Below are 53614 nucleotides of genomic sequence, written 5' to 3'. Positions count from 1 at the left end.
CCACTGCTCGCCGCGACCGAAGCGCCACACCCCCCGGGGTCGCAGGGTAATCGTCGCCGTTACCGGCTGCCGCATCCCGCCCTCTGCCGGCAGGGCAGCCGGCGCAAAGTCTACAAAGCCGTCTGTCCTCGACGCTTCGTGGAGGCCACGTGCACGTGCGTCGGCGTGGCGCCGGCGATCTTCGGCGCGGCGCATGTCAAAGGCGGCGTATTGAGCCGCGCCGACGACCTGCAATCTGCCAAGGCCGCGGCGCGTGGCACCGCCCAGCCTGAAATAGGGTGCCTCGAACAGCGCCAGCACCCGGGCAAGTTCGGCGCGCGCCTGCTTCGCTGCATCGGCGGCCGCCAGCGCTTCGACATCTTCCCGCGCGTTGACCCCGCTCCACAGGGCCAGTTCGAGCGAGAAGCGATAGCCTGGTGGCAGGGAACTGCGCTCGAACTTGAGATGCTCGATCGCCGTGCCGCGGGCATCGAGGGCCACATGATCGCGCTTGAGAGGCGCGGCCAGGATCGCAGCCGACAGGATCGGATCGGCAAGGCGCTCCGCCCCCGCCTTGCCGAGCAGCAGCCCTTCGACCGCATGGCCGTTCGAATCCTGCAGGCAACCGAACGAGACCTCCAGCGCCGACGCCCGGCCCTCCGTGCTCCCGCCATGTTCAACACCGAACAGCACCTGTGTGGCGTCCTCACCGAAATAGTCCTCGTGAAGGCGCCGCAGGACGCCAGCGACACTGGTGGCGGGGATCGCCGGCAGGCCGTTGGCGTCGCGAATCAGCGAGGTGTCGAGCAGCGGATCGGGGCGGCCGCCGGCGATCGACAGCGGCGTCACCGCTTCCAGGGTCAGCCGCAACACGTGACGATGGGTCGGGAACAGGCGCCGCGGGCCGGCGGACGGTTGAGCGAGCGCGGTCATGCTGCGCGCTCCCGTGCTGCCGCGCGTTGACCGGCATCACCGGCAAGCCGCTGCAGCGCCGTCCTGAGGGCAACAAAATCCCCGATGGCGGTGATGCGGCTGCGCAGCCATTGGCGCACCGACTGGAACTGGTCGGGCCCAATGACTCCCGAGGCCCAGGCCGGATCGCCCTCGCGGCAGATCGCATTGGCGCCATCGAACAGCGTGGCGCCGAGCGATCGCATGTCGCGGGCCTGTTCGGCCGCACCCCGCACGCGCCCCCATTGCGCACGCGACGGCAAGCTGCCTCCCTGGCGCAGCACCGCATTCTCGAAGGTTTCCAGCTCGCGAATCCACGTTGTGGCGAGCGCGCCGGCGCCGGCCTCGGCAGCGCGGTCCGCGGCCCGGGCCGAGATCCAGGCGATGAGATCGCGGTCGTAGTCAGGGGCCGGGTTGGACACCGCAATCGACGGCACACGGGGCCGCGTGGCAGCGGCCTCTGCGAATACGGGTCTTGCCGCATCGAGCAAGGGCGGATTGGCCGCGACCATGCCGAGGCCCTGCTCGATATGCAGACCCAGCCGGCGCTTTGCCACCTCCGCCGGATCGAGGGCCGTCTTGAGGTCAAACGCCAGGATGCTGCCGGCACGGATCACCGGCCGATCGGAATCGCGGCAGCGCAGCTTGCCGTTCCACGGTGCATAAACGCGGCTCTGGATGAACGATTTCTGCTTCACCAGGCAGCCCTCACCAAGACCGAGATCGGCGGGACCAGGTTCTAGGGTCGGGGCACCGGTCTGCCGGTCGACGGCCGCCAGATCGGAGAGCAGCCAGAGCACGAGCTGATACGACGGGACAGGAGACGATGCGGGCAGCCAGCCGCCTGGGACCTCTTCTATCCCGCAGGCGAACCGGCCGCCATATTCGGCACGTCGCGAACGGCCGAGTGTCAGGCGCGCGCCCTTGAGCACCTGCACGACCGGATCGAACGGCGCATCGGCATCGCCTTCGAGCAGGGCAGCGAAGACCGTCCCACCGCGCAGATGTTCGTAGCCGAAGAGTTGTGCTGCCGCCGCGCGTCTCGTCCCGGCCTCGATTGCCGTCTTCAGCCGCCGTCCGGCCAGAGGCCGCGCGACGGCACCGCTGGCAGCAATGAAGAAGGAGCCATCCCTGAAGGCCTCGAACTGGCGGCCGGCGCGTTCGGCGACACCCGCATGGCGCTCGTTGATCGTCTCGGGATTGAGGCGATGCATTCCGTCTGCTTCCGCGACGACCGGCTCGTCTGCCTTGGGATGCCGCAGGCAGTTCGGTATGGGCCACGAAGCCTCACCGGTCACGGTCAACGGATAGGCGTTGCCAAAACGCATCGCGCCGGAATGAAAGGCGTCCCACGCCCGAGCGCCGAGGTCCGCATAGAGGCGCGAGGCCACCCATCCCAACAACGCCGCGCCGGGCACGTGGCGCAGCGAAACATGACCACCTTCGGTCGTGGCCGAGGCACTGAAGACGGCATCCTCGCCATTGAGCAGGACGAGCTTGCGGTTCATGCCGCCCTCCCGGCCGCGATCCGCACGCGACCATAGCCGCGGCTGCGCTGCGCCCCGAGGGCGGTCATCGCGGAAAGGCAGGCTCGGACCATCGCCGTCCAGCCGGCTTCCAACCTCAGCCGCTGGATCGCCGCACGTGCATCGGGATCGGCATTGCACCGCTCCCAGGGGGTCCACGAAAGCGTGGTGAACAGACGCAGTGGCACCGATGCCTCGACCAGGCGCAGCATGTCGTTCATCGCCACGCCCGATGGATCGATGCGGACGCCGGGCAGGAAACGCGTCAACGCCGCGCGGCCTGCAGGATCGTCCCGGAGACGCGCGCGCGCGCCGTCCGGCAGACGAGCATCGGGAATATCGATGCAGCCCGGCAGGGTCGCCGCCGCACCGGCACCGGGTGCTGCCGACCGCCCGAACAGGAGATCGATGGTTTCTTCGCTCCAGCCATCGGCACGCCACAGCGCCATCGACCGCGCGGCCTCGCGCAGGTTGCCCTGGAGATGGCGGCCGCGAACCACCGGCGCCCCGTCGCGATCGCGATCCACGGCAAAGTCCGCACCACCGCCACCACGGCCCGTGCCGCTCAGCCAGTAGCCGCGAAAATCGAGCTCGAGCGCAAGCGTCGCCGTCATGCCGCCTCCGCTGCGCGCCATTCAAGCGCATCGAACAGAGGCGACTCGGCATCATCCTCGCGCAGGGGAAAACCAGCGCCGGCGCAGCCGAGCTTCACAAGCGCCCCGGCATAGGTCTCCGCGCGGCCACCCTCCGTACGGGACAACACATCGCGCCACCGGCCATAGGCCGCCGCAGCATCGTTGGCATCGGAAAGGGCGATGTCGCGCAGGCGCCGCAGTCCGCCCAGCCCCATGCGCGTCTCATCCATCCAGTGCCGCAGTTCGCGCAGCGCCGCGAAGGACGGCCGGGTACTGGCAACCCCACCGACGGCATAGGGTTGCGCCGTCAGCCTATGCAGGATCTTGTTCCCCTCGCGCAGGGTCAGGGCCTCGACGGCATCGGACACGCGCTCATCGGGCAGCGCCGAGGTAACCCGCTGGAAGGCGATGGCCGATGGCACGGGAGCGCCCGCGACGAGGCCCTTCTTTACCCGCTCCTTGGAATAGCGGCAGAGATTTTCTGCGACTTCGTGTGCCATCGAGAAGGGCTGCGAGGCGCCGACGAAGGCCACGCCGGCGCAGGCCGTGAGCCGGGTCGTGCCCAGGATCGATCCATGGCTCTTCACGAAGGCTGCCAGGGCGGCCTCGGATTCGGACTCGAGCGTAGTCAGGAAGGCCTCGGCAAAGTCGAGCGCCCGGTCGGCCCGCACGATGGAGGTGAGGTCGTCGCCTCCCAGCAGGATGGGCCGGCCGGGCACCCGGCGGAACGCATCGCCGTCATCAGGCCGGAGGGTGCCGGCGACCGCAGCCTGGGCAGCGGCGCGGATCACCGTCTCGACGGTGCGCGAGAATTCGAACTGCAGGGCGATGGCCCGGTCAGCCGGAACCGATTCGAGCCCCTTCTGCAAAGCCTGCAGCATCTGGCCCAATCCGGAAACGTCGGCATGCATGACGGCGACGGCACGCGCGGCCCCGCGAAAAGGGAAGTGCCGCTTCTCCCGGTCGGTCTCGGGATCGAGTTCGACGGGCCAGGCCCATTGTTCCTCGAGCGCCACCTTGCCGCCAAATCGGGCGAGCAGGCCGGAAGTGGCGCCCGCCTGCGGCTCGCGGACACGCTTGCGCGCCCCGACCACATCGAGCGGTTCGGACTCCTCACCACGTCGAAGGATCTCGACCGTCGCAAGGCCACTGCGCGGCACGCGCTCCGCCAGAGGACCGGCCACGGGCAGCAGGCCGGCAATCGAATTTTCGCGCATGCCCGCGGAGGTGTCGTAAGCGGCGCCGCCTGCCTCCCTGTCGGTTGCGGCGGCACCGAAGCGTTCCTCGAACTCGAGGCCGGGCGCGTGCATCTGCACTGCCACCCGCCACAAGGCCCGGAAACGATCGAACGCCTCACTCTCAGACTTATCGAAGTGGCAGAGGAATGCCGCGGAGGCACGGCGCGAAAACGACGGATTGAACGCCGCAATCTCCAGGACCGACGCAAGCAGGTCGCGCCGGTCGGAGCGCGCCAGTTCGTCGGCCAGCTCGCTGGCGCCGACCATGTCGACCAACCGCCCGCCCGCGGTGACGAACCGCTGGATGCCCTTGGCCTCAAACAGGTAGGCGCGGCGTGCCATGTTTTTTTGCTGTCTCCCCCTCGAGAACTTTGGCGCATCCCGGGAACGGTTGCAATCTTGATCAAACGATCACCCGAAGGTGCAACGTTGCCTTTGGCGCGGAAGCGGGCGAAGTTCAACACACTGGACCTCGATGCGAAGCCCCTCCGTCAAACCCCGTCCGCAGCTCGCCGAGCTCCGGGCCTCCCTGCCGGTCTTCTGGCGATGGTGCCTAGATCCGGACGCGGCGCGTCCCTCGCTTCTCGAGGCGGCCGTGTTCGCCGAAAGCGCGCGGGACGGGTTAATGGATGTCGGACGCCACCTTTTCGGCACCCACCTCCTGCCGGATTGCCTGCACGGAAGCCCGGCCGGCGGCGCCGACCATCCGCATGCCTTCTATCTTCCGGAGGATGCCGACGGTGACGGACACATGGACCATTTTCTAGTCTACGCCGGCGGCGGCCTCGACGCACATGCCCTTACCCTGTGCGCCGGCCTTTCGGCCGTGTCGCTCGGGCGCCGCCGCCTGAAACTGTCGACGATGCGCATTGGCGGCCTCGTCGATCGCGTCGGCGGCCCGTTCGGCCCGGCTCGGGAATGGGTCTCGCGCACACCTTACGTGACACCCAACCGAGCGCTCAGGCGCGGCCGTGTGCGGCCGGGATATGATGTCGAGACGCAGATCGTCGACGAGCTGAAGCGCCGCGGCCTGCCGCAGCCGCAGGCAATCGAGATCTTCCCTTCGATCCGGATCAGCGAAGAGGATACTCCGCCCGAGGCCTTCGTGCCGCCGCAACGCGGCAGCCGTGCCCTTCTTGCCGATCGCATCGGCTGCTTCGTGCGCCTTGCCTTCAGGCACCCGCAGTCCGGGCCGCTGGCGCTAGGTCATGCCTGCCATTTCGGCTTGGGTCATTTCGGGCCGGCAGGCACAAGGCGCGGGATGCCTGCTTGAACCGGCAACGATGATCCAAGCAGTCGCTTCGATGAGGCCGCGCCTTTGAGAGGCGTGGAAGCCGAGATGATGCGGCTTCTCTACCAGCTCGAAGAGAGTCTCAGTGAGGTCACGCCTTTGAGAGGCGTGGAAGACTTCGGCGTGTGGGGCGAGGGCAAGTGGGACTACGTCTCAGTGAGGCCACGCCTTTGAGAGGCGTGGAAGACGTTCCAGCAAATCCAGAAGTACGAACGCGGCTCGTCTCAGTGAGGCCACGCCTTTGAAAGGCGTGGAAGCGCGTACAACATCAACCTCAAACTCCTGAAAGGGAGGTCTCAGTGAGGCCACGCCTTTGAGAGGCGTGGAAGCGTGCGAGAAGAGCACGACTGCCGAGGAGACCACGTCTCAGTGAGGCCACGCCTTTGAGAGGCGTGGAAGGGCAGAAACAGAAGATGCTCGACTTCGCGGCTGAGTCTCAGTGAGGCCACGCCTTTGAGAGGCGTGGAAGGCGTCCAATCGATCACGCTGCGCATTTGCGCCGTGTCTCAGTGAGGCCACGCCTTTGAGAGGCGTGGAAGCTTTCTCGACATGGCACTGATGGCACTCGACACGTCTCAGTGAGGCCACGCCTTTGAGAGGCGTGGAAGTCGGTCTCCTGTGCCGGCGTGAGTTCCCGATCCGGTCTCAGTGAGGCCACGCCTTTGAGAGGCGTGGAAGACCGCGAGACGCTCAAGCTCGAGATTGGCGACCAAGTCTCAGTGAGGCCACGCCTTTGAGAGGCGTGGAAGAGACCCCCATTCAAGTATCTGAATTTGACTGCTTTTTCGAGCCTTTTGCGCGGGGTTGGGGAATTTGCCTCTCCCGGCCCTTGGATCGCTCCCTCTTCTGGAGCTCGTCAAGGAGGTTTTCCTTTGGTTATCAATAGCATCGCGGGCCTGTGCCGATTTTCCGGGCAACGAACAACAACACAACTGCCGCGGTCGCGGCGGGTCATCGGGCCGTGGCAGGCCACGGCGCCTTGAGGCGCAACGCCAGATACCGAATGCAACGTTGTCGGACGTGCAACGCCAACGGGCCCCGCCGAAAAGTCGGCCGAGGACACCGACACCTTCACTTCGTCCTGCCCGGAGGACCGCAATGACCGTCACCCCCCGCTTCCAGGCCGCGCGCCGCCAGCAGCCCGCCCGCGCCGCCCTGCTGCCGCCGCAACTGGTTCGTCGCCGCCTCTGCTATTGGCCGGAGCGCCATCCACTGCCGGTGCCGATGGAACTCCTGCGCGCCGAGCTTAACCGAAAGGGACAGCCGACGGCGATCTTCCGTTGCCCGCTCTGCCGAAGGGAGGAAGGTCTCTGCATCGACTTCCGCACCGGCCGGATACGGACCCTGTTCCAGCGCGGCTAATCACGGCTGCACCTGGTTCCCCTTTCCCGCTCTCCCCGTCGAGGTGTGCCATGTTCGATCTGCTCGTCCGCTTCCTGCGCCACCTGTTCGGCTCCGGCTTGCCCACGCCGTCGCGGGTCCCGGTACGGCGCCGTGCGCCATCGAGGCCGGCGGTGGCCCCGGCGGGCGACAAGGCGGGCGCCGCTGTGCATGCGGCTATGCGCCAGCAGGACGTCGTGGCGATCATCGGCACGGCGGCCAGCGCGCACTATCTCGCCGCGCCATCGCCGCTGGGGTCGGCGCAGCTCGACGCACGGGTTCGCGGCATCCCGGCGCGCCTCGTGCGACGCGGTCATCCTGGCCATGCCACCAACTATGCCGCGGGGCTGGAGCAGGTGCGGACCTGGATGGCGGCAAAGCGCGACCATCGCGTGCGCAGGGCGGTGCTGGTGAGCGATGGCGAAGACAATACGCACCGCGACCACGTCCTGCCGCTCGTCGGCGAATTGCGCCGGCTTCGCGTCCGCCTGGACTGCATCGCCTTTGCCACGAGCGACGCCGGTGCGCACGAGCGCCTCGGCAAGATCGCGCGGGCCGGCGGGGGCACTCTGCTGCAGGCGCGGGGGCTGGCCGACCTGCGGTCCGTCCTGATGAAATCCGGGCAGCGCGTGCCACCGCGGCAGCCTGGCCACAGGCTGGCCGACATTGCCCTCGTGATCGATACGTCTGCCTCGATGCTTGCAACAATGCCAGCCGAGGCCGGCAAACGACGGATCGATGTCGCGACCCAGGCCACCCTCGACTGGCTCGCGGCGCAGCGCCTGACTTACCTCTAGCGGGAGTCGGCGGTTGACTGCGTCGGATCTCGCACGCCAATGCACAAGGGCACGCCGTCGAGCTGGAAGCCGTGAAAGACGACACCTATCGAGGCATCGCGCGCGACAACCATCTGGGCGTTGTCGGCGAGCGGCAGCGTGGCCGAAATCTCTCCCTCCGAGAGCATCCGACGGGCGAGCGCGGTGACTGCCTGAAGGATTTCGGGATCGACTTCAAACACGACGATGCCTCACTGCCATCGAACAGGGAACCGGGCACGACGCTCTACGTTCCCCCACGCCCGGCCGACCGTCAAAACAGGGACAAGGGCACGGCGCCCCCAACAGGCATCTGCGAAAGATCGTCTTTGCATCCCGACAGCTCTCGTGAGCGTTCAGACAATGACGACGCGCGGCCCGGAATCGACCTGCGGCCCCATCGCCACGTCGAGAGCATTCGTTCCCCCAACAGCCGGGCCGAGATCCGCAACCGCCAGCCGGTCTGTCGTCGGATCGAGCCGCCGCGTCAGCTCGGCCGACAGCACCCGGCAGTGCGCTGGCATGAGGCGGCACAGGAATACCGACTTCTGGATGGGAGTCCCGACACGGCCGAGACGCTTGAAGACGGCACGCCAGCGCCGCCGATTCGAGACATCATAGGTGAAGATGTACCAATGAGGTATCATTGAGGGGCTCGTTCAACGCTGCTCAAGGAATGCGACCGGCGTGCCGTTGCGCAGACCACGCGCAAGCCGTGCCGCGTCGAGATGGATGGCGCGGCGCCAGTCGACCGCACTTGCGGTTTCGGGGTGGCGGACGGGCTCGCCCAGCCTGCGCTCCAGTACGGCAAGCGCCCGCCGTCGGCCGAGCGGTCCAAGACGTATGCCGCCATCGGCGCTCTCGAAATGCTCGCCCGTGATTTCTCCGCTGTTCAGCGCAAACAAGGCGGCGGAATCCGCGACGGCAAGCCGGAACGGCTCCAGCAGGTCAAGGGCAAGCGCAGGCCTCCCGGGCCGTTCGACATGAAGGAAGCCCACGGCCGGATCGAGGCCGGCGGCGAGAACCGCGGCCGTGCACTCGCCGGCCAGTACGGCATAGAGATAGGAAAGCAGGGCATTGGGTGGATCGCGCGGTGGCCGCCGCGACCGCCCGCCGAAGACAAGAGAGGGGTCTGGTGCCTTGAGCAGGACCGGCCATGCCGCGAAGTGGAGGGCTGCGATACTGCCTTCCAGACCACGCAACACCGCGAGCGACGGTGCCGCAGCGATGGCTGGAACAATCGTCCCCAGCCGCATGAAGGTTCGGCGCGCCTGCGATTCAGGGCGGCGACGCAGCAGGGCTCGTGTATTCGCAAGCTTGGCGGCAACGATGCCGCGACCGATTTCGAGGCAGCGCACGGGGTCGGCGGCCGCCGCGTAGTGCGCCCGTCTGGTTCTCGATACGCGGCCGGAAAGATCAGCCGTCAGCCCGGCCAGCCAGCCGCTTTCACCTCGCCAAAGCACCGGGATGCCGTGCGTCAGCAGCTCGCGTATCGCCGGGCCGGTCGCCGACGCTGTACCGTGCAGGGCAACCTGGGAAATTTCGTGTAGACGCAGCCTTTCAACTTCCCGTCCTTCGCGCTCCACGATGATCGCTCCGTCCTGCAACCTCACGAAGCTGTGCCGGCCGGTCACATGCAACGGGAGACCGGCTGGCATCGGGGCGTCTTCCGGCTGCGGCGGCTGGGTTGGTTGGTGGTTGGCCTGGATTCCCGGCACCGGGCGACCCAGCCAGTCGCGAAGCGTGCGTGCGATGGCGTACATGGGACCGTAGATAACGGCCACGGGTGGGCAACGCAGGTCCGGCAACGTTGCAGGGCGTGCGGGCCTCTCTGCAATTTCCTAGGACTGCGCGACCGAGGAACCCCGTGATGACCTATGCCTTTGCCCTCCTTCGCCCTCAGCGCGCCCGGGGTGCCGCGGCGTTCAACGCCGGCCTGCTGGGGAGCGGCACGCTCGGTGTTGAGGTCACCGAACCTGCGTTGGCTGCCCGGTGCGGTCTCGGCAACATCGATCCACAGCATGGACCGCAGGCCTGTCCGGAGGCGCCCGCATCGATTGTCGCGGCACTCGACTGGCCGCTTCCCCCACATGGCGCGCGGCTGGTGACCCTGCGGCCGGACATCGATGCCTTGGGCGCCATGGCCGTCCTCGCGCGACGTCGCATGGGTGGGATTATGGACGAGACGACGCTTCGACGGGTCGCCGCGATCGATGCCGCCGACCGCTTCCAGCGTGGACCATGGCCTGGCCGGCGCCCGCTGCCGCGATCGGCCGACGCCGCGACCGGGGTGCTTGATGGCGACCCGGCGATGGCGGCACTGGCGGCCGAGTGTGCGCGCCCCGACTTTTCACTGGCGGCCCGGATCGACGCTGTGGCGGCGTGGCTCGCCGCCGGCGACGTACCACCGGTCGGCGCGGCACTCGCCGCCCGCCGGGCCTGCGATCTCATTGCAGCATTGCGTAGAAGCCGTGGTGTCGAGCCCTGGCTCGCGCCGGGCCTGGTCGCCACCGGCCGGATCGCAACCATCGAAGGCACCGGGCCTGCCGCTCTGGCGGTGGGCTACTGCCTCGCGCCGGTCGTCGTGGCCCGCAACCCCGCCTTTCTCGGGCCGGAGGGTGAGCCGCCCCATGTCAAATACACGATCGCGCAATATCGGGCGGGCCATGCCGACTTCAGTCGCCTGAAGGACCTGCTTGCCCGGCTCGAGGCGGGATGGGGCGGCAGCGCCACCATCGTTGGCTCGCCACAGGGTTGCAGCTCGCATCTGCCGCTCGCCCGGGTGGTCGAGACTGTAGCAACATGCATGACCTGATCACGGCCGGATGTTAGGTTTTCCAGAGCGGGCACGGGGGAGACGATGAAGGCAGTCCTGATCGTGACCGGCGGAGCGACACCCCAGGTCGTCACGGAGACCGTCTGGAAGCTGCACGAGCGCGGTCCCGCCTACATGCCGGCCGAGCTCTTCGTGGTGGTGACCTCGTATGGCGAGGCGTTGTTCACCCGAGCGCTGAAATCGAAGAATGGACAGCTTGCCGGGCTGTGCACCGAGCTCGATGTGCCGATGCCGAAAGTATCGATCGAAGTGCCGCGCATCGGCCGCCGGAAGATCGCCGATGTTCGCACCGCCGAGGATGCCGCCGCCTATGGCACGCATGTGACCCGTCTGGTGCGCGACCAGGCGCGCGATCCCGACACCTTGATCCATGTTTCCGTGGCCGGCGGCCGCAAGACCATGAGCTACTATGCCGGCGCCGCGCTTGGCCTGTTCGGCCGCCCGCACGACGAGCTCTCGCACGTGCTGGTCGAACCGGCATGGTTCGAGGATTGCCCGGACTACTGGTGGCCCTACCGCACGCCCCGGCAGGTCGAGGTACGACTTCGCACCGCCGACGGCGTCCGCCTCGAGCGTCGGTCGACCAAGGGATCCCGGGTCGACATGGTCATGACGCCGTTCGTGCCGCTCGGCGTATTCCTGGCCGGCCGCGACTTCTTTCGCGCCGATCTTGACTATGCCGAAGTCGTGACCCGCCTCAATGCCACGCTCGCCGCGCGGCGGCTCGTGATCGACCTGCCGACACACAGCGTTGCCCTCGGCGGACAGGTGGCGGTCCTCGATGCCCAGCCATTCGCACTCTATGCCCTGATCGCCACCGCGACGCGGGACCGCTGGATCGTCGGCGACGTCTATCTGAAGGGACGGCAACCGCAGCCGGGGATGATCAGCCTGCAGTCGCTGGTCCGCGGACGGATCGCGGACGCTGCCGAATGCGGAGAACATCGCGGCGCCCTCCTCGACCTCGTGTACGCGCTGCTCTATGCCCGGACCGGCGTGAACGAAGGCAATCGCGAGAATCTGTCACAGGCGCTCGCGGGCATCAGGTCGAACGACCGCAACAGGATCGACCGATTCCTGAAAAGCCGGCGCTCGCAGATGTCGAAGATCACCAAGGCCTTCGCCAGCCAGCTGGGCAACCCCTGGCTCGCCGACCGGTTGGCGATCCGCGCCACCGACGACGGCACCAACAGCTGGTACTGGCTGGCCTTCGAACCGCACGAGATCGAGATCAGGGGGTGAAACTTACATTCGGAAGCCGAGGCGGGACGTACTTCATGTCGCGAATCTCCTGCGTCTGCGGCGCCAGTCGCCACGTGGCGCCCGGCCTGATCTCGTCACCGGTTCTCGGTCTTGGCAAGACGTGGACGCCAACGGCGCGCGGCTAATTCCTAGACAGCGTGCCGACACTGCCGCTACTCAAATGAGATATTGGCAAGCAACTAGGGATATTTTCATGTGTGCAACCTTCGGAGGCCGCAATGGACATCGAGGATAAATTTGAATTCATCCGATCCATTATCGAAAGCAAAATGAATGGGCGGGACAAGGATCAAGTGACCATACACATAAGGCCACAAGTTCATGATGCGATGTCACTACTTGAGCCGGCGTTCCGGGAATGGGCCGAGAATGACAACGCCGATCCAGCCCGAATGATGCTCAGGATAAAGAAGCTAGTCGATATGAACGAGACCCTCCGACTTCTGTTCGTCGACGCAGATGAGAACTTTCTCACGGCCATCACGTATCTTGGCATCTTTAGCTGCCCCGTAATCTACAGCGGCGGGCCGGCGTGATTTGAAACATCGGCGATCTCGCCTGCTCGATCGCTTTCGCGGCTAGCCGGTCTGCACGATAGCACAGGTTGGGGAATCATATCGACAATGCCCACGTCTCACAGGAAGCGTGTCAGCTGGCAATTGCCACCTGCGCATTCGAGGGAGCCGGTCAGGTGTGCGGACTCGCCATTCTTGAGATCTGATGCCGCGCGCTTCGACCATCCCGCGATACGACTGTCGCTCGATGACGTCCTCGCGCCGGACATTCTCGCCGCCGCGGTCCGGCGCGTCAGTCGCAATGGCGGAGGCCCCGGCGGCGACGGCCTCGGGATCTCCACGATTGAAGCAAACCCGCGCGCGCTCCCCGAACTCGCGCGCGCCGTTCGCAGCGGCCGATACCGGCCCGGCCCGCTCCGACGGGTATTGATCAACCGGCCGGGCAAATCCCCGCGCCCATTGGCGATCCCCTGCGTCACCGACCGGGTGCTGCAGACCGCGGTCCTGCTTGCTCTGGCACCCAGTCTCGACCGCTGGATGTCGCGAACGAGCTTCGCTTACCGGCCTGGACGCAGCACAGGCGATGCGTTGCGCCGTCTGGCAGCGGAACTGGCTGCAGGCCGCAACTGGATCGCGGACGCCGACATCCGGAGTTTCTTCGAGACCATTCCACACGCGCTCCTTCACGAGGATCTGGCGGCGTGGATCGGGCGCGGGCCCGTGCTTGAGCTGATCGTAGGATGGATCGCCAGCGGCGGCAGTCGTGGCCGCGGCATCGCGCAGGGTGCTCCCCTGTCGCCTTTGCTTGCCAACGTTTATCTGCAGCCGCTTGACGTGGCTCTTGCCGTCGCCGGATTGCGCGCGATTCGCTATGCTGACGATTTCGTGGTGGCCTGCCGCGGTCGCAAAGAAGCCGAGTCAGCACTCGATCTGGCGGCAAGAGCGCTCGCCTTGCGCGGCCTGGAATTGGCCAGGGACAAATCGGCCGTGCGTGGCCCCGGCACCCACTTCGTCTTCCTAGGTGCGGGAATCACCGTTCCGTCAGGGTAGCGCCAGCAGCGGCTCGCGCTGACGTTCCCTGGCAAGGCAAAGACGACGCAACCAGGAAAAGTGTCCCTATGAGGCCACGCCTTTGAGAGGCGTGGGATGCGTGCACTTTAAGCCTGGATACTCCAACACGGCTTGTCTCAGTGAGGCCACGCCTTTGAGAGGCGTGGGATGCGCGATGGTCGGCGGTGTGCCGCTCTTGATTGCCGTCTCAGTGAGGCCACGCCTTTGAGAGGCGTGGGATAGGAACTGCTCTCGACCTTCCAGACGGCCTTCAACGTCTCAGTGAGGCCACGCCTTTGAGAGGCGTGGGATGCTTTCGCTGTCATGCCCAATCCGAAACTCCACTTGTCTCAGTGAGGCCACGCCTTTGAGAGGCGTGGGATGTCTTCAACCCGAAGACCGCGACGCTGACGATCGAGGTCTCTGTGAGGCCACGCCTTTGAGAGGCGTGGGATACGTCGGCAAGACGCCTTCGGGCAAGACCGAGGTGTCTCAGTGAGGCCACGCCTTTGAGAGGCGTGGGATCGGCGACAAACCATCCCAGCGTGAAATCGAGTACTGGTCTCAGTGAGGCCACGCCTTTGAGAGGCGTGGGATGGCAAAAAAAGCGGCGTAGCTGTCACTTCAGTGTGACGTCTCAGTGAGGCCACGCCTTTGAGAGGCGTGGGATCAAGCTGCACTTCTCCGTCGACGCGAATCCCGATGTCTCAGTGAGGCCACGCCTTTGAGAGGCGTGGGATCTCGAACTACTCGAGGGCACGGCGCATGACGTTTGGTGTCTCAGTGAGGCCACGCCTTTGAGAGGCGTGGGATGCTGGCAAACCTGGCGCAGACCATCTCGCCTCAGGAGTCTCAGTGAGGCCACGCCTTTGAGAGGCGTGGGATTTGGGACTCGGGGACAACGCTGCCGAGCCGGCGAAGTCTCAGTGAGGCCACGCCTTTGAGAGGCGTGGGATAAGCCAGAACAAGATGGCTACAAGGACAACGGCGAGTCTCAGTGAGGCCACGCCTTTGAGAGGCGTGGGATGCAGCATGGATGGCCACGTCCACCACCTCGACGTGTCTCAGTGAGGCCACGCCTTTGAGAGGCGTGGGATGCCTTCAGACCACGACCGCGCTTGGCACCGTGAGGTCTCAGTGAGGCCACGCCTTTGAGAGGCGTGGGATATGCGTAGATCCGTCGACTCGCGCCGATGCCATCGTCTCAGTGAGGCCACGCCTTTGAGAGGCGTGGGATATAACAATCGGAGGAGAACATGATCACGGACCGCCGGTCTCAGTGAGGCCACGCCTTTGAGAGGCGTGGGATGGCGTGACGCTTGCGCCGGTGCTCTATGCCTACAGTCTCAGTGAGGCCACGCCTTTGAGAGGCGTGGGATCCGACCGATACGGTCACCGACAAAAACGCTGGTGTCTCAGTGAGGCCACGCCTTTGAGAGGCGTGGGATAGACCCCTAGGTAAACCTTTGTAATCGCTTGCAATTTTGGGCCATTTGCGCGGGCCTCAGGGAATGGCCCCGAGAACCCTGCCATTTGGCTCCTTCCACCCCGGGACGATGAACAGATTCTCTTTTGTCGTCAAACACATCGCGGGCCTCTGCCGATTTTCCGGGCAACGAACAACGACAAAACTGCCGACGACGCGGCGGGTCATCATCGGGCCGCGGCAGCCGATGGCGCCTTCAGGCGGAACACCACATGCCGGATGCAACGTTGTCGGACGTGCAACGACCACGGGCCTGGCCGAAAAGTCGGCCGAGGACACCGACACCTTCACTTCGTCCTGCCCGGAGGATCGCCATGAACGTCACCCACCGTTTCCAGACCGCGCACCGCAACCAGCCTGCCCGCGCCGGCCTCGACCGAAAGAGCCATGCAATCTTGCCATTCGGCCAGGGTCCCGGCGATCCGACGACATTCCCGCCCCTCGCGACGAGCCGGATTCCGGCCGGGAGAGACGCAAACCTGATCGGTGGCGATGGTAGTGGCTGGTGCAGCCCGACGACAAGGGCGAAGCCATGTACTTCGCGCCAGCGGGGAACGTCCATTTGGGCGGCCCTGGTCGCGGCAATCATCCTGTCGACGACGGCGTCGCCCGCCAGTGCGTGCCGCCTCTTCGGCCCTCCCGGTCCCGACGCATGCGATGCCATGACCCGCGCACGCCATGCATGGCACCACCAGGCCGAGGCACGGCGCTTCGCGCACGAACGCGCGACCCTGTGGGAACGCCGGGTCCCTGCCCATGGGCAGTGGATCATTGTGCGTACCGAGCAGCGCCACGTGGTAGTGCGCGAGCCTATTCCGGTACAAACCCGCATCGTTCAATACCCGCCTGTTCACGCGCCGGAAGTCGACAGACGGCGTGGTCCGGTCCAGGCCGCGAACGGTCCGCCCGGAGGCGTGCCGCCCGAGTGTCGGGCCTTTCCGACCATGTGTGCGGCCTACCGATGATCACGCGGCGGGCTCTGATCCTTGGGCTGCTGACATGCGGATGTGCGCGCGTGCATGCCCGGCCTCAGGGGGGCTGCCTGCAACCGGGCGTGACGGCACAGGCCTTCCTGTCGAGCGTCGACAGGGTCTATTCGCTCTCGGGCGAGGCCGAAATCATTCCTACGTCGGGCAATCAACTGCTGGATCGTGCACTCACCCGTGCGTTGGCCACCTTGAGCAGGGATTTCGAGGTCATTCCTGCCTTCGCCTACTACGACGATCGCAATGACGGCGCCGGCGGCAACGCGCGCGCCATTCCGGCGGTCCATTCGGGGCTACACCGCGCCGATGGAACGGTTCTGGATGGAACCGTCCTGTTCGGAAAGAATCTGCTGAGGCATTGCCTCGCACGTCCCCAGTATCCCGATGCGGCGATCGTCGCCATCGCGGCGCACGAGTTCGGCCATATCCTCCAGTTCAAGCGTGGCATTGCCCTGCGAATGGGCGGGAACACGACGATGATCGAACTGCATGCTGATTTCCTCTCGGGATATTTCGCCGGCCTGCGCAAGCTGCGAACTCCGGACTATCCCGCCGCCGTCTTCGGGGCCGTCGCCGCCTCGCTCGGCGGCGGAGACCATGGCACGCCCCATCAACGCGGGTCCGCGGTGGAAGCAGGATTTCTGGCCGCCGCAAGGGACAAGCTCGCCCTCAGCCAAGCCGTCGAACAGGGGATCCGCCATGTCCGTCGGGGCTAGATGCTCTGACTTCAATTGGTAACGCGGGGTCCTTCCGTCAGGACAGGGCGACCTGGCTCGCGAGAAGCAAAGGCAAACTTGCGACCCGCACTCCCGGGGATCGGCAAGTCGTAAACGGTCGCACGACAAGTGGCGCGGCGACGCTGCGTTTCACACCTGCCGGAGAGTGACCATGCCCGAGCTTCGCCTCGTTTCCACTTCCGTCGCCGAGCATCCTGTCCGCGCTCTGGAGACCGGACTGGCGCTCTGCGCCTTCAGGCTCGAAGCCGTGCAACCCCTGCCGGCTTTCCCGCCTGCGCAGGTGCTGTCGGTGCAGCGTCTCGCGGAGTCGCTCCGGGCAGGCGAGCGTGCCTGCCTCGCGCTCTCCGCTCGACGGGGCGCGAACGGACTGCCCGACGTCATGCTGCGAATTTCGGGACATGCCTCTGTGACCAAGAGCGTTCCTTTCGCCCCCGACTTAGAGGATCGCATGGCCGTCGCCCTTGCTGCAGAGCTTTCGGGGCATCGCTTCGCACGCGTCGTGCCGGAGCCCACCGAGGCCGGTGACTTTCCCTGCCTTCAACAGGTCCGGCCGGTGCCTATGATCGTCGTGACGCGGGCTGCGGGCCATCGGCAGACCAGGCCAGCTGCCCTCCATATGGTCGCGTCGGCGGACAACGCGGATGGCGTTGCGCTCGGTCAGCCGCGGATCGCGGATCCCGTGCCGCTGGGCCGCGTCCTCGAATTGCTGGTGGAGGCAGCGCCCTTTTCAATCAGCATCGACATCGAGGCTGTTGCGCTGTCTGCGTCCGACTTCCGCCAGATCGACCGGCTCGTGGCCGCCGGTTTCGAGTGGCGGCTGCCATCAGGCGCGCCGGCGATCGGCGATCCCACCGCTTCGCGGCGGCGCATTCAGTCGCTGCTCGAAGCCTGGTGCCAGACCGGCGCGGGCTGGCGGATGCGATGCGCCATCCGGTCGGAGAAGCCCGTCTCCGCAGCTCTCGCCAGACTGCTCGGAGAAGCCGTGTTCGCGCGGCCGGCGACGGCAGATGCTGCAAGCCAAGACGAGGGCGGCGCCGTGTGCGTGGACCTCGCCGATGCATACCCGCACGGCTCGACCCTTCCGCTTGCCCTTCCGTCAGGATCGTTGCTGAGGCGTTGGGGCGTTCCGGCCTTCTCGCCCCTGGCGTGCCGCCTGCCCGCGGCGGGAACGCTGCTCGGACACCTGAAGGATGCACGCGGGACGGACGTGCGCCTGCCGGATGCCATGCGCAGCCGACACGTCCACGTCATCGGCGCCACCGGGGCCGGCAAGTCCACGCTCCTGTTCAACATGATCGTCCGGGACATGCGCAGCGGTTGCGGCGTGACCGTGATCGATCCGCATGGAGACCTTTACGCCGCCGTGCTCGGAGCGGTGCCGCGGGTGCGCGAACGGGATGTCATCACGATCGATCTTGCCGACCGCACCCATGCCATCGGCCTAAATTTCCTCGACGTTGGCGAGCGCGACCGCTCCGTGCAGGGCGGACTTGCGATCAACGAACTGCTGGCCATCACCGAACGCCTCTACGACATGAAGGCGGTCGGCGGACCCATCTTCGAGCTCTATTGCCGGTCGGCGCTGCAACTGCTCCTCGAAAGCGGTGAGCCGGGCGTCACCCTGATCGATCTGCCGCGGGTATTCCAGAGCATGAACTTTCGCCGGCGCCTGGTGGAGAAGTGCCCCAATCCCATCCTGACGGGCTTCTGGCGGGAGGCCGAACGCACCACCGGCGACCAGGCGCTGGTCAACTACGGGCCCTATATCGCCAGCAAATTCAACCGCTTCGTTAATCATCCGCTGCTGCGCCACGTCGTCGGACAAGCCCGAAGCACCGTCGATTTCCGCCAGGCTATGGATCGCGGGCGCATCGTGCTCGTCAATCTCGCCAAAGGCCTGGTCGGCGAAATCGATTGCCGGATGGCCGGCATGCTTGTGTTGGGCCGCCTGTTCATCGCCGCGGCCGGCCGCGCCGACGTGTCGCCGGCCTCGCGGCGGCCCATGAATCTCTATGTCGACGAGTTTCAGTCGATGGCGACAACGACGATGGCGACCATGCTGTCCGAGGGACGCAAGTTCGGCCTTGCACTCACCCTCGCTCATCAGACGCTCGGCCAGTTGAGGATCGGCGAGGACAACATCCTGCATGCCGTGCTGGGCAATGCCGCGACCCTGATCGCTCTGCGCGTCGGTCCGCAGGATGCAAATGCGCTGGCACCGCTGCTAGGTGCAGGCGTTGCCGCGGCTGACCTCGCGATGCAGCCCGACTTCGTGGGCATCGTTCGCCTTCCGGCGCAGGACCCACCTCTTCCGCCACTCAGTTTGCGCACGGCGCCACCAGTAGTCGAATCGAGCGAGCGACGCGCGCGTCGTATCGCGCTGGGGGCGCGGCGCCGTACGGCGCGGCTGCGGTCGGAGGTCGAGACCGAGATCCGGCGCCGCTATGCCTCGCCACACGGCGAACCGTCAAACGAGGATTGAACCGCAAGTTTGCCGACGGCCCCACGGGCCCGCCGCGGCCTGTACACCGGCGTTCCAACAGCTTCGGAGGCACGACATGACCGACTGGCTTTCCCGCTTCGTTACCGATCCTGCCTTCTCGCGTACCCGGTCGGCCGTCGACCTGCCGCGGCTGGCGCAGTCCCGCATCGTCCTCGCCGGCGCAGGCGGCGCTGCGGCCGCTGCGCTCGATCTTGCGCGCATGGGCATAGGCGAGTTCGTGCTGATCGATTTCGACCGCGTTGAAGCTGCCAACATCGGCACCCAGTCCTGGAGGCGTTCCGACATCGGCCTGTTCAAGGTCGAGGCCCTGGCGCGGCACCTGCTGGCGATCAGTCCGAGGGCCTCACTGCTGACGCTGGCGCAGCCGCTCCAGAGCTACAATGCCGCCTGCTTTGGCCGTCTGCTTCACGCCCCGATGGCAGAACTGACGCGCGGAGTCTCGCCGCGAAGCGGCGCGCCGGCAACGACGCTGCTGTGCGGCATGACCGACAGCGTCGGCGCGCAGGCGCTGATCAACCGCCACGCACTCGCCGGTGGCGTTCCCAGCCTCTGCGTCCAGATCTACCAGGAGGGGCGGGCCTTCGAACTGACCTTCACCTGTCCCGGCGTCACTGCGGCCTGCCATCGCTGCATCCTGGCGAAGCGCTTCGCCGCCCACGAATCCGGCCTTCGGACCGACGGCAGTTCTGCCGGTAGCCCGCTCACCACGACCGCCTCGGCCAATGCCCTCACCGAACTGGTCGCCCTGGCGCTGCTGCACGGACCGGACGGACATCGCCGATGGTCGGACCTGCTTCGGGCAATGGGCAGGCGCAATCTCGTGCAGGTCCGGCTCGACAGCGATGTCGCCGTCACGTTGGGCATTCGTGCGTTCGATCGCACCTTCGAGGGCGCCGACCTGTCCCGTCTGCTCGTCGGCGAGCCGATCTGGCTGGAGCAGGCGCGCGATCCGGACTGTTGCGACTGCGGGCGAGAAACGTTGCATCGCTGGACGCCGCCACCGTCGCTCTTCATTTCCACTGCACACCCCGGGAGGAACTCATGACCAACGTATCGCCCCTCGCGCTCAAGCCCTTCGGCCGCAACGCCACGACGCGTACCCGCTGGATGCCGCAGATTCCCGGCGAGCTGAAGGCGGCGTTCGCGGACCTTGCCCGCGAACTCAGGGTCGTGGCGCGCGGGCGCGCCGAAGGCGCTGACAACCGCCCGCACACCAGCGACTCCGTGCCGGACGACGTGCAACGGTCGATCTGGAACCGCGTCGGGGAAGGCGCGAACATGCTGCGCCAGTTCCTCGCCGACCAGATCGGCCGCGCCGAGGAGATGGCGCGCGGCCTGATGCCAGAGGCACTGCGGCTCGAAGCCGCTGAAGCCGATGCGCGCTCGGCCATCGCCGATACGCAGATCCGCCACCGCGAGACGCTGATCGCGCTCCGCCTCGACGAGCGCAAGCGTCAGCGCGACCTGCGCAGGTTCCGTCGCGACAACGGCCTGTCGCGCGATGCCGCCTATGCCGAGGACCGCTGGCGGGCCGCGTTCTGGCTGCTCGCCATCCTGATCGGCGAGTCGGTCATGAACGGTATGCTGTTCCAGAAGGTCAGCCCGTGGGGCCTCGTGGGCGGCGTCGCCCTGGCCGGCTTCATCAGCCTCATCAATGTCGGCTGCGGCTACGCTACCGGCTTCGTCGGTATCCGCCTGATCCGCCATGTTCATGTCGGCCTGCGCGTCGCAGGGGCAGCCGTCGCACTGGCGGGGCTGGCGGCCGGTCTGGCCTGGAACAGCCTGATTGCCCGCTTCCGCGACCTCGTTGAAGCCCATCCCGAGCTCGACACGATCGACCTGCTGAAGTCGGCGTCGGCGATGGATTGGGCTGCCTTTTCGACACTGGAGGCGTGGGGCCTGCTGCTGCTCGGTATCCTCATCTGGGCATTTGCGATGCTGAAGGGCGCGGGCGGTCACGGTTGCTTTGCCGATCCCTACTGGGACCATGCGAACCAGCATGGCGCCTGGCGCGCCGCGGACCATGCGTTGGAAGACGGCAAGTCGGCGTATCGCGCCGACGTCCTGTCGGCGATCGACAGCGCGCGCCGGGGCGTCGAGGTACGCCTTTTCGCCACCCGCCGCGCCGCTGCCGACATGCAGTCCCTGCTCGGTCACGCCGAACAGCGTGCCGGCGAGGTCTCGGACAGCCTGGGCGAATGGGTTGCCGCCGGCGTTGGTCTGATCAAGCTCTACCAGGAGGAGAATGTCGCGATCCGCCATACGCCCGCACCGGCCTACTTCGACCAGGTTCCGACCGCCGAGGACGTCGTCCCGGAAATGCCATCGCTCGACGCACTGCGCGCACTGGCGGCGGAGGCAGAGCGCCGTGCCGCCGCGAATGAGCAGGTCTGGGCCGACTACCAGGACCGGCTGACGGCACTGACGCGCGAGGAGCTGGAGACCTTCCTCTCCCGCATCGCCGACATCGAGTCGGCTGCCGACCGGCGCCTGACCGAAGAGTGGGGCTACGACGGGGCCGAGGCGCCGTCCGCTCCGACCCAGGATCTCGTTGCGCCGAGGCTCGTCGCCTCGACCGGGAGCCACCCGTGAGCGCCCGGCGTGCCGGCGCGCGCCGCGCCTCCCGGTTCTATTTCTGGGGCTTCATCGGGCTGCTCGCCGGCGTGGTCAGCGCCGTCGTTTCATTCGCCTGGCTCGGGTCGCACAAGCCGGCACCGAGGCTCGACTCGGCGACCCTGTGCCCGATCGACCAGCCACTGGCGGCACACACCATCCTGTTCATCGACACGACCGATCGCCTCCTGCCGCTGCATGTCGATGCCCTGCGTATGGCCATCGTCGAGGAGCGCGACGCACTGCCGGTACATGGCCGTTTCACGCTGCTCTTTCTCGCCGCCGGCGCACCCTTCGAGCCGGAGCAGATGCTCAGCCTCTGCAACCCCGGCGACGGGCGCGCCCTGAACTGGCTTCACGAGGGCCAGGCCCTGGCCGAAAAACATTGGAAGAAGGCATTTGGCGCGCCGATCGATGCGGCGGTCCGCCGCCTCGCCAATGTGCCGGAGGCCAACCGCTCACCGATCCTGCAGGGCATCTCGGCGATCTCCCGGCGCGCCGACTTCTCGTCGCGCGTTGGGCTACGCCGCCTGGTCGTCGTGTCGGACCTGTTGCAGCACGATCCCGGCCTCTATACGCACTACCAGACCGGCATCTCCTGGAGTGCCTTCACGTCCGGCCTACTGGCACGTCAGGTCCCGGCCATCCTCGAAGGTGTTTCGGTCCGGATCGAGTATCTGCAGCGGCCCCAGGTCACGGCGTTCCAGGGAGTGGAGCACGTCGCCTTCTGGCGGCATTGGCTCCGGTCGGCCGGGGCCGACAACATCGAAATCAATGGCGCCGCCAGATCCCGGCAGGCTGGCCCCCAGACGCTCGAAGCCCGGCAGCACGGCCCGCGCGCACCGTAACAGATCCTGTCTGTGGCGATGCGCTGCATATACCTGATCCCGGCGGGGGGGGGCTCATGGTCCCAGGCCATTGCTGACGACATGGATATGGATTTGGTCCCCGGTCTCTTGCGTCGGTCCGCGCCCAAAAAAGGGGCACAGGCCCGCGATGTCATTGATAACGAAGAGGAAATCCCCCGACCAGCATTCGGAAAAGCACCGATTCCAGGGTCACGAGAGGCGTTTTCCCTAACCCCGCGCAAAAGGCTCGAAAATGCAGTCAAACTCAGATACTTGCATGGGGGTCTCTCTTCCACGCCTCTCAAAGGCGTGGCCTCACTGAGACTCGTCTGTACGCGTAATGGTATCCATCGCTACCTCCTTCCACGCCTCTCAAAGGCGTGGCCTCACTGAGACGCGCCGCCGATCGGGCTAGTAGTTCCTGTCGCCCTGCTTCCACGCCTCTCAAAGGCGTGGCCTCACTGAGACTAGTCCTTGCAGACTACTTGCTCCACGGTGCTATACTTCCACGCCTCTCAAAGGCGTGGCCTCCTGAGACCCTGGAAGCGGCGGAAGTGTTGATCAGCCGCTGGATCACCTTCCACGCCTCTCAAAGGCGTGGCCTCACTGAGACGCAGCCCTTCCAGTACTCCTGGTCGCGCTTGGACGCTTCCACGCCTCTCAAAGGCGTGGCCTCACTGAGACGTTAGCGCTTGCTGGTATCGAAGGACACGGTGCCCGGCTTCCACGCCTCTCAAAGGCGTGGCCTCACTGAGACCTGCAGGGCGTACATCACTCCTTCTTTGACCCGAGCTTCCACGCCTCTCAAAGGCGTGGCCTCACTGAGACGCGAGAAGTTGTTGTCGAGCCACGTCCTCTGCCGCCTTCCACGCCTCTCAAAGGCGTGGCCTCACTGAGACCCGGTCTCGATGGCAGCCTGGATGGCTTGACGGCTTCCACGCCTCTCAAAGGCGTGGCCTCACTGAGACGTCGGAGCGTTGAGGACGTTGCTCTCGCTGCCGTCTTCCACGCCTCTCAAAGGCGTGGCCTCACTGAGACGCCGCGGCCGGGATCAGCGCCTTTCCCATGACGACTTCCACGCCTCTCAAAGGCGTGGCCTCACTGAGACCCCGAGCTTCTTGTTGCGAAGCACCCACCTGCCACCTTCCACGCCTCTCAAAGGCGTGGCCTCACTGAGACCGAGAGTCGAGGTGATGGACTGCGCGTTGACGTTAGCCTTCAGCGGCCCGGCCAGTGCAGTGACGACCAGTAAAGGAAAACCGCCACCCCGCCGAAAAGCAGGGTCCATAGAATCCGCGAACGCAGGATGGCGCCGCCGACGCTGATGAGAAGGTGCGCCAGGACCATCGCCTTGGCTTCGGTCCAGACCTGGCGGCCGAACAGGAGCGGCATCAACGCGCCGATCGCCAGGAGAGCGCCTATCACGATCGCCAGGACGCGCACCGGCGCTGGCAACTGGGCGAGGAAGCTCTCCGCCATGGGGACGGCGAGCGCGGAGACCAGGGTGGCTGCGATCAGCTTCGCGGCAAGCCGGCGCGCCCCGAACATCATGGCAAATCCTGCGCCGGCAAGGACGAAGGCCAGCAGGACTTCGGGCAGCAGGAAGCCGAGGTTCGTGGCGCTCATGGTCGTCTCCTGGACGGCGGCGGATCCGGATCACACTAGGCAAGGATTGGCCTCGATGGTCGCCGAGGTAAGTTTGCGACGGCTAATTCGCGCTCCCGCCACGGTCTACAAGAGCCATGCCCAATCCCGGGCGATCCTTCGTGGAGGCTCTCATGTTCAAGTTCCGCTCCGGCGCCAGCGTGCCCTCGACCCGCAAGACCGATATGTGCGAGGTCCGCGGCTGGGACCGCTCGGCCGATGCACGGACGGTCGAGGTCCAGGCCGAGCTGCTCCCGCCGGAAGACGGGCGCAACACGCGACAGCGCGCCGTGGTGGAGCGCGACGAGATCCCGGTCGTGACCTTCCGGGTGGACCGGTGAGCCGCGGCGGCGCTTCGCGGAGGAGCTGACCTAGTGAGCCTTGCGATTGCCCTGCTCCTGCTCGCCGGTGCCCTGCTCCTGCTGGCACGCGGCGTCAGGCGACACCTGTGCCCGCCCCGCGTCGCGACTGCCGTGCCGGCCCCAACGGAGAGGCAGCACAGCGCCTTTGACTACGTCCATCATCCGGCCTTCCACAGGACGCTGATGGCCGGTGCGCGCGACATGGCAAAGGACTACGCCCCCGGACAGGAGTACCCGCTGGAGTGCACGACGCCCGCCGGCACGCGGTTCCGGTTCACCCTGAAGCGGCAGGGCAACGGGTCGTGGCGCATCTACATCGATCATCAGCCCAGGTACGGATCCCGCTCGAACGGCGGACACGAGACGCATCGCTATGTCGACGCGGCCGGCCGGCACTTCATCTGCTGGGATGGCGAGATCGACCGACTCGAGCTGGCGGTATTCGTCGCCGGCCTGTGGGCGCACATGACGGAACGCTACATCGCCACCGGCGAGCCTTTCTGATCCGGCCTTCACAGGTCCGCCACGTCATACAGGGGAACGATATGACCAACACTGCCCTTCTGTCCCTCGCCGCACCTGCCGACGAAACGGTCACCGTGGTCGATCCCGTGCAGCCCATGCGTATCGCGGTGTCGACCCTGTGTCAGATCGCGGCCACCATCGGCAGCCGGCCAGCGGAGTACGGCGGCATGCTGGGCTCCGGACCGGACGGCGTCGTGAGGCATTTCGTGTTCGATCGCGGTGCCGAGCGCGGCCGCCTCGCCTACACGCCGGATGCGCGGCTGCTGAACCGCATCTACAGGGAGGAGTGGAAGCCCCGGGGGATCCGGCTCGCCGGCTTCGTCCATTCCCATCCACCCGGTGTGCCGAACCCGTCGTGCGCCGACGCAGGGGCTGCAGCGCTGATCCTCGAGGCTTTTCCCGACCTCGACCGGCTGCTGTTGCCCATCGTCCTGACCGAACCGGATACCGGGTCGTTTGAGTTCCGGCCCCACGTCGCGTTGCGCGACGGACACCCGGTACGCCTTGCCGCCGTCGACCTTGCCTGCGTGGCCGACAACGATGCCGACGATGTCGTCTTGCCGTCCTCCGCGTGGCCTGCCACGGCCCCGGGCAAGGGCTTCACGCCGTTGCGGATCCGACGAGTGGTGCTGCTCAGAGGGCTGGCGGCAATTGCCGGCATTGTCTTGGCGGCCATGATCGCTGCCGCGATGCTCGGGACACCACCCGTGCCTGGCCGCGACGCCCCGCTTCGCATCGACCCGCCGGTGGCGGCAGAAGATCCCTTGCCGGAAGGCCCACCCTGACCGGCGGTACGAGCGGCCTATTTTGAGGTGGCACCAAGGCGTGGCAGCATTGCCTCCCGGACGGGGCAGCCCGCCGACAAAGGAACGGTATCGATGTCCCGCAAGCCCCGGAACGGCGCGAAGCCCAGGAATGTCCTGATCGTCACGGCCGGCCTCGCGCCCGCCGTCGTTACCGAAACGGTCTGGGCGCTGCTGCAGCCCCGCGAGCAGCCGCGGTTCGTGCCGGACGAAATCGTGATCTGCACGACGGCCAGGGCAGCACCGCTGTTCAAGCGGGAACTTTGCCGGGAGCACGGCCGGCTGGACGAACTCTGCAAGGATCTGGGCGTTCCGCCGCTCAGCGCCATCTGCCGCGTCGAACCGCTGCCTGGCGCTGACGACATACGGTCGGCAGAGGATGCGACCCTGTTCGCCGACGCCATGACCCGCCTGGTACGGGACTACACGTCCGAGCCATCGACACGGATCCATATGTCGATCGCCGGTGGGCGCAAGACCATGAGCTTCCACGCGGGAGTGGCGATGTGCATGTTCGGCCGGATCGGCGACGAGATCTCGCACGTACTGGTGCGGCCGGCCGAACTCGAACAGTGCGACGGATTCTTCTGGCCGACGAGCTACCCGAGCAAGGCGACCCATCGCCATACCAAGGCTGTCTACAGCGGGCGCTATCCCGATGCCCAAGTCGACCTCAACATGATGCCCTACATACGTACCCGGTCTCACACGCCGGCATCACTGCTGACATCGGGAGCGTCGAGCTATTCCGACTATGTGGCCGAGCTGAACGCCCTCGCCGAAGGCGGCGTGCTACGGCTCGATCTCGAGCAGCGGACGATCACCTATGCAGGCCTGAAGCCGCTGCACCTCAACGCGCAGCATTTTGCGCTCTACTGGGTGATGGCGGTGTGGGCCAAGAAGCAGGTGGCGGGCGCGAGCGCCGGCGACCAGGTCGGCGTGGACCATCACGGTTGGCTGATCAAGAAGGCGCTCGACGATCCCGAAACCTACCGTAAGCGCTACAAATGGCCGATCAATCCGCGCGAGCTCTACAACGAGATCTATCTCGGTGCGACAGGGGCCGACTCCGACAACAGAAAGGTCGATTTCGCCCAGGCGCGCACCCGCCTGATCGACGAGTTGCAAAACTGGGTGACCACGCCCGAACTAGCGGATCGCCTTGGCGCGCCGCAGGACCGCTTCCTTCGCACCCGGTCGATGGGCCTCAAGGTAACACCCGATCAGATCGTGCTGGTCCCGGAGATCTACGGCAGGCCGCGGGCCCGCGACGAAGTCCTGCGGGCGAACAGGCTGGCGTCGGACGGGCGGTGAAGACAGTCTTCACCAGCGGTAATAGTGGGCCAAAGAAAAACACCGAAAATCTTGATTCGTTATTCCTGAATGGAATACTTGTCCGTACCGAAAACCTCATCCGCACTGGCGTGAGAGGCAAGATCGGTTACACTGAATGACCTGCAGGCTGCAACTCGGCGTTGTCCCCCACTCCGGCGCGATCAGTGCCAGGACTTGCCCTCTGCGGCGGCGCGCACGAACGCCTTGGTAATGGCAGCGGCAAATCGCAGTTGCTCAAGCAGCTTGGCAAGGCCCAAGCACTCCAAGTCACGCACAAGCTCTTCGTCACTCACCCCCAACTCCAAAGCAAGCTGCTTTGCTTCGTGCAGATCCGCATCATCTTTGGCCATCGATCCATGACCTCCTTACATCGACCGATAGTCTGGCCTAGTCACTGAGACATCCCGGCCTTCTCTAAAGTCGACTGTGTTTGAAGCCAGGATCGAACGCCCTAGCCTTTCCAATCCAGAAGCTTGTCTCCGGTTCCCGTTAATCCACTTGAATGCCAATACATCGTCATTGGGAACACCTTCTCCATCCCGATACATAATACCTAGCTTATACATGGCGCTTGAATCACCAGCGGCCGCTTTCATTGTACCATTAGTCGTACTGCTTCTTGAACGCCGTGAGTGCAGCAGGTCCTTCGTGCGTCACGATATTGCGTGCACGTTCAAGCAAGTCCTGCCGCATTTGGTCTTGGGTCTCTTTACTCAAACCCGCCAGGCGAGGGTTCTTCATGAGATGATCCACCGCTTCGTCAATCTCTTTGTTTATCCATCCGTCAATCCGCTTGTCGTTCATGGTTCCCCACAATCCTCATTAGAGGGAGCAGGCTAGCCCGAAGCATGAAAAAGAAAAAGGCCCCGACAACGCGGAGCCTCAAGGTGGGGACGAGCGCCCAAGTCTTCTTCTTGGGAACGGTCAGCGAGGGACTTGTAACTCCCAATCCCAAAGAACATCTCAGGCCCATCTGCGCTCAGGCAGATGGTCTTGAGAAGATCGTCGCGGAACATCATCTCGGTGCGTTTTCGTCGAAGTAGGGCCAGCCGGTGAGGGCGTGCGCCTTCTTCGCAGCATCGCTGTCCAGAAACCACAGGACATGCGTTGTCATGTAGGTACGCGCCGCTAAAAATCTCCTTAGAAGTGGATTTGACACGAAGTAATGGCGGACAGGAAGGGATTCGAATTCTCGGTACGTTTGCACCGCAACAGTTGCGCATATCTGGTCAGCCATGGAATGGCTAACGGGCCGCCAAGAAAGCAATCGAATGATCTGCTCTTCAGCTTGAGGTCATGGGCACAGGAAGCGAATGCATGGGCACCCGGCACGGACGCCGGTGGAACATGCAAGGAGCCCACGATGACCAAGAAGAAAAGCGCTACAGCTAAGACAGCCATTGCCGCCACCGCGAGCACGGTGCGCAATGACCAGCAGAGCCGCAAGCCGAAGACCAAGCTCGCCCGACTCGAAGCGATGCTGCGACGCCCCAATGGTGCCACCATCGAACAGATCAGCAAGTCGTTGGTTTGGCAGGCACACAGCGTGAGGGGAGCGATGTCGGGTGCGCTGAAGAAGAAGCAGGGCCTCACAATCACCCATGAATTGACCGACGACGGCCGGCGCCTGTATCGGATCGCTTGAGCGGTCACTCAATGCGCTCCGCTGACAATAGCGCACTGGAGGCCGAGATCGCCCGCTTAAGCGATCTCGGCCTCAGCGACTTGCGCCAGGTGTGGAAGGAACGTCTTGGCACGCCTCCTGCGGTCGCCAGCATCGCCCTTACGCGGCGCTGGCTTTCGTGGGAACTACAGGCGCATGCGAGGGGTGGCTTCGATGCCACGACGCGGCGACGCCTTCGACAGCTCTTCAAGGCGTTCCGAGCTAAGGCTCCATCGACACCGTTGCCCGGTATCGGCCCAAGGTCCGGCAACATGCTGACCCGTGAATGGAATGGCGTGACCCACCGAGTGATGGTGCTGGAAGAGGGTTTCGCCTGGAACGGTCAGAAGTATGACTCATTGTCGAAGATCGCCTATCGCATCACCGGTACGCGCTGGTCGGGGCCGCGCTTCTTCGGCCTACGACCACAGCGCAAGTCATGACCGCGATTCGGCGTTGCGCCGTCTACACGCGCAAGTCCAGTGAGGAAGGCCTGGAACAGGCGTTCAATTCTCTGCATGCCCAACGCGAGGCATGCGAGGCCTATGTAAAGAGCCAGGCACACGAGGGCTGGAGGCTTGTAAAGGCCTCCTACGATGATGGCGGCCTTTCAGGGGGCAGCATGGAGCGGCCCGCGTTACGGCGGCTGCTGACGGAGGTGGCGGCCAGCCGGATCAACGTGATCGTGGTCTACAAGGTCGACCGACTAACGCGCTCCCTGGCAGACTTCGCCCGGATCGTCGAGACGCTGGACGGTCATGGGGCCAGCTTCGTGTCTGTCACCCAGCAGTTCAACACGACCACGTCGATGGGTCGCCTGACGCTGAACGTGCTGTTGTCGTTTGCACAGTTCGAGCGCGAGGTCACCGGCGAGCGTATCAGGGACAAGATCGCGGCCTCGAAGCGTAAAGGCATGTGGATGGGCGGCACCATCCCCCTGGGATACGATGTCAGGGACCGCGAGCTTGTCGTGAACGAGGCCGAAGCGGCGACGGTGCGGGACATATTCGACAGCTATGTCCGTCTCGGCTCCGTGGCGGAACTTCAGGCAGACCTGCAGCAGCGCGGGATTCTCAGTAAACGATGGACCTCGTCGACAGACCGCACCTGGGGCGGCGTGAAGTTCAGTCGAGGAGCGCTGTACTGGTTGTTGCGCAATCCCGTGTATGCCGGTCGGGTCGCGCACAAGGGGCACGTTTACCAAGGACAACAGGCAGCAATCGTCGAGCAGGATAAATGGGAACTGGCACAGGCGCTGCTGTCCGAGAAAAGTGCTTCTCGGCAACAGCGCCCCATCACCCCTGGAGGCCGCCCCCTCGCCGGGCGATTGTTCGATGACCGGGGCAATGCGATGAGCCCGAGCTATGCAACCAAGCGCAATGGTCAGAGATATCACTACTACGTCAGCCAAGCCCGACTGCAGAATGACAAAGCACGTGCCGGTACGGTCGCCCGCGTCCCTGCCAAGGAAATCGAGCGGCTCGTGCAGGAGGCTGTGGGAACCAGCGATGATGGCGGATCAGGCTCCGCCTCGGAGCTGCTGCGCCAGCGGGTCGAGCGCGTTGTGGTGCATGCGGACCGTATCGAGATCGTGCAGGCCGTCACCGAAGGCATGGCTGAAGATGAAGGAGGAGACGGCAGAACCATCGTCGTGCCGGCCAAACTTGCCCATCGAAATCGTGCCGTTGTCCTCGACGACGGACAGGCCGGCCCCGATCCTGTACTGCTGAAGGCCCTTTGCCGGGCACATGAGTGGCGCACCTGGCTCGAGCGGGGCGAGGCGCTTTCCTTCCAGGAGCTCGCCTCGAAAGCCGGTGTCACCCCGGGCTACGTCCAGAAGGTCCTGCCTCTTGCGTTCCTGGCACCGGGTCTGACGCGGGAACTGCTCGATGGCCGGCGCCGCTTGCACGGCGGCCTGATGGCCCGCCTGAATCGAGGCATTCCCACAGACTGGGATCAGCAGCTGACCTCGTTCTGACGTCGGCTCGCCGCGTCATTCTGTCTCAATATCAAAGTAACTGGCCTCCCCTTTGACTGGGATGCTGATCGTGCTTCCGGGAAGACGCAACACAGAGTGAGACCACCATCTGGGCGCTCCAGAGACACTCCGGCCAAAACCGGTAATTTGCTCAGAACTTTAGAAAAATGGCCGGTCTCTGGTCTCATAGTAGCCGGCGAAAGGGCCGGCGTTCGCGGCCTGTGCCGAGCTGTCTCTGGCATGGCCGCCCCACTCAAGGGTGGCTGGCTGGGGCGCCAGGATTCGAACCTGGGAATGGCGGAATCAAAATCCGCTGCCTTACCGCTTGGCGACGCCCCAACAGGCGGGCGGAACATAATGACTTCGCCTGAAGGGCGCCACTGCGGCCTCAGGCCGCCGCCGCGGCACGGCCTCAGGCCGCCGCGGCCGCCTTCTTCAGCGCATCGACATGCACGAAAGCGCCGTCGGCATAGAGCAGCGGCGTCGCCTCGGGATCGAGCGTGAGGTCGACGATCTCGCCGATATAGATCGTGTGGGTGCCGGCCGAGAGGCGTGTCACCAGCTTGCAGTCGAACGACACCGGGCAGCCTTTCAGCACCGGCGCCCCGGTGGTGAGCTGCGACCAGTCGCCCATGTCGCAGAAGCGGTCGTCGCCCTCGACGCCATCCATGCCGGCGAAGCGCTCGGCGATCTTGCGATGGGCGGGGCTCAGGATGTTGATGCAAAAGAAGCCCGCCTCGCCGATGTGGTCGTGGGCGCTGGCCGTCTTGTTGACGCAGACCAGGATCTGTGGCGGCTCGGCCGACACCGAGCACACGGCGGTTGCCGTCAGGCCGCCGCGGAGGTCGCCGTGGCGGGTGGTAATCAAGGTCACGCTTGCCGCGAGGTGACGCATGCCCTTTTTAAAGGCAGCCGCATCGATGCTCATTTCGCGAGTCTAGGGCACCCGGGCCGCCCGCCGCCACCGGAAACGGCCCCGCGCGGGCCCGGCTGACATAAAACCTTCATGAGACTGTCGTTCTTTGCGGTTGCCCGGCTGCGACCGGCCGCTACCGTCGGCCTGATATGGCTCCTTCGCCCAAGTCTGGACTGCGCGCCGACACCCATCCCGAGACCGCCCTGCGGCACATCGCGGCCGGCTGCCATGCCGACCTCCTGAAATATCGCGCTGCAGTGCTGAAAAGCGCCCAGCCGAACGGCATTCATCAGACCCGCGTGGCGCTCCGCCGCCTGCGCGCCGCCTTCGGCCTGTTCCGCGACGCCATCGACGGGCCGGCAGTCCGGTCGCTCGCCGCCGAAGCCAGGTGGCTGGCCCGCGAATGCGGCCCCGCCCGCGACCTGCAGGTTTTCCTGACCGAAACCGTGACCGATGTGCCACCCGTGGTGCGGCGGGTCGGCAGGCGCCTCGCCGACATCCATCTTCAGCACGCCCGGGCGGCGCTGTCGGGCGCCCGGTTCGCCGCCTTCGATCGCGCGCTCCAGGCCTTCGCCGCCAAGTCGCCAGCGGCCTCACCCGCAACCCCGTCTGCCGACAACCGTCTCGATGCCTTCGGCCGCACCGTGCTCGATGCCCGCCTGGCCAAGGCGCTCCGCCGCGGCCGCAAGCTCGAACAGTTCGACGCCGACCGCCTGCACCGGCTGCGCATCGCCATCAAGAAGCTGCGCTACGCCGCGAGCTTCCTGGCGCCCGCCTTTGCCTCGACCACCTTTGCGTCCATGAGGGTGAAGCCCTATATCGAGGCGACGGTGCGCCTGCAGGGCGCGCTCGGCGCCTTGAACGATCGCGCGGTGGCGGCCCAGGTCTTGGCCGATCTCGCGACGGCGGCCCGTCCGACGGAGGACGTGGCCCTGCCGCTCAAGGCCCTCGCCAAGCAGGTGGCGTCCGGCGAGAAACGCCGCCGCCGCCGCCTGGAGCGGGCCTGGGCAGACTTCAGGAAAGCCGAGCGGTTCTGGCGCGCCTAACGTTTTGTGCAGTCAGGATCGATCATGAGTGACACCACTACCGCCGCCGAACAGCGCATTCCCGTCACCGTGCTGACGGGCTTCCTCGGCAGCGGCAAGACCACGCTCTTGAACAAGTTGCTGCGCCGGCCGGAGCTGGCCGACACCGCCGTCATCATCAACGAGTTCGGCGAGATCGGGCTCGATCACCTCCTGGTCGAGAAGTCCGACGACGAAGGCATGGTGACGCTGAACTCCGGCTGCCTGTGCTGCACCGTGCGTGGCGACCTGGTGCGCACCATGAGCGAGCTGTTCCTGAAACGCTCGCGTGGTGAAATCTCACAGTTCAAGCGCATGGTGGTCGAGACCACCGGCCTCGCCGATCCGGCCCCCATCCTGCACACGCTGATGACCGATCCGCTGCTGGCTTCGCGCTACCGCCTCGACGGCGTGGTGACGACGGTCGACGGCGTGAACGGCTCCAGCACGCTCGACAACCACGAGGAGGCGATCAAGCAGGCCGCCGTCGCCGACCGCATCCTGCTGACCAAGGTCGACATTGCCGAAGCCCCCAAGCTCGAGGCGCTGAAGCACCGCCTGCATCACCTCAACCCCGGCGCGCCGTTCCATACCGTGGCCACCGGCGAGATCGACCCCAACGAGATCCTCAACGCCGGCCTCTACAATCCCGAGAGCAAGACCGCCGACGTGAAGAAGTGGCTGCAGGCCGAAGCCTATGAAGGCAGCCATGATCATGGCCATGGGCACGGCCATCATCACGGTCACGACCATGGCCACGACCATGAGCACAAGCACGAGCATGGTACGCACGGCGAGCAGGACCCGCACGACGTCAACCGCCACGACGATCGCATCCGCTCCTTCTGCATGACCTTCGACGAGCCGATGAGCTGGTCGACGGTGGCCGCCGCCTTCGATGCGCTGGTGACCTATCGCGGTCCCGATCTGCTCCGCATGAAGGGCATCCTGAACGTCAAGGACACCGACAAGCCCGTCGTCATCCATGGCGTGCAGCACGTCTTCCATCCGCCCGCCACGCTCGACGCCTGGCCCGAGGGCGACGACCGCAAGAGCCGCGTGGTGTTCATCACCCGCGACATCGCCGAGAGCACCATCCGCAAGGTCTTCGCCTCGTTCTTCGACGCGGAGAAGAAGGGCTGGGGCCAGGAACAGTCGCAACAGCAGCAGTAGCCGGCGCGATGCGCCTGGTCTCGAAGGACCTTCGATGAAGCTCGCCACCATCCTGCACGACGGCCGGACGAAGGCTGCCCTCGTCGCCTCGGACGGCACGTCCGTCTGGCCACTCGAGGACCTGCTGGGACGCCCCGTTCCCGACCTTGCCGCCATCCTGGCAGTGCTCGACGAAATCAAACGGCGGCTGAAGCCTGCCGGGCCCGGCCTTCCGCTGTCGGCGATAAAAGTCGAGGCGCCGATCCCGCGACCGGCGCGCAATATCATGTGCGTCGGCAAGAACTACCACGAGCACGCCAGGGAGTTCACGAAGAGCGGCTTCGACAGCAGCGCCAGCTCCGCGGCGGACGCCATCCCGACCGCGCCGATCATCTTCACCAAGGTGCCGGAATGCGTGATCGCGAACGGCGCCGACATCCGCTATCCGGCGGGAGTCAGCGACTCGCTCGACTACGAGGCGGAGCTCGGCCTGGTCATCGGCCGCGGCGGACGCGGGATCTCGAAAGCCGACGCTTACAGCCACGTCTGCGGCTACACGATCATCAACGACGTCACGGCCCGCGACCTGCAGGGCAAGCACAAGCAATGGTTCCTCGCCAAGTCGCTCGACACCTTCTGTCCGATGGGGCCCTGGCTGGTGACCGCCGACGAGGTCGATCCGGCAAACCTCGCCGTCAAATGCTGGGTGAACGACGAACTGCGCCAGAACGCCAATACGCGCGACCTCATCTTCGACATCCCGACCCTGATCGAGACGATCTCGGCGGGCATCACCCTTCTGCCGGGCGACGTCATCGCGACCGGCACGCCGGCGGGGGTCGGGATCGGCTTCACGCCGCCCAGGTTCCTGCAGCGGGGCGACCGGGTGACGATCGAGATCGAGGGCCTGGGGCGACTGTCCAACAGCGTTGCCTAGCGGCGACCTCGCGCCATCTCTCAGTTGTGACCGTTCCGGCCTGTTCGATCCGCCGCAGCCATGGCATCAATTGGGGCAACGACTAAGTCCCGGGAGGACCTCATGCGCTTGATGGCGAAATTCAGTTTCGTGGTCTTGGCCCTTGCCGCGCTGTCGGCACCCGCCGCCGCACAACCCTATCCCACCAAGCCGGTGAAGATCGTCGTGCCCTTCGGGCCGGGCGGCCCGGCCGACGTCTATGCCCGGCTGATCGGCAAGGAGCTCAGCGACGTCCTGAAGCAGCAATTCGTCGTCGAGAACAAGCCGGGCGCCGGCGCCGTGATCGGCACCGACATCGTCGCCAAGGCGGCCCCCGATGGCTACACGCTGCTGATGATGTCGAACACCCACACCACCAACGAGACGCTTCTGTCGAAGAAGCCCTACGCGCTGATGCGCGACCTCGTGGCGGTGGCGCCGGTCAATTCGTCGGACCTGGTGATGGTGGTGAACCCTGCCGTGCCGGCCAAGACGCTGAAGGAGTTCATCGCGCTGGCCAAGGCCGAGCCCGGCAAGCTCTCCTACGCCTCGTCCGGTCCGGGCACGCCCTATCACATGGCGGGCGAGCTGTTCAAAGCCATGAGCGGCACCGACATCCTGCATGTCCCGCACAAGGGCAGCGGCGAGGCGCGCGCCAGCGTGATCGGCGGCCATGTCTCGATGATGTTCGACGCGGTTACTGCGATGAAGGGCCATGTCGAGGCGGGCCAGGTGCGGGCACTGGCGACGACCGGCATGACGCGCTCGGCCGTGATGCCCGATGTGCCGACGGTGAACGAGGCGGGCGTGCCTGGTTACGAAGCCACGATCTGGCTCGGCATCATGGCGCCGGCCGGCACGCCACCCGAGATCGTGGCGAAGCTCAACGCCGAGATCGGCAAGATCATCGCCCGGCCGGCGATCCGCGAAGCCTGGGCCAAACAGGGCGCGGTGCCGATGACCATGACGCCCGCTGCCTTCACCACCTACATCCAGGGCGACATCGACAAGTGGGCGAAGGTCGTCGAGAAGTCCGGCGCCAAGGTCCAGTGATCAAGGTGCAGTGAGCGGATGAAGAAGCTCAGGATCCTGAGCGGCGGCGCCGCCCAGGGGTTGGTGGAAGCGCTGCGGCCCTCCTTCGAAGCCGAGACTGGCTGCAGTATCATGGGCACTTTCGGCGCTGTGGGCGCCATGCGCGCCCGCCTTCTGGGCGGTGAACCGGCCGACCTCGTGATCCTGACCCGGGCGCTCATCAAGGGGCTGGCCCACGACGGCCACGTCGCTGGTGCGACCACGGCCGATCTCGGCACGGTCGAGACCGCCGTCGCGATCCGGCGCGGCGACGCGGCCCCGGCGGTCGGCGATGCCAACGCGCTACGCGATGCCCTGCTCGACGCCGACGAGATCCATTTCCCGGATCCCGAGCAGGCGACCGCCGGCATCCATTTCGCCAAGGTGCTGCGCGACCTCGGCATCTGGGACACGGTCGCCGCGCGCCTGGAGATGGCGCCGAACGGCGCGACGGCGATGCGCGCGCTCGCTGCCTCGTCTGGCCGCCGTCCCATCGGCTGCACGCAGGCGACCGAGATCCTCTCGACGCCGGGCATCGTGCTGGTCGGCTCGCTGCCGCCCGGCTGCGCGCTGGCCACGGTCTACACGGGGGCGATTGGCGCCAAAGCCGAGGCGCCGGCCGAAGCGGCGCGGCTGCTGGCGCTGCTGACGGACGCCGGCGGGCGCGAGCGGCGGCGACAGTTGGGGTTCGGCTGAGGGCCCCGCAAGATGACTAGATAGGAAGCAGGCGCGGCCCTGTGCGCAACGCTTCATCGGAGTGTCTCCCCTCCCCCCGGCCCTCCGTGCTAGGCCTAGGCCATGGCGAAAACCAAGGCTCCCGCGAATACCCCCGGCGGCGACAACAAGCCGATCCGTCACCTCTACCTGATCGACGGCTCGGGCTACATCTTCCGCGCCTATCACGCGCTGCCGCCGATGAACCGGCCCGACGGCACGCCGATCAACGCCGTGTTCGGCTTCTCCAAGATGCTGGTGCAACTGCTGGAGGATCCCGAGGTCGACCATGTCGCCGTGATCCTCGATGCCGGGCGCACCACCTTCCGCAACGAGATCTATCCCAAGTACAAGGCGCAGCGGCCGGAGCCGCCGGAAGACCTGATCCCGCAGTTCCCGCTGATCCGCGAGGCCGCCGCCGCCTTCGGCATGCCCAGCATCGAGCTGGCGGGCTTCGAGGCCGACGATCTGATCGCGACCTACGCCCGCATGGCAGTGGAGGCCGGCGCCACCTGCACCATCGTGTCGTCCGACAAGGACCTGATGCAGCTCGTGCGGCCGGGCGTCGACATGATGGACCCGATGAAGATGCGCAAGGTCGGGCCGGCCGAGGTCATGGAGAAGTTCGGCGTGACGCCCGACAAGGTCGTGGACGTCCAGGCGCTGGCGGGCGATTCGACCGACAATGTGCCGGGCGCGCCGGGCATCGGTGTGAAGACTGCAGCCCTGCTCATCAATGAATTCGGCGACCTCGAGACGCTCCTGAAGCGTTCGGCCGAGATCAAGCAGCCCAAGCGGCGTGAATCGCTGGAACAGAATGCCGAGCTGATCCGCATCTCCAAGAAGCTGGTGCAACTCAGGGACGACGTGCCGCCACCCGCCGATCCGGATTCCTTCGACAAGCATGCGCCCGATCCCAACGTGCTGCTGCCGTGGCTGGAGCAGCAGGGCTTCAAGAGCCTGATCGCCAAATTCACCAAGGAACTGGGCGAGGCTACCAACCCGGTGGCGCCGGCCGCCACGCCGGCCCCCGCGACGAAGGCCGAGGCCGCCGCCCCGAAACCCGCACCGAAGGCGCATGCCAAGTCGAACCAGCCCTTCACCGCCGCCGACTACGAGATGATCCAGAACGAGGCGCAACTCGCCGAATGGGTCGCCGAGGCCACGAAAGCCGGCGCGGTCGCCTTCGACTGCGAGACCGACGCGCTCGACGCCAACAATGCGGGCCTGGTCGGCGTCTCGCTCGCCCTGCTCGAGGGGCCATGGGGCGACGTGAATTCGACCCGGCGGCGGGCGGCCTACCTGCCGCTTGCGCACCGCACCCCGGGCGGCGGCGCGCAGGGCGCGCTCGATCTCGCCGGAGACGGCGGGACCGCGGACGGCGGGAAACTTCTCGAAGGTCAGATCGCGCTCAAGAAGGCGATCGCCGCGCTGAAGCCGCTACTGGAAGACCCGGCGGTGCTGAAAGTCGGCCAGAACATCAAGTACGACATGACGGTGTTCCGCCGCTATGGCGTCGAGATCGGCCCGGTCGACGACACGATGCTGATCTCCTTCGTGCTCGACGCCGGCAAGAACAACCACGGCATGGACGAGCTCGCCCAGCTGCATCTGGGACAGACGACGATCAAATTCTCGGACGTGGCCGGCAGCGGCGCCAAGCAGGTGAGCTTCGACCATGTGCCGCTCGACAAGGCACGCGACTACGCCGCCGAGGATGCCGACGTCACCATGCAGCTCTGGGCGCGGCTGAAGCCCAGGCTGGTGCCCGAGCACATGACGACCATGTACGAGACCATCGAGCGGCCGCTGATCCCGGTGCTGCTGGGCATGGAGACGGCCGGCATCAAGGTCGATGCGCTGAAGCTCAAGAACCTCAGCAACGATTTCGAGAAGCGCCTGGGCGAGCTCGAGACCGAGATCCACAAGATCGCGGGGCGCGAATTCAACGTCGGCTCGCCCAAGCAGCTGGGCGAGATCCTGTTCGACGAGCAGAAGCTGCCCGGCGGCAAGCGCAACAAGAACGGCTCGTGGGCGACCGACGCCTCGGTGCTGGACGATCTCGCGGCCCAGGGACATGCACTGCCGGTCAAAATCCTGGAACATCGCCAGCTCGCCAAGCTCAAGGGCACCTATACCGACGCGCTGGTGCGCCAGGTCGACGCCAAGACCGGCCGCGTGCACACCTCGTATCACATGACCGGCGCCGCCACGGGCCGGCTCGCCTCGACCGATCCCAACCTGCAGAACATCCCGGTGCGCTCCGAGGAGGGCCGCAAGATCCGCCAGGCCTTCATCGCCGAGAAGGGCCACAAGCTCTTGAGCGCCGACTATTCCCAGATCGAGCTGCGCCTGCTGGCGCACGTGGCCGACATCGCCTCGCTCAAGGAAGCTTTTGCACGCGGCGAAGACATCCACGCCATCACGGCGAGCGAGATGTTCGGCGTGCCGGTCAAGGGCATGGACCCGCTGGTGCGGCGGCGCGCCAAGGCGATCAACTTCGGCATCATCTACGGCATCTCGGCCTTCGGCCTCGCCAACCAGCTCGGCATCGGCCAGCAGGAGGCGAAGGAATACATCGCCAAGTACTTCCAGCGATATCCCGGCATCCGCGACTACATGGAGCGGACCAAGGAGTATGCGCGCAAGCATGGCTACGTGCTGACGCCGTTCGGCCGCAAGATCCACCTCAAGTACATCAACGAAAAGGCGCAGGGCCTGCGTGCCTTCGCCGAGCGCGCGGCGATCAACGCGCCGCTGCAGGGCGGCGCCGCCGACATCATCAAGAAGGCGATGATCCGCGTGCCGGCGGCGCTGGCCGGGGCGAAGCTCAGGGCCCGGATGCTGCTGCAGGTGCACGACGAGCTGCTGTTCGAGGTGCCCGACAAGGAGCTCGACAAGACCAAGCAGGTGGCGCGCACCGTGATGGAGGGCGCCGCCAAACTCTCGGTGCCGCTGGTCGTCGATACCGGCGTCGGCGACAACTGGGCCGCCGCGCACTGACATTGGGGAGGGAAAGCGAGCAATGAAGATCTGGGGTCGTGCCAATTCGATCAACGTGCAGAAGGTTCTGTGGGCGGCCGACGAGTGCGGTCTCAAATACGAGCGCACCGACGTCGGTGGGCCGTTCGGCGGCAACGACCAGAAATGGTACCTCGACATGAACCCCAACGGCGTCGTGCCGACCATCGACGACGGCGGACGCATCATTTGGGAGAGCAATTCGGCGGTGCGCTACCTCTCGGCCAAGTATGCCGCCGGCACGCTGTGGCCGCAGGATCCAGGGGCGCGCAGCGAGGCCGACCGCTGGATGGACTGGCAGCTCAGCACCATCTCCGAGCCCATGCGCATCGCCTTCTGGGGCCTGGTGCGCACCCCACCGGAGAAGCGCGACATGGCGGCCATCAGGAAGGCCGCGGAGGACGCCGGCCGGCTGTTCGGCCGGCTCGACGGCTGGCTGACCGGTCGCCGCTACGTCGGCGGCGACCACTTCACCATGGGCGACATCCCGGTCGGCTGCTTCGCCTATCGCTGGTACGCGCTCGATATCGAGCGGCCGGAGCTCAAGAACCTGAAAGCCTGGTACGAGCGCCTCTCGACGCGCCCGGCCTATGCCAAGCACATCATGGTCAAGATGACCTGAGCAGTCCGATTTGCAGGTTCAGCAGGTTTCGGCTATATTTTTCGTCATGATGGGAGACGCCCGCCGGAGAGATCCGGCGGGCGTTTTTCATGGTCCATGACGGACCGTTTGGCCGCCGATTTTCCAGACACTCAATCTTCAGCAGCGGCCGGCCCCCGTGGCACAGTTCATCAGGGGGCGATTGCACAGCCGGATCAAGGACTTGACCCGGATTTTTGGCACAGGCGGCGGGACACTCGATGGCACAACGAGCTGTGCCGGGAAATGGTCCACCCGCGGCGCTACTTGCGCTTCGGCAGCTTCGCCATCTCGGCCAGGATCGCCCGGTCGATCACCGTGAACAGGTAGGCGTCGGGCGCCAGGGTGCAGCCGCCGCGGACCAGGAGCGCGATGTGGGTCCCCAGATCGCCGTCGGGGACGACCACGCCGCGATAGGCCGCGGCATGATTGGCAAGGTACGTCGCCAGCATCTTGCGCGGCTCCGGCGCCATGGCGTGCGCCTCCTTGCAGGTGATGTAGGCGGCCTGGTCGAAGTTGGTCGGAGCGACCTGGGCCTGCGCGGCGGTCGACGCGAGGAGCAACGCGCCGGCAACGAAGAGGGTTCTGGAGGTCATGGTGGCGCTCCCGCTCACTTGCTGTTGCCGATGGCGGTGCCGCCGAGATAGCCGACCGCGCCGCCGATCAGGCCGGCGCCGACCACCGCGCCGAAGCTGCCGCCGGTCACCAGGCCGATGCCGGTGCCCGCCGCTGCGCCGACGATGGCACCGGTCTGGCCGTCCGACAGGCTCTGGTTGCAGCCGCCCAACATGCCCGCCACGACGAACAGCGCGAGGATCTTGGTCTTGATCATGACTCTCTCCCGGAAAGGCCCCTCATGGGGGCGTCATATCGGCCTTCGTCCAGTCCTTGTCCGGATTGAACGTCGCGATGGCTGCCGCGCGCTGCGCTGTCTCGGGCCCGAGATCGCGCTGGTAGACGTCGCCGCTCTGGCTGACGATGAAGGTCATCACGCCGGTCTCGCCGTAGCGCACCGGCCAGGCGATGGCGGCGAAACCGCCGATCATGCGGCCGTTGACGATGTAGTCACGGGCACCGCCCGGCGCCGCCGGTCCCTGGGCATAGAGCAGGCGGAAGTTGTAGCCGTAGTGGCCGTCGGGTGTGCTCGAGCCGGCCTGCGCCTTGGCCACGGCCGGACCGAGCGGACTCGGCGGCTGGCCGGCCGGCGCCTCCCAGTAGAGGCCGTCCTTCTTGCCCGGCGAACTCAGCAAGCGGCGGGCATAGGCCGGCGCGCCGGTCTTCATCGGGTCGAGGGCGGCGTAGTCGCGCTGGGCATCGACGAGCGCCAGCATGGTCTGGATGACGGCGAGTTCGTCGCGGCCGATCAGGCGAGCCCACATTTCCTGGCGGCCAGCCTCGAGGTCGAAGCGCCACTCCGCGCCGTCCTTCACGATCGGGACGGGCAGTGTCCAACCGGCCTTGCCGACCTCGACCACGGCCTTGGTGCCGTCCGAGACGGCGACCTTGTGGCTTTCGTCCCAGGCAGCGAGATAAGCGGTGCGCCGGCGATCGCGCTCATCGAGATCGGCCGGCACGAAGTCGCGCCAGCCGGCGCCGAACATCGCCGCTATCGCCTTCACATTCTTGCTGCGGACCGCAGCGGTGAGGGCGTCCGCCGCCGCCTCGGCGGTCGGAAAGCCCTGGGGCTTTGCCGCCGGCTGGGCCACCGCCGTGGCGGCGAGGCCGGCGACCAGGGCGAGCGCCAGAAGGCCGCGGCGCAGAAGTGAACCGTTCATCGCCGACCTCCGCGGCCGCCGCCGCCGCCAAAACCACGCCCGCCCCCGCTGTACGAACTGCCGCGCTGCGACTCGCGATTGACCTGCTGACCGCGATCGACGCCGTTGAAGGCGCCGCCGCTGCGGCCCTCCGACGCCGGCCGGGTGCCGGCCCCAGACCGTTCTCCGGCCCGCTCGCCGGCGCCGGTGCGCTCACCGCTGCCGGCACGCTGCTCGGCGTTGGTGCGGGCGGCGCCGTCGCGTTGGCCGGCCTGGCCGCCGCGCAGTTCGTTCTGGAACTGCTGGCCACGATACTGATCGCGCTCCGCCGAGCCCGGCCGGTTCTGGCCGTATTTCTGCTGCAGCGCCGGGTCGCGATAGGGCACGCCGTCGCGATGGGCGGCGTCGTGCGACCAGGTGCCGTTGGCGTAGTGGTTGGCGTTGAAGTTGTTGGCGCTGATGCTGGTCGCACGGTTGACGTTGACGTAGGTGTTGCCGTGGTTCCAGTTCCAGCCGCCGAACATGGCGGCACCGGCGGCGAGGCCGACGCCGAACATCATGCCGGTCATCAACGCCGCGCCGTAGTTGGGCGGCGGCGGATAATACGGTGGCGGATAGGCCGGATAGGGCCACGGCCCGTAGGCCCAGGCCGGATTGTAGTACGGCACGTAGATCATCTCGGGATTGGCCGGCTCGATCACGATCGTGCTGCTGCCACCCGTCGCCGCCGGCTGCGTCGTCACCTTCTGCTGCGGCGTGGTCTTGAGGTTGCCGGCCGCCGCCGCCTTGGCCCGCAGGCGCTGGACGGAATCGGCCACGTCCTTCTGCTGCGCGATCATCGCGTCGCCGACCTTCTGGGTCCAGTCGAGCTGGTCGTTCATCATCTTGAGGACCTGGGGGAAGGCGGTCAGCGACTTGACGCTGACATCCCAGCTCTTGTCCTTGACCGCGGCCACCGCCGCATCGCCCTTGAGGGCGGGGTTGGCCGCCGACCAGCGCGCCGCCTCGACCACTTCCAGCGGATAACCCGCGGCCATCAGGGTCTGCGCCAGCAGCGCGTCGGGATAGAGCGCGATCGGCGCCAGCATCTGGTCGAGCTGCTCGGGCGTGTAGGGCTTGGCGGCACTCGCGGTGCTCTGGGCGTGCAGCGAACGGAGCGGGGCAAGGGCCAGCATGGCCGTCGACAATGCAAGGAGTTTGCGCCGTTCCATGTGCTTCTTTTGCCTCTCGAACTCACGCCATTACGCAGCGGCACACTACCTTTGAATGGCACTTCGCGTCCAGCGCGCGGCGCTTCACACGAGGCGATAAACCTGTTCCGGCTCCTCGCGACCCTTGACGTGGCGCAGTTCGGGTGTGGGCAACTCCCCCAGCGCTTCCGGGTGCTTCATGGCGGCAATGGTGTCGCCGCTGACCAGGACGATCACGTCCTCGTCCTCGCGCATGAACTCCTTGCCGAGCTGTTCCAGGCGCTGCGCGACATTCACCGTGTCGCCCACCACGGTGTAGTTGACGCGGCCCGGTGCTCCGATGTTGCCGACCACGACCGGACCGGAATGCACGCCGATGCGCAGGCGGACGGGCGTCTTCCCGACGGCAGCGCGTTGCAGATTGTCCTCGCGGATCACGCGCGCCATCTCGAGCGCCGCATGGACCGCATGGTCGGCGTGGTCTTCCATCTTGGAGAGACCGCCCCACACCGCCATCACGCAGTCGCCGATATACTTGTCGATCACGCCCTGGTCCTGGTCGATGCAGGCACCGAGCAGCGCGAAATGATGGTTGAGCATGTCGGCCGTCTCCTGCTCCCGCAGGTCCTCGGCCTGTGGCGTGAAGCCGACGATGTCGGTGAACATCACGCTGACGTCGCGGCGGCGCGAAACCACCGCACTTTCGCCGAGCTCCATCAACCGGAAGACGAGCCGATGCGGCACGTAGGCGCCGAACCACTTCAGGGCGCCGCGGGCCTTGTCGAGGCTTTGCCCGGCGTCGTCGATCTCGCGCAGACGCGAGCGCTTGTGCAGCGGATGCTCGAATTCCAGCCGCTCGATCGACTCGGCCGCCGAGGTGATGGTGCGAATCGAGCGCGCCATGCTGAGACCCATCAGCAACGCAAGCAGGATCGCGACGGCCAGCGAGGCGGCGCCGACGATGGCACCGTTGGTCAGCCGGTCGAGATCGCCGGTTGCTTCCTCGAGCGGGTAGTACTGGCCGACCAGCCATGGATCGGGGCCATAGCGCCGGATCTCGCGGTAGACGAACACCCATTGCCGCCCCTCGGCAAAGATGACGCGACCGAAGCTGCCGAGCGCCTTGTCGATCCGCGCCGAGCGCACCGGCGGGTCCCAGAAATTCGCGAGGACCGGGTCGCCCACTTCCTTGATGGTGGGCAGCGGTTTCTCTTCGGAGAGGCCGAGACCGCGCGGATCGACCAGACGGCGGTGCGCCAGGACCTTGTCGCGCCCGACCAGGATGAAGTAGCGGCCTTCCGTACCCTGGCTGGCGTCGCCGATCAGATAGGAAAGGTCGCCGACCGCCACGGTGGCGATCAGGCCGCCGATGAAGGCATCGTCGATGCGGCGCACCGGCGTCCGCACGTTGAGCACCGGCTGCTTCAGCTGCTCGCTCCAGAACAGGGCGCCCCAAAAGGTGCCGTGCGACGTCTGCAACTGGCGAAACCGCTCCATGCCCTGCGGCAGGTTGACCAGCGAGAGGGTATCGCGCGTTACCTGCCCGTCGGGATGGCGCGTGGCGCGATGGAGCTGGAGGTCGAGGGTGGCGAAGGCCGCAGCCGAGACCGCCGGCACGCGCGCCATCATCACGGCCAGCGCCTCGCGCACGGCGACCGGCGACTCGATGTCGATGCGGCCGGCGGCGGCGAGGGCGGCAATCAGCTCGAGATGGTCGGCAACGGGATCGAGCCGGCTGCGGATCATCGCCACCTGGGCATCGACGACACGCTCGGCCCGATCGACCAGCAGCCGCTCGGCGGTGCCCGTGGCGCCTGCCAGCACCGCGATGTAGGCAATGCCCGATATCAGCGCCAACGAAGCGAACGCCAGCGCGAGCGCCGCGATCAGCGGCAGGCGCCAGGGCCGGCGAGGCAGAACCGCGACCGGGACCGCGACCGAAGGGGATGCGTCAGGAAGGTTGCTCAAGCCCGACCATCATACGGCGTCCCACGGTCCGACGCGACCATGGGGGCGACCGTGTGACGGCGGTCAGGCGGCGGCGCGGATTGCGGCCTGGTTCACCTTGCCGTCGACGTGGCTCTCGAACTGCTGGAAGTTGGCCTCGAAGCGCTTGGCGACGTCGCGAGCGGCGCTGTCGTAGGCTTTCTTGTCTTTCCAGGTGTTCTTGGGGTTCAGCACCTCGCCCGGCACGTCCGGGCAGGCGCTGGGCACCTGCATGCCGAAGTGCGGATCGGCCACCGAGGCAACCGTCGCCAGCGTGCCATCGAGCGCGGCGCGGACCATGGCGCGGGTATGCCGGATCGACATCCGCTCACCGACGCCGAAGCCACCACCCGACCAGCCGGTGTTGACCAGCCAGCATTTGACATGCTGGCGGGCCATCTTCTCGCCCAGCATCTTGGCGTAGACCGTGGGATGGCGCGGCATGAAGGGGGCGCCGAAGCAGGTCGAGAAGGTGGCCTGCGGTTCGGTGACGCCCTTCTCGGTGCCGGCAACGCGCGCGGTATAGCCCGAGAGGAAGTGATACATCGCCTGCTCGGGACTGAGCTGCGAGATCGGGGGCAACACACCGAAGGCGTCGGCCGTCAGCATGACGATGTTCTCGGGCGTGCCGGCGATGCCGGAGGTCGAGGCATTGGGAATGAAATCGAGCGGATAGCAGGCGCGGGTGTTCTCGGTGTGCTTGCCATCGTCGAGATCGAGCCGGCCGCTCGCCGGATCGTGCACGACGTTCTCCAGCACCGTGCCGAAGCGCTCGGTCGTGGCGTAGATCTCAGGCTCGGCCTCGCGCGAAAGCTTGATCACCTTGGCGTAGCAGCCGCCCTCGAAATTGAAGAGGCTGGTCTCGCCCCAGCCATGCTCGTCGTCGCCGATCAACGTGCGCGACGGATCGGCCGACAGCGTCGTCTTGCCGGTGCCCGACAGGCCAAAGAAGATCGCCACGTCGCCCTTCGGCCCGAGGTTGGCCGAAGCGTGCATGGGCAGCACGTTCTTGTCGGGCAGCAGGTAGTTCAGGATGGTGAAGACCGACTTCTTGATCTCGCCGGCGTACCAGGTGCCGCAGATCGCCACGACGCGATCGGTGAAATTCACCAGCACCGCGCAATCCGATGCCGTCCCATCGAGTGCCGGCTCGGCCTGGAAGCCGGGCAGGTTGAGGATGGTGAAGTCGGGCTTGAATCCCAGAAGCTCGTCGGGCCTCGGCCGCAGGAACATGTTGCGGGCGAACAGATTGTGCCACGCCGTCTCGTTGATCACGCGCACCCCGATGCGGTGCGCGGGATCGGCGCCGGCCCAGCAGTCGCGCACGAACAGGTCGCGGCGCTGGGCATAGGCGAGCATGCGGTTGTAGAGGGCGCGATAGCGCTCCGGGGAGATCGGTTTATTGGTCTTGCCCCAGTCGATGCGGCCCTTGGACTGGCCGTCCTCGACAAAGAACTTGTCGTTGGGCGAACGGCCCGTATGCACACCGGTGCGCACCACGAAGGCGCCGCCTTCGGCCACCGTGCCCTCGCGACGACGGATCGCCTCCTCGTAGAGCGAGGGAACCTGGAGGTTCCAATAGACGTTACCCGGGTTCTTCAATCCGAGCGTCTCTAGTCCAACTTTGGGAACGACGAAGCCCGCCTGATGCACGGCGTTTCTCCCGGTTTGTACGGCTGATCCTATGGCGCCCTATGCGCTACTGGTGTGGCCAAGGGGTGGCAAGGGGCTGCGACAGTTAGTTTCGGGGATCATGTGGATCAGCTACCGCACCTGCGAAGGCCATCCCGCGGCGCGGAATCAGGCGGCGGCAGATCAGGCCGCCCTGGCTCGGCCAACCAGGGAGACCAGCACCTTGCGCGCCTCGGCGGCGTTGGTGAGCGGTTGATCGAACGGCAGCCGGGCAACTCGTCCGGCCTGCCGCAGGTCGATGCCCTCGGCGTCGATCCCCGTCATCCGCCAGTCGCTTCCCGGCAGCCCCAGCAGCTTCTGGGCGTAGAGTTGGAGGGCGTCGGCGTGGTCCTGGTTCATGTGACTGACGATACCAGCTTCGCTCTCGGCCAGGCCGGCCGGCGCCGGTCCAGGCAGCAGGTCGGCCGCATCCAGCCAGCGGATCTTGCCGAAGCCGGCAACCAGATGGGCCCGATCCAGGGCGATCCGGTAGAAGTGGAAGTCCTTGAAGCCCGCGTACATCGCGGCGTCCGGATGGCGGGCGAGAAAGCGCTGGCCGAGCCGTTCGTCGGTGGTCCTGAGGGCGCGCCCGAGCAGCGTGACCCTGGCACCGGTCAGCGGTTGGTCGAGGCCGCCGGTGCCGTCGAAAAGCAGCGACACCCGACTATCAGAGCTGATGGCCTTCGTATGCTCGGCCAGGTCGCTCAGCAGCAGGACCGGCGACAGGTCGTGATCGACCGCCACCAGCACCAGCGAGGCATAGGGCCAGGCGGCACCTCTTTCGCCTCCCGGGGGAGGCGGCAGGGCGGTTGCGAGGGTGGCGCGATCGAGTCCGCGCAGCAGGGCGCGGACCGTGCGTGACATATCTTCAATCATTTCGGGGCAAAACAGCCTTAATTCACGGATATCGATGGCCGATCGTGGCAGCGGCGGCAACGCCCCGGTCGTGTTACCATTCAACCACTATCCGCCTTGCCTGTCAGGAGAATCCACGCCGTGCGCAAGAACATCGCCCTCGTCGACGACGACCGCAACATCCTCACGTCTGTGTCGATGCTGCTCGAAGCCGAGGGCTTCCAGATCAAGACCTACAATGACGGCGCCTCGGCACTGGAAGGCCTCAACCAGGCGCCGCCCGACCTCGCGATCTTCGACATCAAGATGCCGCGCATGGATGGCATGGAGCTGCTGAACCGCATCCGCAAGACACAGCACTTCCCGGTAATCTTCCTCACCTCCAAGGACGAGGAAATCGACGAAGTGCTGGGACTGCGGATGGGCGCCGACGATTTCATCCGCAAGCCGTTCTCGCAGCGCCTGCTGCTCGAGCGTATCCGCGCCGTGCTGCGGCGCGCCGACACGGGCACCGCCAAGGGCGAGACCGCCGCCGAGCGCGTCGTGCGCGGCGAACTGGTGCTCGATCCCAGCCGGCATCAATGCACCTGGAAGGGCAAGGAGGTGCACCTGACGGTCACCGAGTTCCTGCTCCTGAAGTCGCTCGCCGAGCGGCCTGGCCACGTCAAGAACCGCGACCAGCTGATGGATGCCGCCTACGGCGAGACGATCTACGTCGACGATCGCACCATCGACAGCCACATCAAGCGGGTGCGCCGCAAGTTCCGCGAGGTCGACGGCGAATTCGAGCAGATCGAAACGCTCTATGGCATTGGATACCGATACCGCGACGCCTGAACCGGGCCGGCGCCAGGCGGCGCGACAAGCGTTCGGTTCGCGATTGGTGGCGGCGCTCGGCCGGCTGATACCGGCCGGTTGGCGCGCCCGTGCGCCCTCGCCCGCAGCCGAATCGCCGTCGTTGTTGCGGCGCAGGCGCAGCGAACGGCGTCATTCCCCGCTCACCCGCCGCATCCTGCTTCTCAACATCGTGCCCGTGGCCCTGCTGACGCTAGGCGCCGTTTACCTCAGCGACTACGAGGACGAGCTGATCGACGCCGAGCTCGCCTCGCTGCTGGTCCAGGGCGAGATGGTGGCAGCAGGTATCGGAGAGGTCGCCGTGGTCGGCGGCGAGGCCACGGTCAACCGGCTGGACGCCGATGCCGCGCGTCAGCTTCTGACCCGGCTGGTGCGTCCGACCGGCGTGCGGGCCCGCCTGTTCAGCGAGACCGGCGACCTTCTGGGAGATTCGGATTTTCTGAGCGAGGTTGGCCGCATCCACAGCGTCCCGCTGCCGCCGCCCGAGGCGCCTGCCGTCAGCGAGATCCCCGTCGCCGACAAGGTGAGCGACTGGATTGCCCGGCAATTGTCGCGGGCAGACCGTTTTCCGGACTATGTCGAACGCGCGACACCCTCCGTTCGCGACTATCCGGAGGCCGCGAGCGCACTGCGCGGGTTCAATGCATCGGCGGTGCGTATCGCCGCCGACGGCCGTCTGATCATGAGCGCCGCGGTGCCGGTGCAACGCTACAAGCAGGTGTTGGGGGCGCTGATCCTCACCCGGGACAATCGCGCTATCGCCGCCTCCTTGCGGCAGATCCGCTACGACATGATGACCATCGCGGCGGCGGCGCTCGGCATCACGGTGCTGCTCTCGCTCTATCTCGCCGGCACCATTACTCAGCCGATCGTGCGGCTGGCGAGGGCCGCCGACGAGGTGCGTCTCGCGCGGGAGAACCGGCCGGAGATTCCCGACCTTGGAAAGCGCGGCGACGAGATCGGCGACCTGAATGATGCGCTGCGCTCGATGACCAACGCGCTTTGGCAGCGCATCAACACCATCGAGAGCTTTGCCGCCGACGTGGCGCACGAACTCAAGAACCCCCTCACCTCCTTGCGTTCCGCCATCGAGATGGCGGCGCGGCCGGACCTCGACGCGGAACGCCGCGACAGGCTGATGGCCATCGTGATGGACGACATCAACCGACTGAACCGGCTGATCTCCGACATCTCGGATGCCTCGCGTCTCGACGCCGAGCTGATGCGCGGAGAGGTGAAGGCCGTCGACCTGCACGGCCTCCTGGCCGACATGGTCGGTCACTATGCCGCCAGCACCGCACGCAAGGCCGGCGTCGAGATCGATTTCCGGGTCGCCGCCAACCCGCCGTTCGCCGCGCACGGCCACGACGGCCGTTACGGCCAGGTGTTTCGCAATGTCATCGACAATGCCTTGTCGTTCGGCCCACCCAACTCGCGGATTGTGGTCGAACTGAGTCGCGAGCCGCGCGGCGGACCTTTCGTCGTCACGATCGACGATGAAGGGCCGGGCATTCCCGAGGAGAATCTCGAATCGATCTTCGAACGCTTCTACTCGGAGCGCCCGATCGAGCACTTCGGTCAGCATTCGGGACTGGGCCTCTCGATCTGCCGGCAGATCATGGAGACCTACGGCGGTTCGATCGCCGCCAGCAATCGCCGCGCACCGGATGGAAGGATTCTGGGTGCGCGCTTCACGATCCGCATTCCCGCCGCCAACACCCGAAAATGACGATGCTCGTGCACGCGACCTGCGTCGCCCTTCGGCCCCTTGGAACGTCGTCGGGCCGGACCTGGCGGGCGGTGTTGCTGCGCGGGCCCTCGGGCGCCGGCAAGTCCGATCTCGCGTTGCGCCTGATCGAGGCGGGCGGCCGCCTCGTGGCCGATGACCAGACCCGCCTCACCCGAAGCGGACGCACCCTGATCGCGACTGCCCCGGCCACGCTCGCCGGCCTGATCGAGGTGCGCGGCGTCGGCATCGTGAAGCTCGCGCAGGGGCAGGTGCTGGCGCGGGCGCCGCTGTCTCTGCTGGTTGATCTGGCGCCGGCCGACCGCATCGAGCGGCTGCCCGACTCGGCCAAGGAAAATCTGCTGGGCGTCGATCTGCCCGTGCTGGCGCTGGCGCCGTTCGAGGTCTCGGCCGCGGCCAAGTTGCGCCTTGCCGTGGCGCAAATCGAAGCCGCATGATCGCCGCTGTCCAGCCCATGCCCGACAGCCCGTCCCCTTCGTCCCAGATCGCCGCAAGCGTACGGCGCCGGTTCGTCCTGGTGACCGGCCTGTCCGGCGCCGGCCGGATGACAGCACTGAATGCACTCGAGGACATGGGCTACGTCGCGGTCGACAACATGCCACTGCCGCTGCTCGGCGACCTGATGCGTTCGACCGCAGGTGGTTCGGGCACGACCGCCCCGCCGTTGGCCTTCGGTGTCGATACCCGCACGTTCGGGTTCGACCCGCAGGAACTGGTCCGCCGCGTGCGCAAGCTGCGTCAGCGTCCCGACCTCGACGCGAAGCTGCTGTACCTCGAATGCGATACCGAAGTGCTTCAGCGCCGCTACACCGAGTCGCGTCGCCCCCATCCGCTGGCGCCCGACCGGCCGGTGATCGACAGCATCGTGGAGGAACGCCGGCAGATCGGCTGGATGCGCGATATCGCCGACCTCGTGATCGACACCTCGGCGCTGTCGCCACATGCACTCAAGCAGGTGCTCGCCGGCCACTTCGCCCTGGGCCCACGCGTCGGTATCCGCCTGTCGGTGATGTCGTTCTCGTTCCGCCGCGGCCTGCCGCGCGAGGCCGACCTCGTGTTCGATGCGCGCTTCCTGAAGAACCCGCACTACGAGCCGGCCCTGAAACCGCTGACCGGCCGCGATCCTGCCGTTGCGTCCTTCATTGCAACCGATCCCGATTACGCCCCTTTCCTCAAGCATCTGAGGGGGCTTGTCGGGCCCCTGCTGCCGCGTTTTGACGCAGAGGGAAAGAGCTATTTGACCATTGCCGTGGGCTGTACCGGCGGTCGCCACCGCTCCGTGGCGGTTGCGGAGGCGCTGGCAGACTGGTTGCGCGGCGCCGGCCGCTCGGTCACTCTCACCCACCGAGACGCCGACGGGGCCGGGGGGCCGGGCGGTACAGGGTAAACCGGACGGGGACGGATGATTGGTATCGTACTGGTGACCCACGGCAATCTGGCGCGTGAGTTTTTGGCCGCGCTCGAACATGTCGTTGGTCCGCAGCAATGCGTCTCGACAGTCTGCATCGGCGCCGACGACGACATGGAAAAGAGGCGCGCCGAGATCCTCGAACGGGCTCGTGCCTGCGATACGGGTGAAGGCGTCATCGTGCTGACCGACATGTTCGGCGGTACGCCTTCCAACCTCGCGATCTCGATCATGGAGCAGGCGCACATCGAGGTGCTGGCCGGCGTCAATCTGCCAATGCTGGTCAAGCTCGCCAGCGTCCGCACACGGCCGATCGCCGAAGCCGTGCGCATGGCCCAGGAGGCCGGCCGCAAGTACATCACCGTCGCCTCGCGCATCCTGGCCAAGGAAGCCTCGTGAACGAAGCCGCGTCTTTGGGCGCGGCCGACGCCGGCGTCGGGACTCTCCGCCGGACCTTGGGGATCGCCAACAAGCGCGGCCTGCATGCCCGCGCCGCTGCCAAGTTCGTGCGCACCGCCGGCCAGTTCGATTCGGTCGTGCGCGTCAGTTTCAAGGGCGAGGAAGTGTCCGGCCTGTCGATCATGGGGCTGATGATGTTGAGCGCCGGCATCGGCTGCGAAATCGAACTCGTCTGCTCGGGCCGCCAGGCGGCGGAGGCCATGGCCGCCCTTTCCGCCCTGGTCGAGGGCAAATTCGGCGAGGATTGAGCCGGACGGCCCGGCGGCATAAAGCGCCGGTTATCTGCCCATAAATTCTTGCTTATATGCGCATACGGCGCGTTGAGGCGGTGCCGGGCCGCTGATATGACACGCCCGCTTCCCCCTCAGCCGCACTTCAGGAGCGCCACATGGCCCAGGATTACATCGTCAAGGATATCGGGCTCGCCGACTGGGGCCGCAAGGAACTCGACATGGCCGAGACCGAGATGCCGGGCCTGATGTCGATCCGCAAGGAATACGGGCCGAAGAAGCCGCTGAAGGGTGCCCGCATCGCGGGGTCGCTGCACATGACCATCCAGACCGGCGTGCTGATCGAGACGCTGAAGGCGCTGGGCGCCGACGTGCGCTGGGCCTCGTGCAACATCTACTCGACGCAGGACCATGCCGCCGCGGCGATCGCCAAGGCCGGCACGCCGGTGTTCGCAATCAAGGGCGAGAGCCTCGAGGAATACTGGGACTACACCCACAAGATCTTCGAGTGGGGCGACGGCGGCGAGCCGAACATGATCCTCGATGACGGCGGTGACGCCACCCTGCTGGTCCATCTCGGTGCGCGGGCGGAGAAGGATGCCTCGCTGATCGCCAAGCCGACCAACGAAGAGGAGGAAGTCCTCTACAAGGCGATCGCCAAGACCAACAAGGCCAAGCCCGGCTGGTATGCCAAGCTCGGCAAGTCGATCCGCGGCGTGACCGAGGAGACGACGACGGGCGTGCATCGCCTCTACAACATGGCGAAGGAAGGCAAGCTCCTGTGGCCGGCCATCAACGTGAACGACTCCGTCACCAAGTCGAAGTTCGACAATCTCTACGGCTGCCGTGAATCGCTGGTCGACGGCATCCGCCGCGGCACCGACGTGATGATGTCGGGCAAGGTGGCGATGGTCGCGGGCTTCGGCGACGTCGGCAAGGGCTCGGCCGCCTCGCTGCGCCAGGC

The 53614-nt window shown here is 66.3% G+C and carries 53 protein-coding genes, 1 tRNA gene and 3 CRISPR repeat arrays; of the genes, 34 read left to right on the top strand and 20 right to left on the bottom strand.

Annotated features, from left to right (window positions below; genetic code table 11):
* From EPO55_RS00770 to EPO55_RS00755, 4 genes are all read right to left on the bottom strand, one after another.
* Window positions 1-912 (bottom strand): RAMP superfamily CRISPR-associated protein (locus tag EPO55_RS00770; RefSeq protein ID WP_296334468.1); only part of this gene is annotated, 912 nt, incomplete at its 3' end.
* The gene (locus EPO55_RS00765; protein WP_296334467.1) at window positions 909-2438 is read right to left on the bottom strand and encodes a hypothetical protein; all 1530 of its coding nucleotides are present in this window, start codon (window positions 2436-2438) and stop codon (window positions 909-911) included. The genes EPO55_RS00765 and EPO55_RS00770, both read right to left, overlap by 4 nt.
* Window positions 2435-3070 (bottom strand): RAMP superfamily CRISPR-associated protein, encoded by a 636-nt coding sequence (locus EPO55_RS00760; protein ID WP_296334466.1) that lies wholly within the window; start codon window positions 3068-3070, stop codon window positions 2435-2437. The genes EPO55_RS00765 and EPO55_RS00760 overlap by 4 nt, the downstream gene beginning before the upstream one ends.
* Window positions 3067-4671, bottom strand: a complete 1605-nt coding sequence (locus EPO55_RS00755) for a hypothetical protein (RefSeq protein WP_296334465.1) — start codon at window positions 4669-4671, stop codon at window positions 3067-3069. The genes EPO55_RS00760 and EPO55_RS00755 overlap by 4 nt, the downstream gene beginning before the upstream one ends.
* A 283-nt stretch (window positions 4672-4954) precedes the next feature.
* Between EPO55_RS00755 and csb2 the strand changes: the two genes are divergently transcribed.
* The 3 genes from csb2 (at window position 4955) to EPO55_RS00740 (ending at window position 7797) form a co-directional block, all read left to right on the top strand.
* Window positions 4955-5602, top strand: a complete 648-nt coding sequence (csb2, locus tag EPO55_RS00750; protein WP_296334464.1) for a type I-U CRISPR-associated protein Csb2 — start codon at window positions 4955-4957, stop codon at window positions 5600-5602.
* Window positions 5603-5627: 25 nt separating this feature from the next.
* Window positions 5628-6369: direct repeats of the CRISPR family, unit length 36 nt; unit sequence GTCTCAGTGAGGCCACGCCTTTGAGAGGCGTGGAAG.
* Window positions 6370-6718: 349 nt separating this feature from the next.
* Window positions 6719-6982 (top strand): hypothetical protein, encoded by a 264-nt coding sequence (locus EPO55_RS00745; RefSeq protein ID WP_296334463.1) that lies wholly within the window; start codon window positions 6719-6721, stop codon window positions 6980-6982.
* Window positions 6983-7032: 50 nt separating this feature from the next.
* A complete protein-coding gene (locus EPO55_RS00740) occupies window positions 7033-7797 on the top strand; it encodes a vWA domain-containing protein (protein ID WP_296334462.1) in 765 nt (254 codons plus the stop codon).
* Here the strand turns inward: EPO55_RS00740 and EPO55_RS00735 are convergent.
* The 3 genes from EPO55_RS00735 to cas1 form a co-directional block, all read right to left on the bottom strand.
* Window positions 7794-8018, bottom strand: coding sequence for a hypothetical protein (locus tag EPO55_RS00735; protein ID WP_296334461.1), 225 nt, complete (start codon window positions 8016-8018; stop codon window positions 7794-7796). The genes EPO55_RS00740 and EPO55_RS00735 overlap by 4 nt on opposite strands.
* A 153-nt stretch (window positions 8019-8171) precedes the next feature.
* On the bottom strand, window positions 8172-8462 hold the full coding sequence (locus EPO55_RS00730) for a CRISPR-associated endonuclease Cas2 (RefSeq protein ID WP_296334460.1): 291 nt from the start codon (window positions 8460-8462) through the stop codon (window positions 8172-8174).
* A gap of 12 nt (window positions 8463-8474) precedes the next feature.
* The gene (gene cas1, locus EPO55_RS00725; RefSeq protein ID WP_296334459.1) at window positions 8475-9578 is read right to left on the bottom strand and encodes a CRISPR-associated endonuclease Cas1; all 1104 of its coding nucleotides are present in this window, start codon (window positions 9576-9578) and stop codon (window positions 8475-8477) included.
* 107 nt (window positions 9579-9685) lie between these two features.
* Here cas1 and EPO55_RS00720 point away from each other — a divergent pair, with 107 nt between their 5' ends.
* From EPO55_RS00720 to EPO55_RS00675, 10 genes are all read left to right on the top strand, one after another.
* On the top strand, window positions 9686-10630 hold the full coding sequence (locus tag EPO55_RS00720) for a hypothetical protein (RefSeq protein WP_296334458.1): 945 nt from the start codon (window positions 9686-9688) through the stop codon (window positions 10628-10630).
* Between the two features lie 45 nt (window positions 10631-10675).
* A complete protein-coding gene (gene csm6, locus EPO55_RS00715; protein ID WP_296334457.1) occupies window positions 10676-11893 on the top strand; it encodes a CRISPR-associated ring nuclease Csm6 in 1218 nt (405 codons plus the stop codon).
* Window positions 11894-12132: 239 nt separating this feature from the next.
* A complete protein-coding gene (locus EPO55_RS00710) occupies window positions 12133-12450 on the top strand; it encodes a hypothetical protein (RefSeq protein WP_296334456.1) in 318 nt (105 codons plus the stop codon).
* 174 nt (window positions 12451-12624) lie between these two features.
* Complete coding sequence (locus tag EPO55_RS00705) at window positions 12625-13479, top strand: reverse transcriptase domain-containing protein (protein ID WP_296334455.1); 855 nt, start codon at window positions 12625-12627, stop codon at window positions 13477-13479.
* Window positions 13480-13541: 62 nt separating this feature from the next.
* Window positions 13542-14927: direct repeats of the CRISPR family, unit length 36 nt; unit sequence GTCTCAGTGAGGCCACGCCTTTGAGAGGCGTGGGAT.
* A 352-nt stretch (window positions 14928-15279) separates the two neighbouring features.
* Complete coding sequence (locus EPO55_RS00700) at window positions 15280-15930, top strand: hypothetical protein (RefSeq protein WP_296334454.1); 651 nt, start codon at window positions 15280-15282, stop codon at window positions 15928-15930.
* Between the two features lie 89 nt (window positions 15931-16019).
* Window positions 16020-16667, top strand: a complete 648-nt coding sequence (locus tag EPO55_RS00695; RefSeq protein ID WP_296334453.1) for a metalloprotease — start codon at window positions 16020-16022, stop codon at window positions 16665-16667.
* A gap of 172 nt (window positions 16668-16839) precedes the next feature.
* Window positions 16840-19170 carry a DUF87 domain-containing protein gene (locus EPO55_RS00690; protein ID WP_296334469.1) on the top strand — a complete coding sequence of 777 codons (2331 nt, stop codon included), beginning with the start codon at window positions 16840-16842 and terminating at the stop codon, window positions 19168-19170.
* Window positions 19171-19246: 76 nt separating this feature from the next.
* Window positions 19247-20236, top strand: coding sequence for a ThiF family adenylyltransferase (locus EPO55_RS00685; protein ID WP_296334452.1), 990 nt, complete (start codon window positions 19247-19249; stop codon window positions 20234-20236).
* Window positions 20233-21783, top strand: a complete 1551-nt coding sequence (locus EPO55_RS00680) for a hypothetical protein (protein WP_296334451.1) — start codon at window positions 20233-20235, stop codon at window positions 21781-21783. The genes EPO55_RS00685 and EPO55_RS00680 overlap by 4 nt, the downstream gene beginning before the upstream one ends.
* Complete coding sequence (locus EPO55_RS00675; RefSeq protein ID WP_296334450.1) at window positions 21780-22652, top strand: hypothetical protein; 873 nt, start codon at window positions 21780-21782, stop codon at window positions 22650-22652. Before EPO55_RS00680 ends, EPO55_RS00675 begins: the two co-directional genes overlap by 4 nt.
* Window positions 22653-22941: 289 nt before the next feature.
* Window positions 22942-23831: a CRISPR direct-repeat array (repeat unit 36 nt; unit sequence CTTCCACGCCTCTCAAAGGCGTGGCCTCACTGAGAC).
* A 39-nt stretch (window positions 23832-23870) separates the two neighbouring features.
* Here the strand turns inward: EPO55_RS00675 and EPO55_RS00670 are convergent.
* Window positions 23871-24278: a hypothetical protein gene (locus EPO55_RS00670; protein ID WP_296334449.1), complete on the bottom strand. Its 408-nt coding sequence runs from the start codon at window positions 24276-24278 to the stop codon at window positions 23871-23873.
* 152 nt (window positions 24279-24430) lie between these two features.
* Here EPO55_RS00670 and EPO55_RS00665 point away from each other — a divergent pair, with 152 nt between their 5' ends.
* The 4 genes from EPO55_RS00665 (at window position 24431) to csm6 (EPO55_RS00650) (ending at window position 27300) form a co-directional block, all read left to right on the top strand.
* Window positions 24431-24637 (top strand): hypothetical protein, encoded by a 207-nt coding sequence (locus tag EPO55_RS00665; protein ID WP_296334448.1) that lies wholly within the window; start codon window positions 24431-24433, stop codon window positions 24635-24637.
* A gap of 33 nt (window positions 24638-24670) precedes the next feature.
* On the top strand, window positions 24671-25162 hold the full coding sequence (locus EPO55_RS00660) for a hypothetical protein (RefSeq protein WP_296334447.1): 492 nt from the start codon (window positions 24671-24673) through the stop codon (window positions 25160-25162).
* Between the two features lie 41 nt (window positions 25163-25203).
* Entirely contained in the window at window positions 25204-25968 is a 765-nt protein-coding gene (locus tag EPO55_RS00655) for a hypothetical protein (RefSeq protein ID WP_296334446.1), read from the top strand.
* Between the two features lie 93 nt (window positions 25969-26061).
* Window positions 26062-27300: a CRISPR-associated ring nuclease Csm6 gene (csm6, locus tag EPO55_RS00650; RefSeq protein ID WP_296334445.1), complete on the top strand. Its 1239-nt coding sequence runs from the start codon at window positions 26062-26064 to the stop codon at window positions 27298-27300.
* 182 nt (window positions 27301-27482) lie between these two features.
* On the opposite strand, the gene EPO55_RS00645 is transcribed toward csm6 (EPO55_RS00650), so the two are convergent.
* The 3 genes from EPO55_RS00645 to EPO55_RS00640 are packed head-to-tail and all read right to left on the bottom strand — an operon-like array spanning window position 27483 to window position 28125.
* Window positions 27483-27671 carry a hypothetical protein gene (locus tag EPO55_RS00645; protein ID WP_296334444.1) on the bottom strand — a complete coding sequence of 63 codons (189 nt, stop codon included), beginning with the start codon at window positions 27669-27671 and terminating at the stop codon, window positions 27483-27485.
* 15 nt (window positions 27672-27686) lie between these two features.
* On the bottom strand, window positions 27687-27887 hold the full coding sequence (locus tag EPO55_RS26110) for an SEL1-like repeat protein (RefSeq protein WP_363718202.1): 201 nt from the start codon (window positions 27885-27887) through the stop codon (window positions 27687-27689).
* A 37-nt stretch (window positions 27888-27924) separates the two neighbouring features.
* Window positions 27925-28125: a hypothetical protein gene (locus EPO55_RS00640; protein ID WP_296334443.1), complete on the bottom strand. Its 201-nt coding sequence runs from the start codon at window positions 28123-28125 to the stop codon at window positions 27925-27927.
* Window positions 28126-28684: 559 nt separating this feature from the next.
* On the opposite strand from EPO55_RS00640, the gene EPO55_RS00635 reads away from it, so the two are divergent.
* The 3 genes from EPO55_RS00635 to EPO55_RS00625 are packed head-to-tail and all read left to right on the top strand — an operon-like array spanning window position 28685 to window position 30962.
* The gene (locus EPO55_RS00635) at window positions 28685-28966 is read left to right on the top strand and encodes a DUF3489 domain-containing protein (protein WP_296334442.1); all 282 of its coding nucleotides are present in this window, start codon (window positions 28685-28687) and stop codon (window positions 28964-28966) included.
* Window positions 28967-28977: 11 nt separating this feature from the next.
* Complete coding sequence (locus EPO55_RS00630; RefSeq protein WP_296334441.1) at window positions 28978-29427, top strand: DUF2924 domain-containing protein; 450 nt, start codon at window positions 28978-28980, stop codon at window positions 29425-29427.
* Window positions 29424-30962 carry a recombinase family protein gene (locus EPO55_RS00625; RefSeq protein ID WP_296334440.1) on the top strand — a complete coding sequence of 513 codons (1539 nt, stop codon included), beginning with the start codon at window positions 29424-29426 and terminating at the stop codon, window positions 30960-30962. Before EPO55_RS00630 ends, EPO55_RS00625 begins: the two co-directional genes overlap by 4 nt.
* Window positions 30963-31226: 264 nt before the next feature.
* On the opposite strand, the gene EPO55_RS00620 is transcribed toward EPO55_RS00625, so the two are convergent.
* Both EPO55_RS00620 and EPO55_RS00615 read right to left on the bottom strand, forming a co-directional pair.
* Window positions 31227-31301 (bottom strand) — tRNA-Gln (locus EPO55_RS00620).
* Between the two features lie 73 nt (window positions 31302-31374).
* A complete protein-coding gene (locus tag EPO55_RS00615) occupies window positions 31375-31857 on the bottom strand; it encodes a flavin reductase family protein (protein WP_296334439.1) in 483 nt (160 codons plus the stop codon).
* A 170-nt stretch (window positions 31858-32027) separates the two neighbouring features.
* Here EPO55_RS00615 and EPO55_RS00610 point away from each other — a divergent pair, with 170 nt between their 5' ends.
* The 7 genes from EPO55_RS00610 to EPO55_RS00580 all read left to right on the top strand — a co-directional run bounded on the left by EPO55_RS00610 (window position 32028) and on the right by EPO55_RS00580 (window position 40477).
* Entirely contained in the window at window positions 32028-32924 is an 897-nt protein-coding gene (locus tag EPO55_RS00610) for a CHAD domain-containing protein (RefSeq protein ID WP_296334438.1), read from the top strand.
* Between the two features lie 24 nt (window positions 32925-32948).
* Window positions 32949-34115, top strand: a complete 1167-nt coding sequence (locus tag EPO55_RS00605; RefSeq protein ID WP_296334437.1) for a GTP-binding protein — start codon at window positions 32949-32951, stop codon at window positions 34113-34115.
* A 34-nt stretch (window positions 34116-34149) separates the two neighbouring features.
* Entirely contained in the window at window positions 34150-35031 is an 882-nt protein-coding gene (locus tag EPO55_RS00600; protein WP_296334436.1) for a fumarylacetoacetate hydrolase family protein, read from the top strand.
* 111 nt (window positions 35032-35142) lie between these two features.
* Entirely contained in the window at window positions 35143-36102 is a 960-nt protein-coding gene (locus EPO55_RS00595) for a tripartite tricarboxylate transporter substrate binding protein (RefSeq protein WP_296334435.1), read from the top strand.
* An 18-nt stretch (window positions 36103-36120) separates the two neighbouring features.
* The gene (locus EPO55_RS00590) at window positions 36121-36816 is read left to right on the top strand and encodes a substrate-binding domain-containing protein (RefSeq protein WP_296334434.1); all 696 of its coding nucleotides are present in this window, start codon (window positions 36121-36123) and stop codon (window positions 36814-36816) included.
* A 102-nt stretch (window positions 36817-36918) separates the two neighbouring features.
* A complete protein-coding gene (gene polA, locus EPO55_RS00585; protein WP_296334433.1) occupies window positions 36919-39837 on the top strand; it encodes a DNA polymerase I in 2919 nt (972 codons plus the stop codon).
* Window positions 39838-39859: 22 nt separating this feature from the next.
* Window positions 39860-40477: a glutathione S-transferase gene (locus EPO55_RS00580; protein ID WP_296334432.1), complete on the top strand. Its 618-nt coding sequence runs from the start codon at window positions 39860-39862 to the stop codon at window positions 40475-40477.
* Between the two features lie 281 nt (window positions 40478-40758).
* Here the strand turns inward: EPO55_RS00580 and EPO55_RS00575 are convergent, their stop codons facing one another.
* The 7 genes from EPO55_RS00575 to EPO55_RS00545 form a co-directional block, all read right to left on the bottom strand.
* Complete coding sequence (locus EPO55_RS00575; protein WP_296334431.1) at window positions 40759-41091, bottom strand: hypothetical protein; 333 nt, start codon at window positions 41089-41091, stop codon at window positions 40759-40761.
* Between the two features lie 14 nt (window positions 41092-41105).
* A complete protein-coding gene (locus tag EPO55_RS00570) occupies window positions 41106-41327 on the bottom strand; it encodes a hypothetical protein (protein WP_296334430.1) in 222 nt (73 codons plus the stop codon).
* Between the two features lie 22 nt (window positions 41328-41349).
* A complete protein-coding gene (locus tag EPO55_RS00565; RefSeq protein WP_296334429.1) occupies window positions 41350-42270 on the bottom strand; it encodes a DUF2950 domain-containing protein in 921 nt (306 codons plus the stop codon).
* Complete coding sequence (locus EPO55_RS00560) at window positions 42267-43460, bottom strand: DUF3300 domain-containing protein (protein WP_296334428.1); 1194 nt, start codon at window positions 43458-43460, stop codon at window positions 42267-42269. Before EPO55_RS00560 ends, EPO55_RS00565 begins: the two co-directional genes overlap by 4 nt.
* Before the next feature lie 84 nt (window positions 43461-43544).
* Window positions 43545-45407 (bottom strand): adenylate/guanylate cyclase domain-containing protein, encoded by a 1863-nt coding sequence (locus EPO55_RS00555; RefSeq protein ID WP_296334427.1) that lies wholly within the window; start codon window positions 45405-45407, stop codon window positions 43545-43547.
* A gap of 63 nt (window positions 45408-45470) precedes the next feature.
* A complete protein-coding gene (locus EPO55_RS00550; RefSeq protein WP_296334426.1) occupies window positions 45471-47078 on the bottom strand; it encodes a phosphoenolpyruvate carboxykinase in 1608 nt (535 codons plus the stop codon).
* A gap of 162 nt (window positions 47079-47240) precedes the next feature.
* On the bottom strand, window positions 47241-47960 hold the full coding sequence (locus EPO55_RS00545; protein ID WP_296334425.1) for a DUF2470 domain-containing protein: 720 nt from the start codon (window positions 47958-47960) through the stop codon (window positions 47241-47243).
* Between the two features lie 132 nt (window positions 47961-48092).
* On the opposite strand from EPO55_RS00545, the gene EPO55_RS00540 reads away from it, so the two are divergent.
* From EPO55_RS00540 to EPO55_RS00510, 7 genes are all read left to right on the top strand, one after another.
* Window positions 48093-48788, top strand: a complete 696-nt coding sequence (locus EPO55_RS00540; protein ID WP_296334424.1) for a response regulator transcription factor — start codon at window positions 48093-48095, stop codon at window positions 48786-48788.
* Window positions 48757-50535 (top strand): stimulus-sensing domain-containing protein, encoded by a 1779-nt coding sequence (locus EPO55_RS00535; protein WP_296334423.1) that lies wholly within the window; start codon window positions 48757-48759, stop codon window positions 50533-50535. Before EPO55_RS00540 ends, EPO55_RS00535 begins: the two co-directional genes overlap by 32 nt.
* Window positions 50536-50537: 2 nt before the next feature.
* Window positions 50538-50990: an HPr kinase/phosphatase C-terminal domain-containing protein gene (locus EPO55_RS00530; protein ID WP_296334422.1), complete on the top strand. Its 453-nt coding sequence runs from the start codon at window positions 50538-50540 to the stop codon at window positions 50988-50990.
* Entirely contained in the window at window positions 50987-51940 is a 954-nt protein-coding gene (gene rapZ / locus EPO55_RS00525) for an RNase adapter RapZ (protein WP_296334421.1), read from the top strand. The genes EPO55_RS00530 and rapZ overlap by 4 nt, the downstream gene beginning before the upstream one ends.
* Window positions 51941-51955: 15 nt before the next feature.
* Entirely contained in the window at window positions 51956-52360 is a 405-nt protein-coding gene (locus EPO55_RS00520) for a PTS sugar transporter subunit IIA (RefSeq protein ID WP_296334420.1), read from the top strand.
* Entirely contained in the window at window positions 52357-52668 is a 312-nt protein-coding gene (locus tag EPO55_RS00515; protein WP_296334419.1) for an HPr family phosphocarrier protein, read from the top strand. Before EPO55_RS00520 ends, EPO55_RS00515 begins: the two co-directional genes overlap by 4 nt.
* A 140-nt stretch (window positions 52669-52808) precedes the next feature.
* Window positions 52809-53614: adenosylhomocysteinase (locus tag EPO55_RS00510; protein WP_296334418.1), on the top strand; the 806-nt coding region annotated here is incomplete at its 3' end.

The sequence above is a fragment of the Reyranella sp. genome (assembly GCF_004296935.1).
In the GTDB taxonomy this organism is placed as follows: Bacteria; Pseudomonadota; Alphaproteobacteria; order Reyranellales; family Reyranellaceae; genus Reyranella.
This window is presented reverse-complemented; position numbering and strand designations above follow the sequence as displayed.

Bases quoted from the DNA above. Each gene is read 5' to 3' on its own strand.
- EPO55_RS00765 (WP_296334467.1), bottom strand. From the start codon at position 2,438: ATGAACCGCAAGCTCGTCCTGCTCAATGGCGAGGATGCCGTCTTCAGT.
- EPO55_RS00760 (WP_296334466.1), bottom strand. From the start codon at position 3,070: ATGACGGCGACGCTTGCGCTCGAGCTCGATTTTCGCGGCTACTGGCTG.
- EPO55_RS00755 (WP_296334465.1), bottom strand. From the start codon at position 4,671: ATGGCACGCCGCGCCTACCTGTTTGAGGCCAAGGGCATCCAGCGGTTC.
- csb2 (WP_296334464.1), top strand. From the start codon at position 4,955: ATGGATGTCGGACGCCACCTTTTCGGCACCCACCTCCTGCCGGATTGC.
- EPO55_RS00745 (WP_296334463.1), top strand. From the start codon at position 6,719: ATGACCGTCACCCCCCGCTTCCAGGCCGCGCGCCGCCAGCAGCCCGCC.
- EPO55_RS00740 (WP_296334462.1), top strand. From the start codon at position 7,033: ATGTTCGATCTGCTCGTCCGCTTCCTGCGCCACCTGTTCGGCTCCGGC.
- EPO55_RS00730 (WP_296334460.1), bottom strand. From the start codon at position 8,462: ATGATACCTCATTGGTACATCTTCACCTATGATGTCTCGAATCGGCGG.
- cas1 (WP_296334459.1), bottom strand. From the start codon at position 9,578: ATGTACGCCATCGCACGCACGCTTCGCGACTGGCTGGGTCGCCCGGTG.
- EPO55_RS00720 (WP_296334458.1), top strand. From the start codon at position 9,686: ATGACCTATGCCTTTGCCCTCCTTCGCCCTCAGCGCGCCCGGGGTGCC.
- csm6 (WP_296334457.1), top strand. From the start codon at position 10,676: ATGAAGGCAGTCCTGATCGTGACCGGCGGAGCGACACCCCAGGTCGTC.
- EPO55_RS00710 (WP_296334456.1), top strand. From the start codon at position 12,133: ATGGACATCGAGGATAAATTTGAATTCATCCGATCCATTATCGAAAGC.
- EPO55_RS00700 (WP_296334454.1), top strand. From the start codon at position 15,280: ATGAACGTCACCCACCGTTTCCAGACCGCGCACCGCAACCAGCCTGCC.
- EPO55_RS00690 (WP_296334469.1), top strand. From the start codon at position 16,840: ATGCCCGAGCTTCGCCTCGTTTCCACTTCCGTCGCCGAGCATCCTGTC.
- EPO55_RS00685 (WP_296334452.1), top strand. From the start codon at position 19,247: ATGACCGACTGGCTTTCCCGCTTCGTTACCGATCCTGCCTTCTCGCGT.
- EPO55_RS00680 (WP_296334451.1), top strand. From the start codon at position 20,233: ATGACCAACGTATCGCCCCTCGCGCTCAAGCCCTTCGGCCGCAACGCC.
- EPO55_RS00670 (WP_296334449.1), bottom strand. From the start codon at position 24,278: ATGAGCGCCACGAACCTCGGCTTCCTGCTGCCCGAAGTCCTGCTGGCC.
- EPO55_RS00665 (WP_296334448.1), top strand. From the start codon at position 24,431: ATGTTCAAGTTCCGCTCCGGCGCCAGCGTGCCCTCGACCCGCAAGACC.
- EPO55_RS00655 (WP_296334446.1), top strand. From the start codon at position 25,204: ATGACCAACACTGCCCTTCTGTCCCTCGCCGCACCTGCCGACGAAACG.
- csm6 (WP_296334445.1), top strand. From the start codon at position 26,062: ATGTCCCGCAAGCCCCGGAACGGCGCGAAGCCCAGGAATGTCCTGATC.
- EPO55_RS00645 (WP_296334444.1), bottom strand. From the start codon at position 27,671: ATGGCCAAAGATGATGCGGATCTGCACGAAGCAAAGCAGCTTGCTTTG.
- EPO55_RS26110 (WP_363718202.1), bottom strand. From the start codon at position 27,887: ATGTATAAGCTAGGTATTATGTATCGGGATGGAGAAGGTGTTCCCAAT.
- EPO55_RS00640 (WP_296334443.1), bottom strand. From the start codon at position 28,125: ATGAACGACAAGCGGATTGACGGATGGATAAACAAAGAGATTGACGAA.
- EPO55_RS00635 (WP_296334442.1), top strand. From the start codon at position 28,685: ATGACCAAGAAGAAAAGCGCTACAGCTAAGACAGCCATTGCCGCCACC.
- EPO55_RS00630 (WP_296334441.1), top strand. From the start codon at position 28,978: ATGCGCTCCGCTGACAATAGCGCACTGGAGGCCGAGATCGCCCGCTTA.
- EPO55_RS00625 (WP_296334440.1), top strand. From the start codon at position 29,424: ATGACCGCGATTCGGCGTTGCGCCGTCTACACGCGCAAGTCCAGTGAG.
- EPO55_RS00615 (WP_296334439.1), bottom strand. From the start codon at position 31,857: ATGCGTCACCTCGCGGCAAGCGTGACCTTGATTACCACCCGCCACGGC.
- EPO55_RS00610 (WP_296334438.1), top strand. From the start codon at position 32,028: ATGGCTCCTTCGCCCAAGTCTGGACTGCGCGCCGACACCCATCCCGAG.
- EPO55_RS00605 (WP_296334437.1), top strand. From the start codon at position 32,949: ATGAGTGACACCACTACCGCCGCCGAACAGCGCATTCCCGTCACCGTG.
- EPO55_RS00600 (WP_296334436.1), top strand. From the start codon at position 34,150: ATGAAGCTCGCCACCATCCTGCACGACGGCCGGACGAAGGCTGCCCTC.
- EPO55_RS00595 (WP_296334435.1), top strand. From the start codon at position 35,143: ATGGCGAAATTCAGTTTCGTGGTCTTGGCCCTTGCCGCGCTGTCGGCA.
- EPO55_RS00590 (WP_296334434.1), top strand. From the start codon at position 36,121: ATGAAGAAGCTCAGGATCCTGAGCGGCGGCGCCGCCCAGGGGTTGGTG.
- polA (WP_296334433.1), top strand. From the start codon at position 36,919: ATGGCGAAAACCAAGGCTCCCGCGAATACCCCCGGCGGCGACAACAAG.
- EPO55_RS00580 (WP_296334432.1), top strand. From the start codon at position 39,860: ATGAAGATCTGGGGTCGTGCCAATTCGATCAACGTGCAGAAGGTTCTG.
- EPO55_RS00575 (WP_296334431.1), bottom strand. From the start codon at position 41,091: ATGACCTCCAGAACCCTCTTCGTTGCCGGCGCGTTGCTCCTCGCGTCG.
- EPO55_RS00570 (WP_296334430.1), bottom strand. From the start codon at position 41,327: ATGATCAAGACCAAGATCCTCGCGCTGTTCGTCGTGGCGGGCATGTTG.
- EPO55_RS00565 (WP_296334429.1), bottom strand. From the start codon at position 42,270: ATGAACGGTTCACTTCTGCGCCGCGGCCTTCTGGCGCTCGCCCTGGTC.
- EPO55_RS00560 (WP_296334428.1), bottom strand. From the start codon at position 43,460: ATGGAACGGCGCAAACTCCTTGCATTGTCGACGGCCATGCTGGCCCTT.
- EPO55_RS00545 (WP_296334425.1), bottom strand. From the start codon at position 47,960: ATGTCACGCACGGTCCGCGCCCTGCTGCGCGGACTCGATCGCGCCACC.
- EPO55_RS00535 (WP_296334423.1), top strand. From the start codon at position 48,757: ATGGCATTGGATACCGATACCGCGACGCCTGAACCGGGCCGGCGCCAG.
- EPO55_RS00530 (WP_296334422.1), top strand. From the start codon at position 50,538: ATGCTCGTGCACGCGACCTGCGTCGCCCTTCGGCCCCTTGGAACGTCG.
- rapZ (WP_296334421.1), top strand. From the start codon at position 50,987: ATGATCGCCGCTGTCCAGCCCATGCCCGACAGCCCGTCCCCTTCGTCC.
- EPO55_RS00520 (WP_296334420.1), top strand. From the start codon at position 51,956: ATGATTGGTATCGTACTGGTGACCCACGGCAATCTGGCGCGTGAGTTT.